Origin of the sequence: Mesorhizobium sp. WSM4976, assembly GCF_029625685.1 — a bacterium.
Classification (GTDB): domain Bacteria; phylum Pseudomonadota; class Alphaproteobacteria; order Rhizobiales; family Rhizobiaceae; genus Mesorhizobium.
On record NZ_JARTVT010000001.1, the window covers coordinates 229,232 to 285,549 of the forward strand.

The following is a 56,318-nucleotide window of genomic DNA, read 5'->3' on the forward strand; positions in this document are numbered from 1 at the left end:
TCCAGGATCGGCAGGTCGCGGTTGGTGCAGAGCGCCATCACGTCAAGACGCTTGAGCGGCCGGTTCGCAAGGCTTCCCGCCGGGCGCGAGACCGCGATAAAGACATCATCGCCGGTATAAGAGGTGCGGGTCAGGCCTTCGCGCCGCTCGTCCTCCGTCGCCCGGCGCGGGCGCCGCTCCGTCGAATAGACCCAGCCGCTGCCGCGGTTCTGACTCAGGCTGAACAATTCCGGAATGACCGCCTCGCTGCCTTCGGCGTCGGCGTCCTCCACCCGGGTGACGCGGAAGATCTCGAAGTCGCGCGCCCTGGTGCGGTCGGCATGCAGCACCTGGCGCGTCCTGCGCGGATCGATCTCGATGACGTTGCACTCGCGCTCGAAGAGATTGATGATCGGCGTTGCGAACAGCTCGAAATCGGCGGCCGTCACATCGGCGAGCTCCGGCACCGGCCGCCGGAACAGGAAGATGATCTCTATTGCCCCGTCGCATTTGCGCACCACAGGCTGCAGGCCGGCGACGCGCACATAGTGGAAGCGCTCCGGGATCATGAAATACTCGCGCAACAGCCGGTATCCCTCGAAGGTGGGGCGGGTGCGCGGCATCAGCGCTTCATCGTCGTGGATCCCGATCATTTCGGGCTCGGGCAGCGCGGTGACTGGATTGGTCTTGCCTTCGGCCCGGGCGGCGACGGCGGAGCAGGCGCCGAAGATCGCGTCGAACAATAAGGGCGCCTTGGCGCGTCCGGCGAAATAGAGGTCGAGGCGGTCGAGCGACAACTCGCTGAGCTTGCCCTTTCCGGTCCGCGCTAGCGTGATGCGAAACGCTGCTTCGCCGCGCACGCCGCCGACCGGCGCGATGCCGGCCGCCGCCAGCGCGCTGCGGTCCTGGAAATAGCTGACCGAAGTGATTGCGATCGGCCACAGCGTGACCTCTTGCGCAGTGGTGAAGGTCGAGCGCGTCGACAGCCCCGGATGCAGGCCTGAGACCAGCCTCGTGCCGCGCGCCACGGCGTGGCCGGCGATCATCGACTGCACCTGCTGTCCAGGTTTCAGCACGGCCATTGCCGTCGCTGGCGCCGGCGTCACAAGGTCCGGGTAGAGCACGTCGAGCACGGCGCGCGAGAAGCGCGAGCGCTCCGCGTCGACCTTGAGCCGCGTGCGCGCGGCAAGGAAGGCCACGCCGTCGAGCAGCCTTTCGACATAGGGGTCGGGGCAAGGGACGGTATCGAGGGAAAGATTGCGGGCGACCGCCGGATGCATGTCGGCGAATTCCGCGGCCAGCGCCCGGATATGGGTCAGTTCCTCTTCGTAATACTCCACGAAGACCCGATCCATCTCAGGTCTCCCGGAATTCGGTTCGCGCCAGACCGTTGTCGAGATTGATCGTGGTGCGCAGCCGCATGCGTTCCGGCGTCGGCGTCATGATCAACACGGCGTCGATCTCGATCTTGAGGCCGACGCTTTTGTCGCCGAGCGTGACGTTGACCGTTGTGGCGCTCTCCTTGAGACGCGGCTCGAAGGTGGCAAGCACCGCGCGGATCTCTCGCGCCAGCGCGTCTCGGTCGAAATCGCGCGACGAACGGCCGGAAAAGGACGGCACGCCGTAATTGACGACGCTGCGGCGCACTTCCGGAAAGTCGGCCAGCGGCGGAAGTTCGTCCAAGGGCTGTTCGTGCTCGAAGTCGGAGAGCATCGGCACGGACTCGAAGCGCTCGGTGTTGAACAGTGCCTCGATGTCGCGCCGCACGGCTTCGCGCAGCACGCGCGCCGACACCACCACGCCGCGGCTTTCGATTTCGGCGCGATGCTCGGTCTGGAAGACCAGCCTGTGCAGTCGCCGTTTTTGCTCGGCCGTGAGGTCGGCATCGGCATCGATAGAGCGCGCGCTGCCGGCAAGAAGAGCCTCGACGCGCTCCGCGCCGAGTTCTTCTTCCAGCAGGCGACGCAGCCCATCGATCTCCGACGTCAGCCCGGGCAAGTCGTTGACGAGGCGGTCCCAGAGGGAGGGCTGGACCGCCTCGCGCTTTGCCCGTGAACTGCCGGCAAGCTGCGCCTTGTTCCGGCCGGGCAGCCTGGCCTCACTTGCCGACATAGACGTCCATTTCGATTTCGTCGTCCTTATTGTAGACGAACTTGATCTTCTTGTAGGCGAAGCTGACTTCTTCCTCGATCAGGTCCGCCTCGTCGTCGGCCTGTGTCATGTCGTATTCCATGATCGAGGCGTCGGTTAGCGTCACCACCAGATAGTCGCTGGTCTCGCCGTCTATGGTACGCCGCGCCGAGAATTTCACCTCGTCGAGAGCCTTGTTCTCGAACAGCGCCTTCTTCAGGTAAGGCGAGGACTTGTCGTAATGCTTGGTGAACTTGATCATGCCGAGCGCGACACGACCGCGGCGCGAGAGGGAATTGGGGTCGTAGGGCGCAACCATCTTGTACTCGACGCCGTGAACTTCGATTTCGTCCTCATGGCCGTCGCGCTTGCTCGGACCCTTGATGTCCGGAACCTTCAAAAAACCATCGATCTTCGTTGTTGTAGCCATTGTCTTTCTCCACCGCTTTCAAACAAAACAATATGACGCTGCTGCAATTTCAGCCCTTCACTGACGGCAGTTCCGATACCAGCCGGAGTGAGGCGTTGATGCCTTCCAGCTGGTAGTGCGGACGCAGGTAGAAACGGGCATTGTAGTAGCCGGGCCGGCCTTCGACGCTGTCGACCTGGACCTCGGCCGCGGCAAGGGGACGCTTGGCGCGCGCCTTGTCGTCTGCAAAGGCCGGGTTGGCCAGAACGTACCGGTTGATCCATTCGGTCAACCAGATCTCCATGTCGGTGCGTTCCTTGAACGAACCGATCTTGTCGCGCGCGATCGCCTTGAGGTAATGCGCGAAGCGCGAGACCGGGAACAGATAAGGCAGGTTGGCGGAAAGTCGCTCGTTCGACTGCGCGTCCGGATCGACCAGGCGCCCGGCGCGCGTCTCGTCGTCCTGCAGCGAATGGGCACCGATGAAGGCCGCAAGGTCGGTGTTCTTGCGATGCAGGATCGGCATCAGGCCGAGCTTCGCCAGCTCCGCCTCGCGCCGGTCGTCGATGGCGACCTCGGTCGGACATTTCATCGCGATCGAGCCGTCGTCGGTCGGGAAGGCGTGCACCGGCAGGTTGAGCACCGTGCCGCCGTTCTCGACGCCGCGGATCTGCGTGCCCCAGCCATAGAGCTTGTGGCTGCGGTTGATGTTGACGCCCATCGGGAAGGCGGCGTTCATCCAGACATATTTGTTGTGGTCGCCGCCCACCTCCTCCTCGAAGGTGAAGCCCTTCACCGGGACCGTCTCCGAGCCGTAGGGCAGTCGTGCCAGCACGCGCGGCATGGTGAGGCCGATATAGCGGGCGTCCTCGCTTTCGCGCAGCGACTGCCAGGAGGAATAGGCGGGGTTGTTGACGATCATCTGCAGGTCTTGCGGGTTGGGCAGTTCCTGCCAGCTGTCCATGCGGAACAGCCGCGGCGAGGCCGCCGCGATGAACGGCGTATGCGCCGAGGCGCAGACGCCCGAAATGTTGCGCAGCAGGCCGACGTCGCGCGGGTGGTTGGAGAATTCGTAGGCGCCGATGATGCAGCCGATCGGCTCGCCGCCCAGCATTGAATACTCGTCCGTGTAGACCTTCTTGAAGATCGGGCTCTGGTCCCACATCTGGCCTTCATAGTCTTCCAGCGTGTCGGCCAGCTGCTCCTTGGAGATGTTCATCACCCGGATCTTGAGCTTGGTGTCCGTCTCGGTGTTGTTGATCAGGTACCAGAGGCCGCGCCACGTGCCTTCCATCTCGCGCACTTCCGGCGCATGCAGGATCTCGTTGACTTGCGTGGTCAGCATCTTGTCGATGCCGGCGATCAGCGACTTGATCGATTTGATCGCATTGGACGAGATCGTCGTCGTCTCGGAGCGCGATTGGGCGGCCAGCGCCAGGTTGCGCACCAACTGCTGCAGCTTTTCGCTGTCGTCCTTCTTGACCTTGAAATCCTTTTCAAGGAGTCCGCTGAATTCGCCGAGATCGATGGCTTCCGCCTCGGCGGTGGCGGCTGCGGTCTTTTGCTGTTCGGCCATGACTTACTCCTCGCCCTTGCCGTCATCCATCGCCTGGCTGGCGATCTTGCTCAGCAGCGGCTCGTTGTTCAGAAGCTGCGCGATGCGCTTTTCCGCGTCGACGCGACCGTCCATGAAGCCGAGCAGCTCCTCGAGCTGACGGCGCATCTTCAGGATCTCGGCCAGCTGCGGGACCTGCTCGGCGATCTTGTCCGGCGCAAAGTCGCCCATCTTGGAGAAGGTGAGGTCGATGGCGAGCTCTTCGTCCCGCTCCTGGCCCTCGGCCTGCGGCAGCGTGTTCTTCACCCGCGCCTTCACGCGGGGCCCCATCGCTTCCATGAATTTCGGGAAGCGGTTGGCGTCGGTTTCGACGAAGTTGCGGTCGAGGACCGATTTCGACGCTTCCTTGGTCTGTGAAGCGCCGGCAAGATCGGCCATCACGGCCATGACGAACGGCAGTTCTATCGTGGTCGGGCTGCCGTAGGTTTCGACGTCATAGGCGATTTGCACGCGCGGCGCGCGGTTTCTTTCGATGACCTTCGCTTTGCTCTCTGCTGGCATGCTTGTTACCTTTCATCCTTCTAGGCCGGCTTCTTGGGATCCGGGACACCGGCAAGCAGCCGGAATTCCTTCAGCCCCGACGGGGCGAGATCTTCCATCAGTTCTACGAAATCCATGTGCACCATCCGGCGCACCCGCCGGGCGAGATGCGGGATGGGGCTGGACGGCTCGGTGCGGTCGTAGAAGGCGACGACGAGGTCCAGGCATTTGACGACTTCGTCGCGCGAGTTGATCCGGTCCGGCAGGCCGGCGCTCGCTTCCACTGGGCTTGCCACACTTGCCATCGGCTCGGCTCCATGACCGTTTCGGGCGGGCGTTGATGCCGGCTGCGCCGGCTGTGGGGAGGTTTTCGCGGCACCATTCGCCACTTGGGTGCCGGCGCTGGAATTCCGCTCCAGCGTCGTCAGCAAACGCTGCAGGAACTTCTTCAATTCCGGGACGGTGGCGCCATTGCCTTCGATGCGGGCGTTGAGCGCGGTGTCCACCGCCTCGAGAGCGGCGATCGCCGCACGCGCGTCGGCCAGCAGGGACGTCATCGCATCCACCGCTTGATCGATCTGCGCCGCGCATCCGGTGCGCACCCGGTTCAACAACTGGTTGTGGGCGCTCGTCAGCGCCGCCTTTTCGGCGGTCCCGAGGCCGGAGGCAGCCTCCTGGAGCATGACGCGTTCGTCGAGCGCTGCCTGTTCGAGGTCCCGGCCACTGATCGGCCCGATCGCGCGCGGCGAGAAGAACACCGCCTGCCTGAGATTCGCCAGCAGGCCTTCCTGGCCATTTTGCAGGTCGAGCAGCGCATTGATGCGGCGCAGGGCGGCCTCGCGCGGCGCGCCCGTCCGCAGCGCAGGGTGCATCGTGTCCCAGTATTGTTCGAAGGTCCTGGCGATGAGTGTCAGGCCCTGGGCGAGGCCGGCCAGCCCTTCCTCGTTGGCCAAGGCCCGGGCAACGATGACCAGCAGTCGCAGATCCCGCCCGCGCGGGCGCAGTTCCTCGGCTTTTTCCAACACGGCCGTCCAGTCGACCGAACTGGATTGCGAGGTAGGCTTGCTGTTGCCGTCATGAACGACTTTGAGCTGAGGCTCGGTCAGGCGCTCCAGCTCATGAAAGGCCGGGTCGTTGCGCAAGTCCTCTCCCGACGGCTTCTCACCGTTCAGAGGATTCAGCCAGAGTGCGAGATCAATCACACCAACCCCCAGCCAGCGGCCCTGAGACCCCTATGTGACGTAACGTTATCACCGGCCTCACGCGACGACAATTGAGCACCTGCGCAAAAACTAACGGAAGCTAAACGCAGCCGCTTTCTCGGCGAAACCCATTGCGCGATTGTCGGACCCGGTATGTGAAATGGCTCGCATAGTCGGGACGGCAATCCATGTTTGTTGCCACGAGTTTGCAAGGCTTGTGTAACCGGGCGGTGCCGCCCGGATAAATTCAAGGCCTTATCCGCCACGCGGCTTTGTCAAGCAGCCGCTTATATGGCAGGGTATGGGTCGGCAGGTTGCGGGAGCAGGTTCGATGGAACAGCGCCGGTCATCGCAGAGCTTCAAGCGGAAGGAACTGGTCGCCAAGCTCAACGCCACGGGGGTGCGCGCCTTCAAGGCCGCGGCCGACACGGCCAAGCTGCGCGGCAATCCCTATGTCGAGCTCGCCCACTTCATCCAGCAGCTGGTGCTGTCCGAGCGCTCGGACGTGCAGATGATCGTCGCGGACGCCGGACTGGATGTCAGCCGGCTGACGGCCGACATGACCCGCGCCATCGACAAGCTGCCCTATGGCGCCACTTCGGTGGAGGAGTTCTCCGACCACATCTTCCACGCCATCCAGGAGGGCTGGAACCTGGCGACGCTGGAGTTCGGGGTGGAGGAGGTGCGCAGCGCCCATATCCTGCTTGCGTGTCTGAGGACGCCGGCGCTGGAAGGCCTAGTGTCGAAAATCAGCGCCGAATTCGATAAGATCGACGCCGATGGCGTCATTTCCCGCTTCGCCGACGTCACCGAAGGCTCGCTCGAAACCGGCTCACCGCCCGCCGCGGCCGCTGCGGAAACGCCGGTCAAGCGCGGCCCGGGCGGGGATTCGGCTTTGGCCAAATACGCCACCGACCTCACCCAGCGCGCCCGGGACGGCAAGATCGATCCGGTCGTCGGCCGCGATCCCGAAATAAGACAGATCGTCGATATCCTGATGCGACGCCGGCAAAACAACCCGATCCTGACCGGCGAGGCGGGCGTCGGCAAGACGGCGGTGGTCGAGGGATTTGCGTTGCGCATCGCCCAGGGCGACGTGCCGCCGACGCTTCAGAATGTCAGCGTGCGCATGCTCGACGTTGGGTTGATGCAGGCCGGCGCCAGCGTCAAGGGCGAGTTCGAAAAGCGGCTGAAAGCGGTTATCGACGAGGTCCAGGCCTCGGAGACGCCGATCATCCTGTTCATCGACGAGGCGCACACGCTGATCGGCGCCGGCGGGGCCGCCGGTACCGGCGATGCCGCCAATCTGCTGAAGCCGGCGCTGGCGCGGGGCGAGCTGCGCACCATCGCCGCTACGACCTGGGCCGAATACAAGCAGCACATCGAGAAGGATCCGGCGCTGACCCGTCGCTTCCAGGTGGTCAAGATCGACGAGCCGTCGGAAGCCGTGGCCGTGCTGATGCTGCGCGGCGTCGCTGGCGTGCTGGAGCAGCACCACAAGGTGCAGATCCTGGACGAGGCGATCGAGGCGGCTGTCTCGCTTTCGCATCGCTACATCCCGGCCAGGCAATTGCCCGACAAGGCAGTCAGCCTGCTCGATACTGCCTGCGCCCGCGTCGCGGTCTCGCAGCATGCGACGCCCGCCGAAGTTGAGGATATGCTGCGCCGTCGCCAGGCGCTGGAAGTCGAGAGCGGCATCATCGGCCGCGAGGCGGCGATCGGCATCGACGTGGCCGACCGGCAGGCCCGTGTCGATGCCGGGCTCGCGGAAACCGAGACCGCTTTAGCCGCCGCCCAGGCGCGGTGGGATCGGGAGAAGGCTTTGGTGGCCGAGATCCTCGACCTGCGCGCGAAACTGCGCGGCGAGGGGGTGCCGCTCGACGAGGAGCCGGCTGAGGAGACTGGCGGGACCGAGACTGCGGAGGGCGGGGCAAAGGCGTCCGAGCAAAAGGCTCCCGAGAGAAAGACTGGCGACGGCAGGGCTGCCGAGGCCAAGAAGGCCAAGACCTCGAAGGCCAAAGGGGCAAAGGCCGCAAAGGCCGAAACAGCTTCCGCCGAGCCAACGGATGAAGCTGCCGCCGACCTGGCGCGGTTGCGTGTACTGATGGCCGAACTTGCCGCCGCGCAGGGCGAGACACCTCTCATCCTACCGTCGGTCGACCGCAATGCGGTTGCCGCCGTGGTGCAGGATTGGACCGGTATTCCGACCGGACGCATGCTCTCCAGCCAGACCGAGAAGGCCCTCAGGCTCGCCGCTACCCTGTCCGAACGCGTAGTCGGTCAGGACCATGCCATGGAAATGATCGCCAGGCGCGTGCAGACCAGCCGCGCCGGCCTCGGCGCGCCGGAAAAACCGGTCGGCGTGTTCCTGCTCTGCGGGCCCTCCGGCGTCGGCAAGACCGAAACCGCGCTGGCGCTGGCCGAGACGCTCTATGGCGGCGAGCAGAACCTGATCTCGATCAACATGTCCGAGTTCCAGGAAGCTCACACGGTCTCGACGCTCAAGGGCGCGCCGCCCGGCTATGTCGGCTACGGCAAGGGCGGCATCCTGACCGAGGCCGTGCGCAGGAAACCTTATTCGGTGATCCTGCTCGACGAGGTCGAGAAGGCGCACCCGGACGTGCACGAGATCTTCTTCCAGGTCTTCGACAAGGGCATGATGGACGACAGCGAGGGCCGTCGCATTGATTTCAAGAACACGCTGATCCTGCTCACCTCGAATGTCGGTTCCGATGTCATCATGGACCGCACCAGGAACGGCACTGTGCGTACCGGCATCGACGATCTCGACACGGCCTTGCGCCCGCCGCTACTGAAAGTGTTCCCGGCCGCCTTCCTCGGCCGCGTCGTCACCATTCCTTATTATCCGCTGTCGGATGCGATGATCGAGGCGATCGCCCGTCACCAGTTTGGCAAGATCGCGCGCCGCCTCAAGGCAACCAACGACGCCGAGCTGGTGATCGGCGACGGCGTGATGGAGCTGGTCAAGGCGCGCTGCACCGAGATCGAATCCGGCGGGCGCATGATCGACGCCATCCTCACCAACACGCTGCTGCCGGAGCTGAGCCGCGGCGTGCTCAACCGATCGCTCGAGGGCATGAAGATGACGAAAGTCACCGTCGGCGCCTCGGCGGAAGGATTCACTTACTCTTTCGAATAGCTTCGATTTACTCCGCAGGTGGTGCTTCGACGGGTTCGACCCGCGGGGGACCGGCGGCCGGTCCGCCACGCAGCGCCACGTAGATTGCCGGGATGACCAGCACCGTCAGCAGCGTGGAGGAGGCGAGGCCGAACAGCAACGAGATAGCCAGTCCTTGGAAGATGGGGTCGGTCAGGATCACCGCCGCCCCGATCATGGCCGCGAGCGCGGTGAGCAGGATCGGCTTGAAGCGGATCGCGCCGGCCTTGAGCAGGATATCGACCAGCGGCCGCCCGGTGCCGCCGGAGTGGCGGATGAAATCGACCAGTAGGATCGAGTTGCGCACGATGATGCCGGCCAGCGCGATGAAGCCGATCATCGAAGTGGCTGTGAAGGGCGCGGCGAAGGCCCAATGGCCGAGCATGATGCCGATCAGCGTCAGCGGGATGGGGGTCAGGATCACCAGGGGCAGCCTGAAGGAACCGAACTGCGCGACGACCAGGATGTAGATGCCGAGGATCGCGACCATGAAGGCTGCTCCCATGTCGCGGAACGTCACCCAGGTCACCTCCCATTCGCCGTCCCACAGCAGCGTCGGCTTCGATTCGTCGTCCGGCTGGCCGTGCAGCGCGATCTCCGGCTTCGGCAGCGTCCCCCAATCCGCCTTGGCGATGGCGTCGTTCACGGCGAGCATGCCGTAGACTGGTGCTTCGAAGGCGCCGGCGAGTTCCGCCATCACCATTTCGGCGGGGCGGCCGTTGTGCCGGAAGATCGGGTATGAGGCTGGTTCGCTCGCCAGGCGCGCCACGTCGCCGAGCTCGACCACGTCGCGGGCGCCGGGCAAGGCGTTGGCCGGCACCGGCGTCGCCAACGCGCGCTGGTCGACGACGCCGTCACCCTTCGACAGGGCGATGCGGATCGGGATGGGGTAGCGCCCGCCGCCACGATGTGAGTAGCCGACCGTGGTGCCACCGAAGAGATAGCCCAGCGAGTCGTAAACGTCCGACTGCTCGACCTTGTAATATTCGAGATTGTCCTGATCGATCGACAGCCTTTGCCTTTGCGGCTGGTTGTGGAAACTGTCGTCGACGTCGACGATGAACGGCACGCCCGAAAAGGTCTCGCGCACCTTCGCCGCGACGGCGCGGCGGGTTTCGGCGTCCGGCCCGTAGATTTCGGCCAGCAGCGTGCCCAGCACCGGCGGGCCGGGCGGCGGCTCGACCACCTTGATGACGGTGCCCGTCGGCATGGTCATCCCCTTCAGGCGTTCGCGCAGGTCCAGCGCGATGGCGTGGCTTGCGCGGCTGCGCTCGCCCTTCGGCACAAGGTTGACGGTGACGTCGCCTTGCTCCGGGCCGGAACGCAGGTAGTAGTGGCGCACCAGCCCGTTGAAGTTGAAGGGGGCGGCGGTACCCGCATAGGTCTGGAAGGAAACGATCTCCGGCACCCCCGCCAAGCGGTCGACCGCTGCCTGCAGCAGCCGGTTCGTGTCCTCGACGGACGAGCCCTTGGGCAAATCCGCGACCACCTGCAGCTCGGTCTTGTTGTCGAAGGGAAGCAACTTCACCGTCACATGCCTGGTGTAGATCAGCGCCATCGAAGACAGTGTCGCCACGCCGACGACGAGCAGGAACATCCAGGCGCGCAGGCGCGACTTCAAGATTGGCCGGGCGACCGCGACATAGGCGCGTCCCAGCGCCCCTATATGCCCGCCGCCATGGCCACCCTGTCCCCCGGCCGCGTGGTGCTGACGGCCAAGCTTCATCATCAGCCAGGGTGTCAGCATGACGGCGACGAAGAAGGAAAACAGCATCGCCGCCGAGGCATTGGCCGGGATGGGGCTCATATACGGCCCCATCATGCCCGACACGAAAAGCATCGGCAGAAGGGCTGCGACGACCGTCAGCGTGGCGACGATCGTCGGGTTGCCGACCTCCGCGACGGCATCGACGGCGGCGGCGCTCCGTGAGCGCCCGTCATCCATGGCCCAGTGGCGGGCGATGTTCTCGATGACGACGATGGCGTCGTCGACCAGGATGCCGATCGAGAAGATGAGCGCGAACAGGCTGACGCGGTTGAGCGTATAGCCCATGATGCGGGAGGCAAAGAGCGTGAGCAGGATCGTCGTCGGGATGACGACCGCCACTACCAGCGCCTCGCGCCAGCCGATGGCGACGGCGACCAGCACGACGATGGAGATCGTCGCCAGGCCGAGGTGGAAGAGAAGTTCGTTCGCCTTTTCGTTTGCCGTCTCGCCATAGTCGCGAGTGACGGTCATCGAGACATCTTTGGGAAAGATCTGTCCGCGCGCCTGCTCGAGGCGCTTGACGATGGTATCGGCGATGACGACGGCGTTGGTCCCGGGCCGCTTGGCGACGGCGAGCGAGACGGCCGGCGCGCGCTCCAGGCCGTTGCCGGTCTTGGTGATGGTCATGACGCGGTTTTCGGCGGGCGAGGTTGCCAGCACGATGTTGGCCACGTCGCGCACATAGACCGGCCGGCCGTCGCGGGCGGTCAGCAGCAGATTGCCGATGTCGGAAAGCCCCTGCAGCGTCTGGCCGGCGACCAGCACCTGCTGCTTGCCCTGCTCGCGCACCGTGCCGAGCTGGAAGGAGCGGTTGGCGCCGGAGATCTTGGCGGTCAGCTGCTGCAGCGTGATCCCATAGAGCGAGAGCTTCTCCGGATCGGGCTCTACCTGGATTTCCTCCGGCTGCTCGCCGACGATATAGGTCAGCCCGATATCGGGCAGCTTTGCCACCTCGACCTGCAGCTCGCGCGCCAGGCGGGTCAGTTCGGCCGAGGAATACCGGCCGGCCGCCTCCGGTGTCGGCGTCATAGTCACCACCACGATGGCAACATCGTCGATGCCTCGGCCGACGATAAGCGGCTCCGGGATGCCGACAGGGATCCGGTCGAGATTGGCGCGCACCTTGTCGTGCACGCGCAGCACGGCGGCGTCCGAGCTGGTGCCCACCTTGAAGCGGGCCGTCACCAGGGCGCCGTCGTCCACGGTCTGCGAATAGACATGCTCGACGCCGTCGATGCTCTTGACGATGGTCTCGAGTGGCTCGGTGACGAGCTTGACCGCGTCCTCCGCCTTGAGCCCGTTGGCCTGGACGTGGATGTCCACCATCGGCACGGAGATCTGCGGCTCCTCCTCGCGCGGCAACGTGATCAGCGCAACCAGGCCGAGGGCAAGCGCCGCCAGGAGGAAGAGCGGCGTCAGAGGCGAACCGATGAAAGAGCGGGTGAGACCGCCGGCGATGCCGAGCTTCATGGCAGGACGACCTTGTCGCCGTCCGTGAGGCCGGTCAGCACCTCGATGCGCGCCTGACCGGCATCTTCAAACCGTTCGCCGAGAACAACGGCAACGTCGAGCTGGCCGTTTGCCGTCTCAACGGTGACATAATCTATCCCATGGATTGTGCGTACCGCTTCCGGCGGAACCCCGAGCATGGCACGCTTGCCGACCGGAATCGACACCAGCGTGCGCTCGTTGACGAAATAGGTGCCGATATCGGCCACCTCGACATCGGCGATGACCCGGCCGCTCTCGATCTCCGGGTAGACCTTCGCGATGCGCCCCTCGCGAGCCTTGACGAAGCCGGCATTCGACCCGGTCCCGCGTTCGCCGATCTCGACGGAGGCGCCTTCAGCGATCTCGGCGGCATGGCGTTCCGGCAGCGACAGGCGAAGATAGTACTGGCCGGAAGCAACGCGGGCGATTGTCTCGCCGGCCATGACAACCGAGCCGGCGGTAACCGGAACGGTAAGCACCCGCCCGGTGGCCGGCGCCAGCGTCTGTCCTTCCGTGGCGCTCTGTTCGATGACGGCCTTGTCCGCGACTGCCGCCGCGAGCTGGTTTGTCGTGACGTCGAGTTGCAGCCGCGCGGCGTCGACCCGGCTCTGCGCGGCCACACCCTTGGTCAGCAGATCCTGCGCGCGCTGCATGTCGACGCGGGCGTTGTCGAGTTGCGAGTTCAGTGCCGCAATCTTGGCATCAGCGGCGCGAAGCTGGAGCGCGAGCTTGTCGTCGACCACGGTTGCGATCAGATCACCCTGATGCACCTCTTGGCCCTCGGAGACGCGGACCTCGCTGATGGTTCCCGATATGCGGGCGCGCGCCGGCACCACGGTACGGCTTTCTACCTGTCCGTAGACGGCCTTCATTTCGGTCACGGTGGTGGCCTTCACCGTGAATTCCGCAGCCTTCGCATTCGATACCGCAAGAGATGTGGTGCCGATCAGAAAAATGGTGGCGAGGGCCGATATCTTGGTCCGCATTGCGCTGTTTCCGGTCGTTGAACTGGTCCGGGAGGCGCGTCCCGCGTCTCCCGCTGGTGATGGGGGTCCTTGAAACCCCGGCCCCTACTTGAATGCGACGCCCGCTTTGCAGCCGAGTTTCTTGAACACAATCGCCGCCGGGCAGAAGCCGGTGATCGAGGCCTGGACCATGTTCAGTCCGGCGAATGCGGTCAGCAGGAACCAGTAGGGCGAAGAATAGATGCCGAGCGTCAGCGAGATCAGCACAACGAACCCCGCAAACATCAGAACGGCCTTGTCGATGGTCATTTCACGTCTCCTGAGATGCGAGCCTTTGCTATTCCGCCGGCTCGATATGGATTGCCTTGAGCTTCTTGATGCCGAGAATGTCGAGCGCCAGCCCTTCGTAGAAGGTCTCGCTCTTTCCCTGCCGGACCTTGTGAAGGAAGTACTTTTCGAAGCCGACCTTGGCCGCATGGACCCACTTGCCCTGCGAGGACCAATTGACGTTGCGCGGCGGGATCTGCGGCTGCGCCACGAAGGCGATGCCTTCGTCACCGAAGTCGGCCAGGCACACCGCGTTCCACGTAGCCACGGCCTTGGGCTCCTTGCCGCGCAGCAATGCCGCGATGTTCTCGGCCGTGGCCGTCACCATGGATTCGATCATGAAGCCGGTCTTCGGGACGCCGACCGGCAGCGGTGTCTTGCCGACCGGCGGTATGGCGACGCAGACACCGATCGCAAAGATGTTCGGATGGGCCTGATTGCGCTGGTATTTGTCGATGGTCACGAAGCCGCGTGGATTGACAAGGCCCTCGATGCCCGTCACCGCCGGAACGCCGCGTAAGGCTGGCAGCAGCATGGAGAAGGCGAACGGCAGATCGTGCCTGGCCTTGGTCGATCCATCCTCGTTGACTTCCTCGACATGCATCGCATCGGCATCGACCGAAGTCACCTTGGCATTGGTGATCCACTTGATGTGCCGCTCGCGCATGGCGCTTTCGAGCAGGCCCTTGGTGTCGCCGACGCCGTCCAGGCCAAGATGGCCGATATAGGGCTCGGGCGTCACGAAGGTCATCGGCACCTGGTCGCGCACCCTGGCCTTGCGCAGCGCGGTGTCCAGGATGAAGGCGAATTCATAGGCCGGCCCGTAGCACGAGGCGCCTTGAACCGCGCCGACGACGATCGGCCCCGGCTTTCTGACCAACTCGTCGAATTTGCCCTTGGCCGCCAAGGCATGATCGATATGGCAGATCGACTGTGTGTGACCCGAGGGTCCGAGCCCCGGCACCTCATCGAAGGCAAGGTCGGGGCCGGTTGCGATGACCAGATAGTCGTAGTCGACGAACGAGCCGTCGTTGAGCTCGATCCGGTTTTCCTTCGGATGCACCTTCTTCGCGCCTTCAGGGCGCAGAGCGATGCCGCGACGCTTGAAGGTGTCCGCCAGATCGACGGTGACGTCGTCGCGCTCCCGCCATCCGACGGCCACCCAGGGATTGGAGGGCACAAAGGAATAGGACGTGCCCAGCGTGACGACGCTCAATCGGTCGTCGCTGCGCAGCTTGTCGCGCATTTCGTATGCCATGATGGTGCCGCCGAGACCTGCTCCAAGGACGACGATGTGTGACATGATGATCCTCCCGCTGGTTGATCTTTCGCAGTATCCTGCACTGGAGAGCCCGCGCTCTGCGTTGATCAGGCTCAATTTCCAAACGGGCCGGCGCGGTTGTAAGGTATGGCTTCGGCGGAGCCCGGATGGCGAGCTTGCATCTAACATTCAAAGATTATAAATTCAAGAGTATGAATGTACTTGATTTGATCCCGGCCTCGGACAAGGCGGCGGAATTGCTTCGGAGCCTGTCGCACCCGCAGCGATTGCTGGTGCTATGCGCGCTCGGCAATGAGGAGCGCTCCGTAGCTGAACTGAGGGAGATCCTGGACATCGATCAGGTGCCGATGTCTCAGCAGCTTATGCGGCTAAGGGCCGATGGGCTGGTCGAGGCCCGCCGCGAAGGGACGACGGTCCACTACCGGATAACCCGCCCGGAGGTGCTGACTGTGATCGAGGCGCTGCATTCCGCCTTCTGCCCGACTTAGCCCGTCACTGCATCGCCTTGGCTGGCTTTGATCAAGGTCAAAGCGATGCGAGGCGATCCGGGCTTACCTGCCCTGCAACAGCAGTGAAATGATCGGACGGCGACGGAGTTGTTCGGCTGATCCGACCTTGGAGAAACACATGATCCTGAATAACGGCACCCTCGTTGCGGTTACGGATGGCAAAAGCCTGCGGCTGTTTCACAATAAGGGGCACGAACCTCATCTCGACCTGATCGAAGTCGAGGATTCGGTGCTTGAAGTAGCCCACGCCGGATCCGGCGGCAGACATCGGAGCTCAACCGCCAATCCCGACGAGTCGCGGCTGGGTGAAGACGATTTTGCCGCATCGATCGCAAACTTTCTCAACCACAAGGCCGGCGAGAAAGCCTGCGAGCAAATACTGGTGATCGCCGATCCGCGCACTCTTGGTGAGATGCGGAGGCATTATCAGCCGTCATTGAGCGCCAAACTCGTCGGCGAGATCGCCAAGGACTTCGTCAAGCATTCGGTGATGTCGATCAAAAGCGCCATAGAAACCGCCTGACTCGATCGACCGGAGGCCGCGCACGGTGGCAATCCCCATTGCGACGATGTCTCACAGTTCGCGACCGTGCTTGGCTGGCGAGCACGCCGCGGTTTGTCGCCGGGCGTGCTCGGTGTCGTCTTACTGAACCTTGATAGTGGCCCACATGCCGTTCATGAAATGATCGGGGATGTTGCAGAAGACCGCATAGAAGCCCGGCTTGAGGTCGAGCGTCAGCGAACCCGACTTGCCCGGATCGAGTTCGGAGACCTCGCCCAGGTGGCCGGCCGCATCTTCATCGACACGGTTCTCGTTCGAAATATAGGGCAGCGTCGTCTTTTTTGGATCCGTGACGGGCACGACAATCATTTCGTGGACCGCGGCTTTGGAGGTGTTGGTCACTTCGAAGGTCACCTTGCCAGCCGGCACGACCTGCTTGTCGACCTGGATCTTCATCATTGCCATGCTCATGTTCGCCGGCATGCCCATCCCCATCTTGGCGTCGGCGTTCATGTCGCCATTCTTGTCCCACAATTAGACGTTGACCTTGGAATCCGCAAACGCCGGCGCCGCAACGGCCAGCATGGTCAACGCCAGCCCAATTCTCATAAACTGCATCAATAATGCTCCTGTCCGCCGTCCGGCGACCACAAAGGCGGACTGCTTGGAAAAAGATGATCGGTCGCGGGCGCTGACTAGCAAGCACAGCCTGTCAAGCCGCTGAACGATCTCGCCGGCGGTCTGGGCGCAGGCGGTCGGTTGGAGCAGACCCAAGGGCAATTGATCTGACGCAAAACGTCCGCCGCGACTCTGGCCTAGCATGCCACGAAATGCTTGGACGAGATCCAGATGCTGCAGACAAACACACAGTTCAACCCCGGCACCTTGGGATCCTCAAGGCGGACTTTCCTGGTATTTGTGTCCGCCAACAAATGGCCTATCGCCACGCTGTTGGTCGCCGTCGCCCTGGCGGCATGGCTGCTTGCTCGCTGGCTCGTCGGCCCCGCTGTGGTTGTTTATCCGGTGGTGCGCGGCGACCTCGTGAAAACGGTGGTCGCCAGCGGCCATGTGGAGTCCCCATACCGCGTGAACATTGCAAGTCAGATCACCGGCACTGTCCGGGATGTCCTGGTCAGCGAAGGCCAGAGCGTCAAACAGGGACAGCCGCTTGTCGTGCTCGAGCCTAGCGAACTGAATGCGGCGGTGGTTGCCGCAGAAGGCGCGGTGGCGGAAGCCGAGGCGCGAGTCCGTCAGATGCGGGAACTCACGCTTCCGGCGGCCGAGCAGGCGCAGAAACAGGCTGAAGCCAATCTTGTCGACGCTCGGGCCGCCTACCAGCGCGCCGAAGATCTGTTCAGGTCCGGTTTCGGCACCAAGCAAACCCTGGACGAAGCCACCAAGAACTTCGATGTCGCGCAATCGCAGGTCCGCACGGCCGAATTGCAGGTTTACACGTCGCGGCCCGGCGGAAGCGACTATGTCATGGCGGAGACCGCGCTCAACCAGGCCGAAGCCAACCTCGCCACCGCCAAGGCTCGTCTTGACTACGCAACGATAAGATCGCCTCGCGATGGAGTTCTCATAACGCGCAACGTCGAGCGTGGAGCCGTAGTGCAGCCGGGGACGACGCTGCTCGTTCTCGCGCCAAGCGGCGACACGGAGCTGGTGTTGCAGATCGACGAGAAGAACCTCGGCCTGCTTGAATTGGGCCAGTCCGCGCGGGCCTCCGCAGATGCCTACCCAGACAAGCTTTTCGATGCCAGGCTGACCTTTATCAATCCCTCCGTGGACATTACCCGCGCATCGGTCGAGGTGAAGCTCACGGTCTCTGACCCGCCGGCCTATCTGCGCCAGGACATGACGACCTCCGTCGACATCGCCGTCGCCCGCAGGCCGTCGACCTTGATCGTTCCTGCTCGTGTCATCCACGAATCCACTTCCGCGACGCCTTGGGTTCTGGTGTATCGGGATGGCCGTGTCCGCGAGCAGGCGGTCCAGCTGGGTCTACGTGCGGCCGATCAGGTCGAGATCCTGGGTGGCTTGGCGCAGGGTGACCTCGTCGTGCCTGTCGCGGCAGGCGTGAGGGCCGGCCAACGCGTCCGCCCGGTGAATTCGTGAGACGCTGGCTGACATTTGCCTGGATCGCCGCCCTGCGCTTCCTGAGCGAAGGGCGTATGCAGACGGGTTTCATCCTGGGTGGCATAGCCATCGGCGTTGGCGTGATCGTTTTCATGTCGGCGATGCTTACCAGTGTCCAGACGAACTTCACCAACCGGGTCCTCACCTCGCAGCCGCAAATCCAGCTCAAGCCTCCGGACGAGGTCGCGCGCCCGTTGCGGCGGGATGATGGGGTGGTCGAGGCTGCCATAGTCCAGCGCCCCACGCAGCGGATACTGTCGCTCGACCAGTGGCAGACGGTCCTTTCAAGCATGCGGGCTCGATCCGATATCGTCGTCGCAACGCCTTCCGTATCGGGTTCGGCACTCGCCGTTCGCGGCGACGCCAGCCGCAGCATCGGCATTCTGGGCATGGAGCCCGACGACTATTTCCGCATCGTCCGCTTGCCGGACTACATCATTGCGGGCGAACCCAGCCTCGGGACCGACGACATTCTCGTCGGCATCGACCTCGCCAATGATCTCGGCGCGACGGTTGGCGACAAGCTCAACATCACGACGGGGCCCGGAGGAAGCCGCATCCTCACCATCCGGGGCATTTTCGACCTCGGCAACAGGGGGGCCAACGAGCGCAATACCTATGTCCAGCTGCGGACGGCACAGAGCCTGCTGAATCTGATCGGCGGCGTCACCGAAATCGACCTCACGGTCGCCGATGTCTACGCGGCCGAGACTGTCGCCCAGGATATCGGCGCCGTCCTACCGGTAAAAGCTGAAAGTTGGATTGTGACCAATGCCCAGTTCTTTACGGCCATCTGGGCGCAGACCCTCTCCAGCCTGCTCATTCGCTCCTTCGTCGGGCTTTCGGTGGCGTTTGGCATAGCAGCGGTCCTGATCGTTTCCGTGCTTCAGCGCTCCAAGGACATCGGCATCCTGCGAGCCATGGGTAGTTCGCGCGGCAAGATCTTGCGCATCTTCCTTATCCAGGGCGGCGTCCTGGGCTTTCTTGGGTCGCTTTTCGGAAGCTTCATGGGCGGCATCGCGTTGTTCGCGTGGTATCGCCTCGCGCGTCAGGCCAACGGGGCTGAGCTCTTCCCGCTGGTAGTCGAACCCAGCCTCTTTCTGTTCTCGGCGCTGCTGGCCACGATAACCGGAGTGCTTGCGGGAATGGTCCCGGCCCTTCGGGCCGCCAGGCTTGACCCGGTGGAGGCGATCCGTGGCTGACCTTCTCGTCCTGGATGGTATCCGCAAGTCCTATAATGTCGGCACCCCGGTCGAGACCGAGGTGTTGCATGGCATCGACCTGGTAATGAAGGCGGGTGAATTTGTCGCCCTGATGGGGCCGTCGGGTTGCGGCAAGAGCACGCTTCTCAATATTGTTGGTCTGCTCGATCGCCCGACATCGGGCCATTTGTTCATCGATGGTAAGGATACGACGTCGCTGGCGGAAGCAGCGCTGACGAGGCTGCGCGGACACTCGATCGGCTTCGTGTTCCAGTATCATCACCTCATCTCGGCCTTCACGGCCCGCGAGAATGTCATCATGCCGATGCTCGTCGATCACGGCCGGCCGGACGCTCCGATGGAAAGGCGCGCCGACGAACTGCTGGATCAGGTCGGCCTCGGCAAGTGGCGCGATACCCGCGCAATGAACATGTCTGGCGGCCAGCAGCAGCGAGTGGCGATAGCGCGTGCGTTGGCCATGAATCCGCTCCTGGTTCTGGCGGACGAGCCGACCGGAAACCTGGACACGGCTTCTGCCCAGGGGGTGTTCGAGTTGATGCGCCGCTTCAACCTTCAACGGGGCACGACCTTCCTGGTCGTCACCCATAACCACGATCTCGCGGCCCAATGCGATCGCATCATCGATCTGGTCGACGGCCGGTTGACCGGCGACCGACGCATTCGGGGGATCGACCGCGTTTCGCGACCGGGTTGAATCCCTGCTTTCGGTCGCGAGACGCGGTCGTCCTCTAGTTTCGTCGGCCGTTCGGCTGTGTAGCCTGCTCGGCGAGAGACTGGCCCATGTGAATGGATTGAGGCGGCAGCGTGCCGGAAGTCGAGAAGGGTTCGGCCGGCGAAATCTCGGCGCCCTCGGGCGCCGCGCTGTCCGGGAATTGCTGCACCGCCATTTCCTGCGACCACACGGCGAGCACGCTTCGCCGGGTCGCCTCGGCGACGACGCAGTACCCTCCGGCGTCGAGGATCGAAAGCACGGCGTGATCGTCGCGGCGCGCCAAGCGGAAGGCCCGGTCGATCACGTCCAGGCAAGTGGCGAGATGCCGTGCATCGGGGAGGCGCGTGTCGCGAAGCATGTCGGCAAGCCGGAAGGCAACAAGGCCCTGGTCGCCGATCATGGTCCCCTCGCGGCCAAGCTCGAAGAAAACGTTGACGACGGGGAGCATGCTGCGGATCGAGGCATAGATCGCCACTGCTTCCTGTGGGCTGCAGGCAACCAGATGCGGTGCGTCGGGCGCAGTTGGTTCCGCTGACGGACCCAGTCTGAGCGAATGCGCGATCTCATGTTCCAGCCATTGCCGGACCGTCGACGGAGCGGTTCGGATCTGCTCGGGGCTCAAGGTAATGCCGACCATTTGGCGTCTCCCGCTGATTGCTGGCGGCATCAAGACAGGTCAGGAACGCAATGACCTTGATCCTCGTCAAGTTGTGCAGAATGCGGCCAAACCGTTCAGGCCCGCCCGGCGGCGGGGAGTTCACCAAAGAGAAAAATGCGAACCCAGGAACACGAGGGACTGGCCGGTGATCAAGGGAATCCTCAACAGGGGGCCGTCCTCCCCGCTGTCTTGCACCGGCTGTCCGAGCACGCAGGGATGCGCCTTCAGCACATCTCTCCAGATGGTTGGAAAGTCCGATCCCTTGCTTCTCTCAGCATTGCAGGTGTCGACAAGCCTCGCGACGGCATTTCTCATTGAGCGGCATTACCTTAAGTACTTATTGCGCCACGTATGAAGGATTTCGATGCGAAAAATTTGATTTCGGTCAATGCATCGAAAAAGAATCGCTTACAGCGGCACCCACGCGTCCCCTTGCTTGCGGTAGCGATGCTTCACCGCGGCCCATGCGACCCGGTGGGCGATTTCCTCACGCTTCTCGCCGCGGTCGACATATTCGTCCCAGGCGTTGTTGAATGCAGAGCGGTAGATCTCTCTTGCATGCAAGGGGAGATACTCACGGATTGGCGGAGGCAGGTCCTCGATCGACGCATATGGCACGGTTGCATTTCCTGATTCCAACCGAATGGGTTCGGCTAACTTCGTTTCAAAATAGGACTGGCGAACGGGCGCACTTTGATTTGGCTCAAGAATGCCCGGCCCCCGAGGCGTCGCCCGAGACGGATTCAGGCGACGCGCTGTGTCTTCTGTTTTGACGCATGCCATCCGGAACCGTTGCCCGCCTCCGGGCGGCTGCGTTAGCCGGGCAGGAACATCATGATCGACGCTCCGGCCATGACTGCCGTTGCTACCCAGCCGAGAATGACGATCGCCCGGCCGGATGCGAAAGGTCCCATGACGGAGCGGCTTGAAGCCAGCAATATGACCACCACCATGAGCGGTACCGCGACAACGCCGTTTATGACGGCGCTCCAGAACAGCGCCTTCATCGGGCTGATGGGAAGATACTGGATGACCAGCGCGGCCAGGATGCTGACGGTGATGACGCCGTAAAAGCCGCGGGCATCGCTGGCCTTGAGCTCGAGGCCCTCCTGCCATCCCATCGCCTCCGCCAGCGCGTATGCCGCCGAGCCCGCCAGGACGGGCACGCCGATCAGTCCGACACCGAGTATGCCGGTCGCAAAAAGCGCAAAGGCGAAATCGCCTGCCAGCGGCTGCAGGGCGCTGGCAGCCTGCGCCGCGGTCTCGATGTTCGTGACACCGGCAACATGGAGCGTCACGGCAGTCGCCAGGATGATGAAGTAGGAGGTCACATCCGAATAGAACATCCCGCTCCAGGTGTCCCAGCGCAATCGGCGCAGTTCCGTTCCCGATCTGGTGGCATCCTCGATAAGGGGAGGGTCGCCTTTCATCTCCTCGACCTCCTCGGATGCCTGCCAGAAGAACAGATACGGGCTGATCGTGGTGCCGAAGATTGCCACGGCCATGGTGGCGGTGCCGGAGTCGAGCGACAGCTTGGGCCATACGGTGCGAAGCGCCACCTCGTTCCACGGGACATGGACCGTGAAAAGCACGGCGGCGTAGGCGAGCAGCGATAGCGTCAGCCATTTGAGGAAATTCACATAGCGATGATACGGGACGACCACCTGTAGGACTAACGTGCCGGAGGTGAAGAACAGCGTGGCCAGATGCCTGTTCAGGCCAGTGGCGAGCTCTGCAACCTCGCCCATGGCCGCTATGTCGGCGGCTATGTTCAGCGTGTTCGCAATCAGGAGCAAGACCACTACGAATTTGAGCACCACCGGCGGGAAGAACGCCTTTATGTTCGCGGCGAGCCCCTTTCCGGTAACGCGCCCGATCCGTCCGCACATCGATTGGACCGCCGCCATGAGCGGAAAGCAAAGCGGCATCGTCCAAAGCATGTTGAGGCCGAATTGCGCCCCTGCCTGCGAGTAGGTCGCGATTCCGCTCGGATCGTCATCGGCCACGCCGGTGATCAGACCTGGACCGACGCGGGCGAGAGGGTGTTCCTTCAGGCGGCCGACCAGACGTCGCAATCCGGAAGAGACCGGGGCTTCGTCGATATTCTTGTCCAGGATGTTCATGGCCGCGGGCGTTTAGTCACAGCCTGGGTGCTACATTGTCAAGCGCGGATAGATACGCGCCGCGATCACGGTCATCGCCGCGGCGATGGCGGCAAGCACGATGAAGTCGACGGCGAGGCCATATCTGCTGACGCCGCCCGTGAGCATGAGCGCGCGCAGCGCGTCGACCTGGTAGGTCAAGGGGTTCGCGAGCGAAACGACCTTCAGCCAGTTCGGCATGATGTCAATGGGATATATCGCATTGCTGGCGAAGAAGATCGGCATGGTCAGGACCTGACCGATGCCCATGAAGCGTTCGCGAGTCCTGACGATACAGGCGATGATGAGCGAGAATGTCGAAAACAACCCCGAACCGAGCGCGATCATTACGATGGCCGCGAGCAGACGCAGGGGGTTGAGGTCCACCGCGATGCCCAGCAGGAGGGCAAGCAGATAGACCATTGCGGCTTGCGAAAGTCCGCGAACGGCGGACGACACCGCTTTGCCGATGACCAGAGCGCTCCGTGGCGCGGGGCTCACCATGTAGCGATGGAGCACGCCCAGATCCCGCTCCCAGATGGCAGCGATGCCGTAGAAAATCGCGGCAAAGAGAACGCTCTGCGCAAGGATGCCTGGCGCTAGGAAGTCGAGATAGGGGCCATTGCCCGAAGCGAGCCCGCGCACCTGGGCCATTACCTCGCCGAACAGCACCAGCCAGATCACCGGCTGGATGGCCCGGGTGAGGAGCTCGCTTGGATCATGACGAAGTTTCCTGATCTCGGCATCCGCGACGGCATATACTTGGGTGGCGAAGTTCGCCACGGGGGCGATCGGGCTAGCCATTGACGGCGCTCCTGCGGGCCTGGCGGATATCGCGGTAATCTCCGGAAGTTTCGGCGTCTTTGCCGGCTATGGCGGCGAAAACGTCGTCAAGCGTTGCTTCAGGTCCGATGGATGCTTTCAGCTCGGCGGGCGTACCAGTTTCAACCAGCTTTCCACGGTGGAGAATGCCGACCTTATCGCACAGCGCGTCCACTTCCTGCATGACATGCGTCGTCACCAGGATTGTCGTGCCGAAGCGGCCGCGCAGGTCGCGCACATGATCCCACACGATATCCCGCGCGACCGGGTCGAGACCAACCGTAGGTTCGTCCATCACGAGCAGGCGGGGGCGGTGCAGGGTGCTCTGTGCGATCTCCAGTCGCCGCAGCATGCCGCCTGAGTAATTCTGCGCGAGGCGATCGGCTGCTTCCGTGAGCTCCGTCATTTCGAGTGCTTCCTTGATGCGCGCCGCCCGTTCAGCGCGCGGGATCAGGTAGAGGCGAGCCGACAACAGGAGGTTTTCGTATCCCGTGAGCGCGCCGTCGGCGGACACGAGCTGAGGCACGTAACCAATGCTGGCGCGCACTTCCCTGGATTGGCGCCTCAGGTTGAGGCCCGCGATCAAGGCGTCACCGCCGGTTGGCGGCAGTAGCGTCGTCAGCATCTTGATCAGCGTTGATTTACCCGCGCCGTTCGGCCCGATCAGGCCGTAAATCTCACCGGCGCGAACCTGCATGTCGACCTGGTCCACCACCACGCGGCCAGCGAAGGATTTTGACAGCCGGTTGGTTTCAATCAGGAGATCGGATTTCGGTGGCGGAGAAGCGTCCATTGGTCACCCGGCAACAGCGCGCGTTGTGTAGGTCCTCCGGAGCGGGCAATCCTTGATCTCGCTCAAAGTCTGGGGGGCGCTACGCGGATAGGCTGCGCTGAAGTTTCGGCCATGCGAGGGTTCCATAGGCCTGTGGAGGACGCATCGGAGCAGCTTTCCGGTGCCTCGCTTTTGCCGCTCACGAGAGGCGAACCGGTCCGCCTATGTTGGCATTCCCGGTGATCGCCGCCCTAGAACAGCAAGATTTTCGCCGGAGACGTCTATGGACAAGAAGCACGGTTTCAACATCGGTTATTTCATCCTCGCTCTGGTCTTGATGGGCATGTTCCAGCTGTGGCTCGGCTGGCGTGACGTCGCGCAGCTCTCCTACAGTGACGTCATGCGGCTGGTCGGGGAGGGCAAGATCGCCTCCGTCACGCTGACTGAAACAACCATCCAGGGTCAGTTCAAGCAGCCGCAGGACGGCAAAAGTGTTTTCATCGCCGCGCGCGTCGATCCGGCCGCGGCCGAAGCCTTCGAGAAGGCCGGCGTGAAGGTGTCGGGCGGCACCGACAGCAACTGGCTTACCACCATGCTGTCGTGGATCCTGCCCGCCTTGCTTTTCTTCGGGTTCTGGATGTTTCTTTTCCGGGGCTTCGCCGAACGACAAGGAATGGGCGGTCTGATCAACATCGGCAAGTCCAAGGCCAAGGTCTATGTGGAGAGGCAGACGGGCGTGACCTTCGGCGATGTCGCCGGCGTCGACGAGGCCAAGCTTGAGCTGCAGGAGATCGTCTCCTTCCTGAAGGACAAGGACAAATATGGGCGCCTTGGCGCGCGCATCCCCAAGGGCATCCTCCTAGTCGGGCCGCCAGGGACCGGCAAGACGCTGATGGCGCGCGCGGTGGCCGGCGAGGCGGGCGTGCCTTTCTTCTCGATCTCGGGTTCCGAGTTCGTCGAGATGTTCGTCGGTGTGGGCGCCGCACGCGTCCGTGACCTCTTCGAGCAGGCAAGACAGGCCGCGCCATGCATCATCTTCATCGACGAGCTGGACGCGCTTGGCCGAGCGCGCAGTCCCTTCGCGGGCTATGGCGGCGCGGATGAGAAGGAGCAAACGCTCAACCAGCTCCTGTCGGAGCTGGACGGGTTCGATCCTCGCGTCGGCATTGTGCTTCTCGCCGCCACCAATCGGCCGGAAATCCTAGATCCGGCGCTTACCCGCGCCGGTCGCTTCGATCGCCAGGTGGTGATCGACAGGCCCGACCGGAAGGGACGCGAGGCCATTCTCAGGGTCCATGTCCGCGGCGTCGCGGTGGCGACGGGCGTGGACATTGGTGAAGTGGCGGCCATCACACCAGGGTTCACCGGGGCCGACCTTGCCAATCTCGTCAATGAAGCCGCGATCTTCGCCACCCGGCGCAATGCCGACAAGGTGACCATGGATGATTTCACCAATGCGGTGGAGCGCATCGTAGCCGGTTCCGAGCGCAAGAGCAGGCTGCTCAATCCGGGGGAGCGCGAGAGGGTCGCGTATCACGAGATGGGACATGCGCTTGCAGCGGCCGCGCTTCTCAAGACTGATCCCGTGCACAAGGTATCGATCATCCCACGCTCGATCGGCGCGCTCGGCTATACCATGCAGCGTCCGACCGACGATCGCTTCCTGATCACCGAAGGCGAACTGAGGGAGCGTATGGTCGCGCTGCTGGCCGGCAGGGCAGCGGAGGACATTGTTTATGGGGAAGTCTCGACCGGTGCCGCCGACGATCTCGCCAAGGCAACGGACGTCGCGCGCCAGAGCGTTACGCGCTTCGGCATGAGTTCCGCCGTGGGGCAGGTCGTGCTTGAGGAGCAAAAGCAGCAATGGCTGGGAGATGGGGCGCTGCGCCAGCGCGATTATTCGGAGGCCACCGCGCGTGAGGTCGATGTTGCCGTCCGCCAGATGCTGGACGAAGCCTTCGCCACGGCCCAGGAACTGCTCAGATCCCGGATGGATGAGCTCAGGGCCGGGGCCAGCCTGCTGCTCGATCGCGAAACGATCACGCCCGACGATTTCCCGCCGCTGCGTCGGGCGGCCCCGGTAGCTCCCCCAGCGAGGAAGGTCGCCTAGCTACGGGCGTGACGGGGAATGGTCGCTGCGTCGCAGCGGCCATTGCGCATCCGATCGGAATTTGACCGCAATCAACGTCACCGCGCACGCACGGGCGATACTTGCAAGACGTACCCCTGAAGGAATGAGGTGGAAAATGAGTGACAGCATCCTGAAGCAGGACATCATCGATGAGCTGGACTTCGAGCCCAGCGTCGATGCCGCCAATATCGGCGTTGCGGTGGACGATGGGGTCGTGACGCTGACCGGCCATGTCCCGACCTATGCTCAGAAGGTGAAGGTCGAAGACGTCGTGCGGAACGTCAAGGGCGTGAAAGCCATCGCCCAGGAGATGGAAGTGCGTCCCTTCGGCACCCACAAGACCGCCGATGACGAGATCGCCAAGCGCGCGGTCAACACGATCGCCTGGCACACCTCCATTCCAGGCGGCACGGTTCAGATCGGCGTGCAGGGCGGTTGGATCAAGCTCACCGGCAAGGTCGAATGGCAATATCAGAAGACGGCGGCGGAAGATGCCGTGCGTCACCTCGCGGGCGTCATTGGCGTGACCAACCAGATCGAGATCAAGCCGCGACCATCGACCCATGACATCAAGCAGCGTATCGAGAACGCGTTGAAGCGCAATGCGGAGCTCGAGGCACAGGCGATCAAGGTCAACGTTATCGGCAACGGCGCCGTCAGGCTCGAGGGCCGTGTGCATGCCTGGTCGGAACGCAGGGCGGCCGAGCGGGCGGCCTGGTCGGCCGCGGGCGTGAAGACGGTCGAAGACCGGATCACCATCGGTTGACAACCGGGCGAGGCGGATAGCGGCCTGCCGCCCGTCGACGTCAAGGTGTCAGTGCACCGGCACTGGCACCTTTTCGCGGGTGGAGAGGAGGGCTATGTGGCGGCACCGCGATTAACATGCTGCTACCCTGCGACCGTCGTCACACAGATGCGCCCTTAGGCAGCGGCGTCAATTCGACATCAGCCGATTGAGCCACACCTCGTCCAGCATGGAGCGGGTAACTCCGCCGAACACCCACTCCCTCAACCGGCTATGCCCATAGGCGCCCGACACAATCAGCTCGGCATTCACCGAGGCGAAGAAATCGACGAGACGATTGCTTTCATCATCGGCCGTCTTGATGATCTCGGTGTGCGCCTTGATACCGTGACCGGCTAGGAAGCTCGCCACGTCCTTGACGCTGTCCCTGATCCAATCGTCCGGATTGCGATCGACCGCCACTATGGTGACTTCCTCGGCCATGGCCATAAGCGGCAAAGCGTCGGCCACCGCTCGCCTGGCCTCACGCGTGTCCTTCCAGGACACCACGATCCTGCGAGCTGGCAAATCCATCGCGCCCTGCGCCGCGACCAGGACCGGACGGCCCGCGCGCAGCACCAGCGATCCCGGGTCGACCGTGCAGTAGGAGTCGCCCGTCGACGCGCCTTGGGAAGCGCTGGTGACGACGATGTCGGCCATACGGGCTCTCCGGGCCACGGCGTGATCCGGGTTTTCGATCTCGCCATGCCAGTCCGCCTTTACCGCCCCGGCCACCAGGCTGTCGAACTCGCCGCTGAGGCTGGTCAGGCGGTGTCGGATCTCATCCCGCGACTGTTCCCAGATCTCGGCGGCGATCGCCGCGCCCTCAGGCGCCATCGTCACCGGCAACGGAGCGTCCGCGGCGCAAAAACCTATCAAACGGGCGTCAAAGCGCTTGGCGAGGCTCACGCCAATCCGCGTGATCGGTTCGATCGGACCGTCGATGTTGAGGTTCAGGAGAATTGATTTGTAGCTCATCTCACGCGCTTTCGATTTGATCCTTCTCGAGAAGCCAAACCCTATGTCCGACGAGCAAGCGCGCCTTGATGTGGATCAAAGTCGCTTCTAAGCCGCCGCCGACTTTCAAGGCATGCGGGATTCGAAATGGATCACCTCGCCATCGACCACGAAGGCGCCGTTTCCTATGTGATGGATGGTTTTCGGCCTCGGCTGTTGCGGATCGATCCACGCCTTGACGACTTCCAGGACGAAGAGATTGTATCTGTTGACCAGGCGCGTATCGACCACGCGGCACTCGAGGTTGGCGAAACACTCGGCCACCAGCGGCGCCGACACCTGTTCGGCGGGAAGCGGGGTGAACCACGCGGTCGCGAATTTGTCCGTGTCCCGGCCGGAGCAATTGCCGACCTTAACGACCTTCTCCGCAAGGCCGACGGCGGGGATTGCAATCACGCATTCTCGCGTTTGACGCAACGCGAAGAATGAGAGGTCATTGCTCGATACCACGCAGGCGATCGTTGGCGGCGCGAATTCCACCATCATGTGCCAGGACATCGTCATGATATTCGATCGGCCTTGCCGGGACCGCGTCGAAAGCAGGACGACCGGACCGGGTTCAATCAGCCGGTAGACATCGGCAAGCGGCAATTCTTTCATATCCGTCTCTCGCTTCGCGTCTGCGGATGGGCTTGTTGTCCCGCACTTGTCGCGGGCATTGCCATCATTCGCCTTGATCAGGGTCAAAGCCGGCATGCCGGGCCGGATTGATCATGATCAATGCCAGCTTGCGCGGATCTGCGATCCTTGAGTAGGACGACCAAAGGGGCTCGTTGATGGCCACTGAAGATTTCCTGCTATGGGGCGCCGTGCTCTGCCTCGGCTTCATCGCCGGAGCCGCGATCTATTTCGAGCAGGCATCGTTCCGGCGGAGCAAAAGCTTGTCAGGAAGCCAAGGCTTTGGACGCCGCTCACCGCCGCGTCAGCCAAAATCAAGAAATTGAAGCGAGAAGCGAAGGGAAAGACACCATGATGTGGAATCCAGAAGAGTTTCGGGCCCCCGAACTGCTCCCTTTCGCCCAAACCGGCCAGAAATTTGTAAGAGCCGCCGCCGCGATGCAGGCGCATTCGGTCCGCGCGCTGCTGCGCTACCAGATCGAAGGCGTATCCTTCCTCAAGCGGCGGTTCGAAGATGACCTGAAGCTCGTAGAGGAACTGACCGGCGGTGACGAGTTCGTCGATGCCTTCGACGTGTTCGTGAACTTCGTCCAGAACGCCACATCCGACTATGCGAAAGAGGCCGGCAAATTCGCTTCCATCGGCGCCAAACTGGCTTCGGAGACGGCCGGTCAAGTCCGCAAGGAGGCGGAAACAACGATGAACGACATGGCTGCGGCAACGCTTCCCGCCTGAAATGTCGCCGCCGGGGAAAAGCAGGCCGAAACCAGCCGCCGATCGGTCCTTCGACTGGAGCGATCATGACATGGCGGAAGACCCGGGAACACCTCATGGTTCCAGGCGCACAGAGGTGGTGGCTGTGGCCCCGGCGCCGCTATTGCCGGACGAAGGAAGCGCAAGCGTCTATCGCGATGTCGATAGGCTCTCGCATGCCCTGTTGGCGGCCTTCACTGCGGGCATTTCGCCGATCAGCCTCCTGCAGGCCTGGCAGGACTGGCTGCTGCACCTGTCCACATCACCGGGAAAGCAGGCCGAGGTCTCCACCAAGGCGGTCGAGAAGCTTGTCAGGTTGAATGATTTTCTTTTTCGCTGCGGGCTTGGAATGGGGGCCGCCACGCCAACCATCACGCCCCTGCCACAAGACAGAAGGTTCCAGCATCAAGCGTGGCAGTCATTCCCCTTCAATGCCGCGCAGCAAGCCTTCCTGCTTTCCCAGCAATGGTGGCACAACGCGACCAGCGGACTTCCAGGCGTTACCAGAAGGCATGAACGCCTCGTCGAGTTTTACAGCCGGCAGATCCTGGATACCGTCTCTCCTTCCAATTTCCCGGCGCTCAACCCGGAGGTCATCGATAAGACTTTTCGGAAAAACGGCGCCAATCTCGTCAACGGCGCCACCAATCTAGTCGATGACCTGCTGCGTCTGGCCGACGGCAAGCCGCCGGCTGGCGTGGAAAACTTTCGGCCCGGCATCGAGGTCGCCGCCACACCGGGCGAGGTGATCTTCCGCAATGAACTGATCGAGTTGATCCGTTATGCGCCGATGACCGACACCGTGAAGGAGGAGCCAATCCTCATTGTCCCCGCCTGGATCATGAAATACTATATCCTTGATCTTTCACCGCGGAACTCGCTGGTCCGCTATCTTGTCCAGAGCGGCTATACGGTTTTCTGCATCTCCTGGCGCAATCCGGGCAGGGACCAAGCCGGAGTCTCGCTGGACGACTATCGCCGGCTCGGTGCCATGGCGGCGATGGATGCGGTCGAGGCGGCGACGGGAAGCAGCCGGATCCACGGGGTGGGCTACTGCCTTGGCGGCACGTTGCTGTCGATAGCGGCGTCGGCAATGGCCCGTGACGGCGATCACCGCCTGGCCAGCCTGTCGCTTTTCGCGGCGCAGGTCGATTTCGAAGAACCGGGCGAACTCGGCCTGTTCATCGACGAGAGCCAGATCACGCTGCTCGAGGACGTGATGTGGGTCGAAGGCACACTCGACCAGCGCCGCATGGCTGGCGCTTTCCAGATGCTTCGCTCGCAGGATCTGATCTGGTCACGCATGGTGCGCGAATATCTGCTCGGCGAGCGTGCTCCGATGAGCGACCTCATGGCCTGGAACGCCGATTCAACCCGTATGCCGTTTCGGATGCAGTCCGAATATTTGCGGCAGCTCTATCTGGACAACGATCTTGTCGAGGGACGCTTTCGCGTCGGGGGAAGGCCTGTTCATCTGGAAGACATTCGAGTCCCGGTCTTCGCGGTCGGCACCGAGACGGACCATGTCGCGCCGTGGCGTTCGGTATTCAAGCTGACCTATCTCCTGGACACCGATATCGACTTCGTCCTGACCACCGGCGGTCACAATGCGGGTATAGTGTCGGAGCCCGGACACTCGAACCGATCCTATAGAAGGCTCAGTTGTCGCCATGCCGCCATTCGTCCCGGCCCGGACGAGTGGGCAAAAGAGGCGGCCGTGACATATGGCTCCTGGTGGCCGGCCTGGGTCGAATGGCTGGCCAGTCATTCCAGCCGTGAGGTCGCGGCGGACCGGGGCGATGCGTCGGGCACCTCGAAGACGGTTTGCGCTGCGCCCGGCACGTATGTCCTTGAGCGATAGCTGCGTTCCAGCCGTTTGAGCGAGGTCAAGGCGCGGCGTCCGCCAACGGCCTACTCAGCAGCCATGAAACATCGAACAGCGCTCAAGGTTTTGCCGTTTGCCATCGCCTTCGCATCGCCGGCTTGGGCGGGCGATAATTCGCAGGTTGCTTATGGCAAAAGGCTGGTCGAAACAAACTGCGCGCGATGCCATGCAGTCGGCCGGACTGGCGAGAGCACCCATCCCGATGCCCCGCCTTTTCGCCTATTGCACCGCCGCTATCCGATCGAGGACCTGCAAGAAGCCTTGGCCGAGGGGATCTCCACCGGGCATCCGGACATGCCCGAGTTTGTGGCCTCTCCGGATCAGATCGAGGCGATCATCGCCTATATCGGGAGCCTCGGCCGATGACGTGGATCCGCGCGAGAGAGCGCTGATGACACAAGAGGAGGTATCGGATGAAACGCGGAAAAGGAAGCGAGGATACCGAGGCTCCTGAGCTGGCAATCTCCGCCGGGAAGGTCTGTTTCATAATCGCCAAGGCGCATGGATTCGACGTCAAGGTTGCCGTCACCGAGCCGGATGCGGGCTCCAATCCCACGGACGACGGCGAAATCGCGGTGCTTCAGGACCATGATGATGACCCCGTGCGTGAAGAGCTCGGGTCGCTGATCTCGGATCTCTCCGTCGACGAGCAGATCGACCTCGTAGCGTTGACATGGCTCGGCAGGGATGACGGCAAGGCGGCCGATTGGGACGAAGTTCGCCAGCAAGCCGCCTACGCTCACAACAGGCACACGGCCGACTATCTTTGCGGCAACCCGCTGTTGGGCGATCACCTTGCGGCCGGACTCGACGCTCTCGGCCTGTCTTGCCCCGACTGAACCGAAGTTGATGCATATCAAAGCGGGACGCATTCGGCCGTGCTGGTCTACCCGTCTCTGATGGAGTCCGGGCATGATCTACACGACGATATTGGTCCAGCTCGATGTCGACGCCCCGGCGACGCCGCGCCTGATTTTCGCGCACCAGGTCGCAAGGAAGTTCGAGGCGAATCTTATCGCGGTGGCGGCCGCCGAGCCCTCCACAAGAGTGTCGCCGAGCGAATCTTCTCCGGCCGTGGCCGACATGTTGCGTCAGCGGACGCTGGAGATCGAGGATCGTGTCAGCAAGCTCAAGGAGGAGTTCCTCGCCGTCGTCGGTGAAAACGAACACGCATCTTGGCGTGCGGAACTCGACGACCCTACACGCGCCGTGGCCCTACACGCGCGGGCCGCTGATCTGGTGATCACCGGAGCGCCGGCCGCGGCTGCCGCCGGCGATTTCCAGAGAACCGTGGATCCGGGAGCATTGGTGCTTTCCGCGGGCAGGCCGGTTCTGTTTGCAGCCGACGATCTCGCCACCTTCAAAGGTGAGAGGATCATGGTCGCCTGGAAGGATTGCCGCGAAGCGCGGCGGGCCGTGGTCGATGCGATGCCTTTCCTGTGCAACGCCAAGGAGGTGACCGTTTTCAATGCGGCCGAGGAAGGAACGCTCGTCGCGCGGGATGGCGCGGCCGATGTGGTTCGCTTCCTGATGAGGCATGGTGTGAAAGCCCGGTCCCAGTTGCTCGAAAGCGAGGGCAGCTCGGTGGGCGACTCGATTATCGCTGGGGCTGATCGAATCGGGGCCGATCTCATTGTAGCCGGTGGTTATGGCCATAGCCGGTTCCGCGAATGGGCGTTCGGGGGCGCGACGCGATCCCTGCTCGGATCTGGCTGGTTCCACAGGCTGCTGTCGAACTGAGTAGCCACCGCAATCCATGTCCGCCAGGCGGGCATAAGATCCAAGGAGACAAACTATGCAGCTGCTGGCATCTCTGTTCCTGCCGACTTATCCGGACCCGCCGGGCCCGAAGATTGCATCGAATGCGGTGGCCGTGGCCAAGCGGCTTGGCGCCACGTTGGATGCGGCGGTCATCAATGTCGACATTCCGGACGTTTCCAACGCGCTGTCCAGCTTCCTGCTCGACCTCCCCGCGAAGATCCGTGAGGTCGAGGCGGCCAGCAGGAATCGCGGCAAGGCCCTGTTGGAGAATGTCGCGGCCGAAGCTGCGCGATGCAAAGTCACCTTGACCAGCCAGGAGCTGAAAGCGCAGCCCGCGTTCATAGGGGAAACTGCAGCCAGGGAGGGGCGCTATTTTGACCTCTGCATGGTCGGGTGGACACGCAATATCGAGTCAATCCGCATGACCGCGGAGGAGGTCGTGTTCAGCTCCGGCCGGCCGACCTTGATTCTTCCGGGTGACGAAGATGTCGGTGCGCTCGATAACGTGGTGATCGCTTGGGACGGCAGCCGAGTGGCTGCAAGGGCTTTGGCCGACGCCAGGCCGTTCCTGGAGCGGGCATCGGCAATATCGATCGTGAGCGTGACCGATGAGAAGGTGCTGCCGGGCAAGGATATCGCTGAACGCCTGGGTGATGGACTTGTGGCGCGCGGGCTGCGTGCGAAGGCCGAGTCCATTCAAACCGGCGACAGTGAGATCGGCGTCGTCCTGCAGGACCATGCGCTTAAAATTGGCGGCAACCTGCTGGTCATGGGTGGCTGGGGCCACTCCCGCCTCAGGGACTTTGTGCTTGGCGGAGCAACGGAGGGGATTTTGTCGAATCTCCGTCTGCCGGTCTTGATGTCGCACTGATGCACGTCGCCCGGAAGCGCGGTTCCGGGGCAACAGCGACATGCATCGAAACTGCGACTTGAAGCGCGTCGCCTGGATCCAGTTTCAACGCACCGCGCTTTGGGCTCGGGCAATGTCGTGCTCATCGAAGGGGTAGAATTGGACGGCCTTCAACTTGACCGGCATGTCATAGCCCTCGATGAGCACCTTGACCCACCGGCCGACCTTTATCAGTTCTCCTTGCCATCTCGAACTCCCTTTCTCTCCGTGCGATCGTGCAATATCGCGTCCCGCTTTCACCGTCCTCCGCGCTGACTACATCGGCATTTCCGGCTCAAGCGCGCGCTCCTTTGCCGGTTCCGGGATCTCGGTCATGGTCGCTTCGGTCAGCAGAAGCACGCTGGCGACCGAAACGGCGTTTTCCAGCGCGATGCGGACCACCTTGGTCGGGTCGATGATACCGGCCTCGACCAGGTCGACATATTCCTTCCGGCCGGCGTCGAAGCCGAAATTTCCTTTGCCTTCGATCATCCTGGCGACGACCACGCCGCCGTCGACGGCCGAATTCTCGGCGATCTGGCGCACAGGCATTTCGAGCGCGCGCCTGAGGATCTGGATGCCGGTGCGTTCATCGCCTTCGCACCGTGCTTCTTCCTCGGCGACCGCGCCGATGCAGCGCAGCAGGGCCAATCCGCCGCCGGGCACGATACCCTCCGCGACAGCCGCCTTGGTGGCGCTGATGGCGTCGTCGAGCGCTTCCTTCTTGGACTTCATCTCGGCTTCCGTCGGCGCGCCTACCTTGATGACGGCCACGCCGCCGGCGAGCTTGGCGAGCCGTTCCTGAAGCTTCTCGCGGTCGTAGTCGCTGGTCGTATCGCTGATCTCTCGCCGGATCTGCTCGACGCGGCCCTTGATTGCCTTCTGGTCGCCGCTGCCGCCGATGATCGTGGTGTTGTCCTTGTCGACCACCACGCGCTTGGCACGCCCCAACTGAGCCATCGTCACATTCTCGAGCTTGAGGCCGATATCCTCGGAAATGACCTGTCCGCCCGTGAGGACGGCAATGTCCTGCAGCATGGCCTTGCGGCGATCGCCGAAGCCGGGCGCTTTCACGGCGCAGTTCTTGAACGTGCCGCGGATCTGGTTGACGATGAGCGTGGCGAGCGCCTCGCCCTCGACGTCCTCCGCGATCACCAGCAAAGGCGAACCCGATTTCGCCACCGCCTCGAGCAGCTTGATGAGGTCGTTGAGCGAGGAGATTTTCTTCTCGACGATGAGCACGAGCGAGTCCTCCAGCACCGCCTCCATCTTCTCGGTATCGGTCACGAAGTAAGGGGAGAGGAAGCCCCGATCGAATTGCATGCCTTCGACCACGTCCAGGACCGTTTCGGTGGTCTTCGATTCCTCGACCGTTATGACGCCTTCGCCGCCGACCTTCTCCATGGCCTCGCCGATAAGTTCTCCGATCAGTGGATCGTTATGGGCAGAGATCGTCGCCACCTGTTCCTTCTCGCGCCTGGTCGAGACCGGCCGCGATATCTGCTTGAGCGTTTCGATTGCCCGCTTCGTCGCGCGGTCAAGGCCGCGCTTGATGTCAATCGCGCTCGCGCCGGCGACTACGTTGCGCACACCGTCGGCGAACATCGCGTGGGCAAGTATGGTCGATGTGCTCGTTCCGTCGCCGACCATGTCGCCCGTCTTCTCGGCCGCCTGCCTCAGCATGCGGGCGCCGAGATTTTCCTCCGGGTCCTTCAGGTCGAATTCCTTGGCGATTGTCACCCCGTCGTTGCAGACGATGGGCGCGCCCCATTTTTTTTCGATCAGAACCGACTTCGAACGTGGACCGAGCGTCACCCGCACGGCGTCGGCAAGTTGGGTCGCGCCGCGCAGGATTTTTTCGCGCGCCGCCGAGCGGAACAATACCTGTTTGTGGGCCATGATGGTCTCCAAGATTATCCGACCAGTTTCCATAGCCGCGGTGGCGCCGACCAACCTTGATGCGCATCAATTGTGCATTCCTGTCGGCGTTGACCGGAATCAATGAGGACTGGTTCGCCAACTGGTCTGATGCGCACTCAGGTCAGGAGGCGACGATGCGAACGAACGAGACGCCACACTACGACACCAGCGTGAACACGACCGGCTGCTGCCCCAAGTTCAATCCCGGCGGCTGGGACGATCAGGAGTTGCATTTCCGCGACAAGCCGTTCGTGAGAGCAGTAACGCACAGCGTCATGCATGTTCCCGTGAACATGGGCAGCGTTTTCGCGCGCGTTAATCGGCACATCGACGATGCCGGCGCTTCGGCCGAGGGCCAGTCAATCGTTCTCAGCCGCGATCTCTCGCCCTGGAGCAGCGAACATCTCTTCTCGGTCTCGAAGCCGGTGCCGGAAGAGGCAATGACGACACTGAGTGGAGACTTCGTGACGAAAGTATTCGAAGGCCCCTACAGCCAGGCAAGGCAGTGGCACGAAGAGATGCAGCAGGTCGCGCGCGATCGAAAACTGGAACCGGGCGACGTCTATTTCTTCTATACCACCTGTCCGAAATGCGCCGAAACTTACGGAAAGAACTATGTCGTTGGGGTGGCGGCCGTGGGCTAGCCGCAACTCAACGCGTCATCATCCGTCTGGGCAGATGAACTTGCTTTCGAGCGAGCCAGGCCGATAGTCGCTGAACCGGCGGAGTCTTCGCATGAGTCGAATAATCGGTTTCTTGCTGGTCATGCTCATCGCCGTCGCGACCGCGAGCGGTGTGGCCTTCCTGCTCTACAGGAACGAGCTTGCGCTGCTGCGCGAAGGCGTTAGCCGAGGTAGTCGGATTGCCAGTCTCGACAGCGGCCCGGTTGAATACGCCGACAGCGGCGCGGGCATTCCGCTGCTTTCGATCCATGGCGCCGGCGGCGGTTTTGACCAAGGGCTTGCCCTTGCTTCCAGCCTTGTGGGGGAGGGCTTCCGGATCATCGCGCCGTCGCGCTACGGCTATCTGCGCACGCCTGTTCCGCAAGACCCTTCTCCAGCCGCTCAGGCCGATGCGCTCGCGGCGTTGCTCACCAAACTGGACGTTTCCAAAGCGGTGGTCGTCGGGGTTTCGGCTGGCGCTCGGTCCGCGGTCGAGCTGGGCCGGCGGCACCCGGACAAGGTTGCCGTTCTCATTCTGGTCGTCCCCGCCCTTTATTCGCCCGCCAGTCCGGTCTCGATCGACGTGGGCCGGGGTAACAGGTTTGCGTTCTGGGCCGTCAACACCGGCGGCGATTTCGCCTGGTGGGCTGCCGAGAATATCGTGCCATCAGTACTCATTCGCTTCATCGGCGTTCGGCCGGCGCTGGTAGCGGCCGCGCCCCAAGCCGAAAGGGACCGTGTCATGAGCTTCGTCAGAGGCGTTGAACCATTGTCGCTGCGCTTCTCCGGCATCAATATCGACAGCGCTCCGGAGCTGCACGAACAGTCGTTAGCTGAAATCGCTGCGCCGACATTGATCGTCTCGGCGCGCGACGACCTGTTCAACACGCTGCCGGCAGCCGAGTTCGCGGCGGCCAGGATTCCCCGCGCCAAGCTGGTGGTCTACGATACCGGCGGACACCTTCTCGTCGGGCGGACGCAGGAGGTTCGCACGGCAATCCGTACCTTTCTGGCCGGCGCGGGCCTGATCCCATCAAACCATTAGCCCGCGGAACCGGTAATTGTCGGTGTGACGACCGCCGCAGGAGCCTTTCCGTCTTGGCCAAGGGTCGGCGTTAGCCGGCGGACGAGGCCAAGCCCGAGGAGCGCCAGCGCCGTGAAGCCCGCGCCCGCCAGGAAGGTCATCCTTGGTCCGAAAAAGTCCCAGAGCGTGCCCGCCAGCAGACTGGCGGCGAGCAGCGCAAGTCCAGTCGACAGGTTGAACATCCCGAAGGCGGTGCCTCGCAGTTCCGGCGGGGCGGTGTCGGCGACGAGCGTTGCCAGGAGGCCTTGCGTAAGCCCCAGATGCAGGCCCCACAGCCCCACGCCGAGCGCTGCGCCCGCCAGATTTCCAGGGAACGCCAGCACGATGTCCGAGGCAATGAGGAAGAGGAAGCCGAGAATGAGCATCGTCAGGCGATTGATGCGATCGGAGAGCACGCCGGCCGGATAGGCCGAGAGCGAGTAGACCACGTTCATGACGACAAGCACCAGCGGGACGAGCACGATCGGCAGGCCCATGCCCTGCGCGCGCAGTATGAGAAACGCTTCGCTGAACCTGGCCAGGGTGAACACGGTGGCCACGCAAACAACCAGCCAGAAGGATGAGCCAAGGCGCTTGAGCTCTGGCAGGCTCAAGGGGGCGCGCACTTCGCGCAGGTCCGCTGGCCGGTCCGGCTCGCGGACAGCGGTAACCAGCAGGACGACCGCCAGGAGGCCTGGAACAACCGCGACCCAGAACACGGTCCGAAACTGATTGGCGGTCAGCCACATGAGGCCGATCGCGAGCAGCGGCCCGACAAACGCCCCAACCGTGTCGAGTGCCTGGCGAAGTCCGAAACTCGCGCCGCGCGCGTCGGCGGGGGCAATGTCCGCAACCAGGGCATCGCGCGGGGCGCCGCGAATGCCCTTGCCGACACGGTCGACAAAGCGAGCCGCCACAAGCCAGCCAATCGAAGAAGCCAGAGGGAATACCGGCTTGGTGAGAGCGGCGAGGCCGTAGCCGATTACCGCCAGCAGCTTGCGTTTTCCCAGCCAATCCGACAGCGCGCCGGAAAAAACCTTGGTGATGGCGGCCGTCGCTTCGGCAATGCCTTCGATGGTGCCGACGGTCACCATCGATGCGCCCATGACGGTGACGAGATAGATCGGCAGCAAGGCGTGGATCATCTCCGACGAGACGTCCATCAACAGAGACACGAAGCCCAACGCCCAAATCCCCGCGGGGATGATTCCAAGGCGGGTGCGGGTGGTCTCCATTGTCTCGAACTGCTTCATGGCTCCCCTGGGCACGCCGACATTGGGCATGTTCAACATAGCGAACTTGCGGTGCCCAGTGTACACCGCGATCAGCTGTTTTGCGGCTCCTTGGCCGGGGCTTCCAACCAGGTACCGCGCTCGCCCCTGACGATTGCCGGGGCATCTTCGAGCTTGCCGATCGCGGCAGGCTTGCCCGTTGCTTCGGCGAACTCGATCGCGGCGCCGACCTTCGGCCCCATGGATCCGGCCGGAAAACTCGGTCCGGATATCTCTGCCGTGGCAACGCGCCGGAGCGCGCGGGCCTGCGGCGTGCCGTAGCCGGCATAGACCGCATCGACATCGGTCAGCATGAGCAGCATGTCAGCCTTCAATTGACGCGCCAGAAGCGAGCTTGCCAGATCCTTGTCGATGACGGCTTCGACGCCGATCATGCTGCCATCGTCGCGGGCGATGACCGGGACACCTCCGCCACCCGTGCAGATGACGACGACGCCATGTTCGACCAGATAGGAGATTACCGACACTTCGAGGATATCGAGAGGCCGCGGCGAGGGCACGACACGGCGCCATTTTTCGCCGTCGGGCGCAACGGTCCAACCGCGCTCGCCCGCGAGCCGTCGCGCTGTCGCCTCGTCATAGACGGGGCCGATTGGTTTCGTCGGATGGGCAAAGGCGGGGTCGCGCGGGTCGACCTTCACCTGGGTCAGCAATGTCGCGAACAGCCTCTGGCTGGTGAGGTTGGCAAGTTCCTGCTCGATCATGTAGCCGATCATGCCGGCGCTTTCGGCGCCGAGCACGTCGAGCGGGAAAGCGCCGTCGGTCGAGGCCGCCGACTGCAGCGCCAGCAGGCCGACCTGCGGGCCGTTGCCATGCGTGACAACGAGCGAATGGCCTTGGTCGATAAGCGCCGCCAGGGCGGATGCCGCATGCTTGACATTGCCGCGCTGATTTTCGGCGGTCATGGGCTCGCCGCGCCGCAACAGCGCGTTCCCGCCGAGAGCCGCAACGATCAGCATCTCAATTGCCGATCGTGGCGACGAGCAGCGCCTTGATCGTGTGCATGCGGTTCTCCGCCTGGTCGAACACGATCGACGCGCCGGATTCGAACACCTGATCGGTAACCTCCATGCAGTCGATGCCGAATTCGCGCGCGACAGAAGCGCCGACCTCGGTCTCGGTGTCGTGGAATGCCGGCAGGCAATGCATGAATTTCACGTGCGGATTGCCGCTGGCCGACATCACCTCGCTCGTCACCCGATAGGGCGTCAGCAGGCGGATACGCTCGGCCCAGGCCGACTTGTCCTCACCCATGGAGAGCCAGACATCCGTGTAGATGAAGTCGGCGCCTTCGACGCAGCTCTTCACATCTTCGTCCAGCCTGAAACGGCCGCCGCTGCGCTCCGCCAGGGTTCTCACATGGGCGCAGAACTCGTCGTCCGGCCAAAGCTCCTTGGGTGAAGCGATACGCATGTCGATGCCGACCTTGGCAGCTCCCACGGCCAGGGATAGCGCGACATTGTCCCGACCCTCGCCGACGAAGGCGACCGTCATGTCGGACAAATGCTTGTGCGTGAATTCACGCATAGTCATGAAATCGGCGAGGATCTGGGTCGGGTGCGCTTCATTGGTCAGGCCGTTGTAGACGGGCACGCCGGCATGCGTGGCAAGCAGCTCGGCCTGATGTTGTGCAAAGCCGCGATATTCGATCGCATCATACATGCGGCCGAGCACGCGCGCGGTGTCCTTCATGGACTCCTTGTGCCCGATGTGGCTGCCGCTGGGGCCGAAATAGGTGACGTGGGCGCCCTGGTCGTAGGCGGCCACTTCGAATCCCGTCCGCGTGCGCGTCGAGTCTTTTTCGAAGATGAGCGCGATGTTCTTGCGAATGAGGCGCGGTGTCTCGTGACCGGCCTGCTTGGCGGCCTTCAGATCGGCGGCCAGCTTCAGCAGGAAGCGGATCTCGTCCGCCGAAAGGCCGTCCAGCGAGAGCACCGAGCGTCCATGAAGGTTGATCGACATTGGGGGTCCTTTCAGAGCGGGTCTCGGGCGACGGGGCAGGTCATGCAATGGCCGCCGCCGCGGCCGCGGCTGAGCTCGGCACCCTCGACGGTGATCACCTCGATTCCCGCGCGGCGCAGAAGAGTGTTGGTATAGACATTGCGGTCGTAGCCGATGACGACGCCCGGCTCGACGGCGACGACGTTGTTGCCATCGTCCCACTGCTCGCGTTCGGCCTCGTAGCGGTCGCCGCCGGTGGCGATGATCCGCAGCGATTTCAGTCCGAGCGCCTCCGCGACAACTGATATGAAGGGCTCCTTCTCCTCCCTGACCTCGACCGCCGCATCGCCGTCTCCGGGCCGGATCGAGAAGGTGCGCAGCCTTTCGACCACCGGCGGATACATGGTCGCGAGGTCCCGGTCGCAGAAGGTGAAGACCGTGTCGAGATGCATGAAGGAACGGTCGCGGGGCATCAGAGCCGCGATCACGCGCGTGGCCTCCCCCACGGCGAACAGGCTTCGCGCAAGATCGCCGACCGCCTGCGGCGTGGTGCGCTCGCCCATGCCGACCAGAACGACGCCTTCGCCGACAGGCATGACGTCGCCGCCCTCGAGGCTGACGCCCATCCCGGCCTGGGGCGAGACGAACGGGATGCCGCTGTCGCGGAACCTTGGATGGAAGCGGTAGACGGCTTCGACGTTGGCTGCCTCGGGACGCCTGGCGGCCCAGTACATCGGGTTGGCCGACACGGAACGGTAGATCCAGCAGGAGCTGTCACGGGTGAACAACTGGTTGGGCAGCGGCGGCAGCACGAAGTCCTGCGGCGCTAGCGTCCTTCCGGTCAGCCCCTTGGGCTCGAACGGCAGTTCGGCACGCGCAATGCCGCCGACGAGACAGGTTGCCAGCAGGCCGGCCGACATTTCGTTCAGCCAGCCCCGCATCTCGTCGACCATGTCGAGGCCGACCACGCCGGCATGCACCCGGCGGTCGAGAAGCCAGTCGCGAGCCTTGCCGATGCCCATTGTCTCGGCAAGCAGCTCGCCGAACGAATGCACCACCACACCGCGCTCGCGCAAGGCGTCAACGAAGACGTCGTGTTCCTGGCGCGCCCGCTTCACCCACAACACGTCGTCGAACAGCAGCGCCTTGCAGTTATCCGGCGTCAGCCTGCGCAGGCTGAGATCCGGTCTGTGGACCATGACCTCGCGCAGGCGGCCGACTTCCGAATGCACTCCCAGATTTGTCATCGTACGGCCTCTCAAAGCGCGCTGACAGCGCCGGTCCACATCTCGTAGACGGCAAGGATTGCGACCGCGACGAGCGCGATTGCGATGACGGCTTCCACCGGGTGGAAGACACGCTGGTTGCCCTCGCGGCGAGCCCATACGTAGAAGATGATGCCCGGGGCATAGAGGATCGCGCACATGAACAGGTACGCAGGCCCCGCCGCATAGACGAGCCACAGCCCGTAGATCGTTGCCAGCACGCCGGCGAGGAGCGGTCCGGTGCGCCCTTCGCCGCCCTGGTAGCTTTCTCCGGTCAATGCCAGTTTCGCGGCGAAGGCTCCCGAGAAGATGTAGGGCACCAGGATAGCGGTCGAAGCGATGTAGAAGAGCGCCTGGTAGGTGCTGTGGGCAAAGAGCGTGATCACCAGGAAGGCCTGGACGAGCAGATTGGTGATCAGCAGCGACGTCGCGGGAACGCCGCGTTCGCTTTCCCGGGCGAAGAATTTCGGCATGGTCCCGTCCTTTCCGGCGACATGCGGAACCTCCGCTGCAAGCAGCGTCCAGCTCAGGAAGGCACCGACGACGGAGATGACGAGCGCGAGATTGATAAGCACGGCGCCCCAGGGCCCGACAACCGCCTCAAGCACTCCCGCCATCGACGGGTTCTTCAGGGCGGCAAGTTCGGGCTGGCTCAGTATGCCGAGCGAAAGCAGCGAGACCAGCGCATAGAGCGCAAGGCAGGTGAAGAAGCCGAGCACCGTCGCGGTCGCAATGTCCTTGCGGCGCTCCGCCCGGGCGGAGAAGACACTGGCGCCTTCGATGCCGATAAACACCCACAGCGTAACCAGCATCGTGCTCTTGACCTGGGCGGCGATGGTGCCGAGGGAGCCGTTGCCGAGCCCGGCGAAGGCGAGTGTCCAGACATTGAGCTTGAACGCGACGGCGACGATCCCGACGAACAGGACGACAGGCGCGATCTTGGCTACGGTCACGATGGTGTTGACGACCGCCGCCTGACGGATGCCCGCAAGGATCAGAACGTGGATGAGCCACAGCAGGATCGATGCCCCGAGCACCGCCTGCCAGGTGTTTCCGTCGCCGAAGGCGGGGAAGAAATAAGACAGTGCGCTGAAAACGATCACCGCGTAGGAGACGTTGCCCACCCATGCGCTGATCCAATAACCCCAAGCACTGTTGAAGCCTACGAACGGACCGAAGCCGGCCTTTGCATAGGCATAGGGGCCGGCATCGAGCTCGGGACGGCGCACTGCCAGCGACTGGTAGACAAACACCAGCGCAAGCATGCCGACCGCCGTGATGGCCCAACCGATCAGGATCGCAAGCGGGCCGGCGCCGGCCGCCATGTTCTGCGGCAGGCTGAAGACGCCCGAGCCCACCATCGAGCCGATTACGAGCGCGGTCAGCGACCCCAGCCGGAGCTTCGCCGAAGCCGGGCTCGCGATTTTTTCCCGGATAGGGACGTTGATGTCTGTTGTGGCCATGAGGCCCTCCCACCTTTGGAACGATGGGGGGCAATTCAACAGGAAAGGGGGCCGGCAGCTTTGATGCGTGTCAAATCAGGAGCCCAGCGCCGGCGGCTTGCCGCGACTGCTCTACCGAAGCAGCATGGCGCAGTAGCCCGCGGCAGCGGCGCTCAAGGTCATGCCGGCCAGGGGCAGCCAGAATTTCACCGGACCCGCGAATACGGCCAGGAACAGTCGTCCGATCGCGTTGGCCATCAGCGCTGTCAGCACTGCATGTCCAACGGTTTCGATCGGCATCGACTGCTTGATCAGCCGTATGGCGCTTAGCACCGAAGCATCGACATCAAAGGCACCCGCGATCGCGGAACTCGCCAGCAGGCCTTGTTCCTTGAATTGGAAAGCCAGCGCGGCGCTCGCTGTCGAGGCGCCCGCGAACAGCAGCGCAAAGATCAGCAACGGTAGCAGTTCGAACGGATTGCGCGTCGCGCCGGCGCTCTCCGGCTTGCTGCCGCGAATTGCCAGCGCGATCGTTCCGCAGATGCCGAGTGTCAGCGCGGCAGCGAGCGCGGGTATGGCGATGAAACCGGTCACCGGCGGCGCCAGTATCAGAACCACGAGGCAGACACGCAAGATCGAGATCATAGCGGCCAGCGAAGCCGCGCCGGCGAAGGACAAGGAATTGTCCGACCGAATGGCGGTGCGGGCCAGTGACAGGGTGACGGCGGTCGATGAGACCACGGCGCCGGCGAGTGCGCTCACCATCAAACCGCGGGCATTTCCGAGGACGCGCGCCGCGACATAACCAGCGAAGGAAATCGAGGCCATCAGCACCGTCAGGAGCCAGATCTCCCGCGGGTTGAAGCCGCCCCACGGGTCGAATGGACGGTCCGGCAGCAGGGGCAGGATTATGGCGGTCATCACCGCCAGGACCAGCGCCGAGCGAAGCTCGATCCAGGTCAGACGTTTGAGAAGCCCGTGCAGGATTTCGCGGCTGGCGAGGAGCGCCGCGAGCGCTGCGCCTCCCGCAGCGGCAACGCGAAAATCGCCTGCCACGCAGAGCGCGCCAAGCGTAAAGACGGCCAGGCCCGCCATAACGGTTGTGACGCTGAAATCCTCGTCATGGGCGGCTTCGCGTGCCTTGTACCAGGCGAAAATGCCAGCGAAGGCAAGGAAGCCTGCAACCAACACCGAAATCGCGTTGAGCGCTTCGGCCAATGTCCCAACCAGGCCGCCGAGAAGCCCGGCGATGCCGAACGTGCGAATGCCGGCTGTCCGGCTGCGGTCGGGCGCATCGCGCTCTCTCCAGCCGCGTTCCAACCCGACAAGCAGGCCTATTGCCAAGGCGACCCCGAGCCGGGCAATGAGCGTGTCCATGGCGGCTACCTCAGATTGGCTGTATGCGCTCCCAGCCGCTTCGGCCAGCGGCCGGCTTGGCAGGGCTACCGCCTGGCCTCGCCATGGCAGGGCTAGCTCTCCAACGCCTCGCGGCCCGAAACTTCCGCGATGGAGACGCGGAAGAACACATGGGGCAGATGCTGCAAATCCGAGGTGGTGGCCGGCTTGAGCGCGCCTGGCTCCCACCAGTCGAAGTGCTTGCTCAGCACGAACCATGCATGGTCACGCTGCGCCTCGTGTCCGATCCGATCGGGAAGTTCCTCATAACGGCCGGTGACGATGACGCTTTTCCAGCCGTGACCCGCGCCGGGGGCGTCGACCTGCACGGACACGAGCGGATTGGCGCGCATCCAGTCGATCTTCTTGCCCGGCATCGAGAAGGCATAGAGGTGGTTGTCCGCATGGGCGTAGTGGAACGGAACCACGTAGGGTCGCCCGTCCTTCGCGCAGGCTAGGCGGCCGGCGCGATTGGCCGTCAGCAGTTTGGTGCACTCCAGAGTGGACAGCGTGCGAATCTGCATCGGCGAGACTCCTAGCTGCCGGTCTCGCGCCGCGATCTTTTCGCAGTGTGGTGGCCGGAGCGCCTTCTTTGGTCGGCATTTCCGCGGGCGAGGGCCATGATATCCAGAACCTCTTTGTCGGAGAGCTGCGGGAAGTTGCCGTAGTAATAGCTGAGCGCCCGGAAACGTGCAGGCTGATTGAGGCAGATCAAATCCGCTTCTTGCGCAAGTTCGTCCGCGGTGTCCACCGGCGCCACGGGAAGAGCGACGATGATCTTTCGCGGTGAACGTCGCTTCAACGCGCGAATGGCGACCTTCATCGTCGTTCCGGTCGCCGCCCCGTCGTCAACGACGATCACCGTTTTGCCAGCCACCGACAAGGGCAGCTCTTTCCCACGATATACCGCCCGTCGCCGTTCCAGTTCGGGGCGCTCCTGCGCGATCAGGACACGAAGCGCGCCGTCATCGAGGGCGTAAGCCTCTACGATCTCCCGGTTGAGAACGATGTCGGGAGGGTCGCCGTCCACGATGGCGGCCACGGCCAGTTCCGGATTGCCCGGCGCTCCGACCTTTCGAACGATCACCAGGTCCAGTGGCGCCTTGAGGACCTTGGCTACCTCGGCGGCCACAGGGACGCCGCCGCGTGGCAAGGCGAGCACAATCGGGTCCTTCAGCTGAAGCAAGTCCAGCGATGCTCCGAGCTTCTGCCCCGCCTCCTGGCGATCGCGAAACATCGTCATTCCTCCGGCCACAATTGGCGCAGTGACTTCTTCATCGAGTTTCGGACCTGGACTATTTCACCGTGGGAAATATGCCGGTCGAGGAGCCTGAACACCGCCCCGATCGCCTTGTCGGTGTCGATCTCCGGCTCGTAGCCAAAGCTGTTGCGGACGCAAATGACGAAGTCGCTCTTTTTGCGTTCCCATGCCGGTTCGGCCGGGTTCCACCCTTCAAAATAGATGCCTCTGATCAGCGTCGGCAACTGGGCCGACAGGTCGGCCATTTCCTCCAGCGAAAGCCAGTCGCGCAAGGTATGCAGGACCGCCTTCAGCAGGCGGAATGCGCTCTGCTCGTTCCAGTCCAGGTCTTTGGCAAGCTCGTTCACCCATTGCTGCGCCTGCTCGGCGGCATGTGTGATCGAAGTGTGTGAAACTGCGTGTGTCATCCTCGTTATCCTTCGACTGTTGCTCTCGCTGCGGGAACCGCATGCTCCGGATCAAGTTCAACGCCCTGGACTTCAGCCGCCTGACTTCGCCACGAGGAGGGGAATGATCCGATCGGTCTTGGCGACGGCGGGCTGGCCGGAGCCGGCATAGGGGATGCCCAGGGCATCCCAGGTCTCGACCAGCGCGTCCTGCAATTCGGCGATCAGCGCGTCGGAGTGGAACGGCGTCGGCGTGATGCGCAGCCGCTCGGTGCCGCGCGGCACCGTCGGATAGTTGATCGGCTGGATATAGATGCCGTGCACGCCAAGCAGCCGGTCGCTCGCCATCTTGCAAAGCTCGGGGTCGCCGACCAGCACCGGCACGATATGGGTGGCCGATTCCATCACCGGCAGGCCCGCTGCGGCAAGCACCTGCTTGGTTCTGGCCGCCTGGCGCTGCTGCGCGTCGCGCTCGGCCTGCGAGCGCTTCAGGTGACGGATCGAGGCGGTGGCGGCCGCCGCGATCGCCGGCGGCAGCGCGGTGGTGAAGATGAAGCCCGGCGCATAGGAGCGCACCGCGTCGATCACAGCGCTGGTGCCGGTGATGTAGCCGCCGAGCGTGCCGAACGCCTTGGCGAGCGTCCCCTCGATGACGTCGATGCGGTCGGCCAGGCCCTCGCGCTCGGTGATGCCGCCGCCGCGCGGTCCGTACATGCCCACCGCATGCACCTCGTCGATATAGGTCATGGCGTTGTGGCGCTCGGCCAGCTCGACGATCTGCCTGATCGGCGCGATGTCGCCGTCCATCGAATAGACGCTCTCGAACACGATCAGCTTGGCGCGCTCACGGCCGGCAGCCTGAAGCAAGCTCTCCAGATGCGCGACGTCGTTATGGCGGAAGATCTTCTTTTCCGCGCCGGACCGGCGCACGCCCTCGATCATCGAGGCATGGTTGAGCTCGTCCGAGAGCACCAGGCAGTTTGGCAGCAGCCGGGCGATGGTCGAGATCGAGGCCTCGTTGGAGACGAAGCCGGAGGTGAAGACGAGCCCTGCCTCCTTGCCATGCAGGTCGGCGAGCTCCTGCTCCAGCTCGACCAGCGGGTTGGAGGTGCCCGAGATGTTGCGGGTGCCGCCCGCGCCCGAGCCCATCTTGCCGGCCGCGCTCTGGAAGGCGGCAATCACATCCTCGTTCTGGCCCATGCCGAGATAATCGTTGGAGCACCACACGGTGATTTCCTGGGCACGGCCGTTGGAACGCCAGATGGCGCGCGGGAACTTGCCCACCATGCGCTCGAGGTCGGCGAAGACGCGGTAGCGCCGCTCCGCGTGGAGCTGGTCGATCGCATCCTCGAAGAACCGCTGGTAATTCATGTCGAGCTCCTGTGCAGCCTAAATCCGTTTTGGGTAGCGCGTTGAACTACCTGGCGGACACCATACGAGGCATGCGAGAACCTCACTTTGAGCTATGTCAATTCCGGGATGCCTCCGGCGATCGAGACAATTTGAGTGGAGGCGGCTTCACCCAGCGGACTCATGTTTCACAAAAAAAATGGATGACCGCGATATTTGGAGTAAGAATGACGAACAGCCTGCATTGAGGGTAGTCGTGGACCGGTTCATTGCACGGGCTAATATTGCCCATTTCGAAGACTTGCTTGCCACAGAGACCGACCCCCAGAAGCGGCGGGTGATCGAGAACCTGCTTGCACGCGAGAGGCAGAAGCTCGAAATTGCGGAGCATCAATCCGAGGCAGCTGGGAAACCTTCGGACCCAAAGAAATGAGGCTTCGTTGGGGGAAAAGCTCCTCAGTGCACCGGCCCGATGCACTGAGGAAATGATCAACTGTGGCTTCAGGCAGCCTTGACGGTGATCTTCTTCTCGGCCTTCTGCGCTTCAGCCGTCTTGGGCAGCTTCACAGTCAGAATGCCCTTGGTGAAGCTGGCGTCGATCTTGTCGGCATTTACACCTTCGGGCAATCGGAACGAGCGCTGGAAGGAGCCGTAGCGGCGCTCCGAGAGATAGTAGTCCTTCTCCTTTTCCTCTTTTTCTTCCTTCTTCTCGCCCTTGATCGTCAGCACGTTGTTGGCGAGCTTGATGTCGACGTTCTTTTCGTCGATGCCCGGCAGTTCGGCCGTGATCTCATACGCATCGGCCTTTTCCACCAGGTCCATCGCCGGCGCCACCGACCACTCACTGCGCAGCTTCGTGGGGAATTCCCTGCCGAAGAGCGAACGGGTCGCGGGCAGATGGAAATCAAAGGGATGAAAGTCATCGAAAAGCCGGTCGATTTCGCGTCGCAGGCTCTCGAAAGGTCCCGCCCAGTTATCCGATCGGGCGGGAGCGTTCTTCTCGGTTCTCACGGGCAGTTTGGTAGCGGCTTCGGCCATGGCTTTTCTCCTTAAAGGTGGATTGAGCAACAAGTCTCGCCGCCTCCGCTCTTTTCACCGCAGGTTTTCCGGCACGTGCCAGAGAGAGATCGGCGGACCTGCTCGACAGGCATCCTCGCTGAACTGACCCATCTGCTTCGCGACGTACGTGTTTGGCACGGACCACCGCGACCGTTCATGCGCGACCTGTCGAGGTCCGCATCAAAGCACCGGCATGAGCAGCCATCGTTGATCCGCGTCAAACAAGCGACAAGAAGGAACGATTTGGGATCAATAGCCCCAGCCACGCTCGTTCAATTGGCGCCGTGCCAAGGGACCTCCTGGCCGAAAAAAGTGACTCAAATCAAAGCGCGACGCGAATCTTCGATCACACTGGCCGAATGTGGAATCCGATCGCAAGCGCACCATCCGGTCGCAACCTCGAACTGGCCGTCATCGATGACGATGGCGTGCACGCGCTTGTATTCCCCTGCGAGAAGTCGCCGGCAGGCTGGAAGAATGTGGCAAACGGGGCGCGGGTCGACATCCGTCCGACTCACTGGCGTGTCTGGAATCCGGAGGAACGCCAGCTCGGCTTCCCGCAGAATCCGCACTGATGCGCGCCGCCCGCTGGCTTGCGGCGTTTCTGGGCGGCACGCATTTCAGCGCGACGAACTTTAGCTCTTCGGATCGGCGATCAAGGCCATGCGCACCAGGTGCGAGAGACTGCTGGCGCTCATCTTGCTCATGACATTGGCGCGATGGATTTCAACCGTCCGCGGACTGATCCCGAGATCATAGGCAATCGTCTTGTTCGGCAGTCCCGAAACAAGGCCGTCGAGCACCTGGCGCTCCCGCTCCGACAGCGTCGCAAGGTTCTTGCGAATCTCGGCCGATTGCGGGTGCGCCGCAATGGGCTGGCTGCGGTGGTCCAGGGCGGAACGAATGGCATCGATGAGCACCTGGTCGTCGAATGGCTTCTCGATGAAATCGGCAGCGCCCTCCTTCATCGCCTGCACGGCGAGCGCGACGTCGGCATGACCTGTCATCACAATCACCGGCGCATTCAGGCCGCGTGCCTTCAGCTGCCGCAGGAACTCGATGCCGTCAATGCCCGGCATACGCACATCTGTGACGATGCAGCCGTCGATCTCCTTCGGTTCCGGTGCCAGGAATGCGGTCGCCGATTCGTGCAGGCGCACGGCAAAGTCGGCTGTCGCAAGAAGGAAACCCAGCGACTTGCGGACATCGACGTCATCATCGACGACATGAACGACATCATTGGCCACGGGCAACCTCGTCCTTCTCTACGGCACGCAAGGTGAACCGGAATGCGGTTCCCCCGCCGGGCGCCGACTCGGCCCAGATATGGCCACCATGCGACTCGACGATAGTGCGACAAATGGACAGGCCCACTCCCATTCCCTGCTTCTTGGTGGTGACGAAGGGCTGGAAAAGCTGGGCAGAAACCTCGGGCGCCAACCCCGGGCCGGTGTCGATCACGCCGATCTCCACCATCGCGTCATCTCGCGCCTTGGTGACGACGCGCAGTTCGCGACGGGGCGCGCCTTGCATGGCCTCCACGGCGTTTCTCATCAGGTTCAGCAATACCTGCTCGATCTGGATCCGGTCGGTCAAGATCAGTTCGGCCGACGGATCGAGATCGTAACTGACGCGCACATCCGCTTCCCTGGCGCCGACCAGGGCCAGCGATGAAGCATCCTCGATGAGCGCCGACAGGCGCTCCACCTGACGCTCGCTTTCGCCCCTGGCGACAAAGTCCCTGAGACGGCGGATCACGTCGCCGGCTCGCAACGCCTGTTCGGCGGCCCTCTCCACAGCTTCCCGCAACATTGCGGCATTCTCGTCCTTGCTCTTCTCCAGGAGACGGCGGCTGCCCTTGAGATAGTTCGTGATCGCCGTCAGGGGCTGGTTTATCTCATGTGCCAATGTGGAGGCCATTTCGCCAAGCGCGGTGAAACGGGCCATGTGCAGGAGTTCCTGCTGCTGTTCCTGCATCCTGGCTTCCGTTATATGGCGCTCCGTAAGGTCGCGGCAGAAACCGGTGAAGAAGCGGCCCGTTCCCGGATGCATTTCGCCGACCGCTAGCTCCATCGGAAAGGTTGACCCGTCCTTGCGCATCCCGGTTACCGTTCGGCCGAGACCGATAATACGCCGTTCTCCCGTTGTCAGGTAACGCTGCATGTATGTGTCGTGCTCCTCCCGGTACGGCGAGGGCATCAGCATCTTGACGTTTCGTCCGATGACCTCGCCAGCCTGGTAGCCAAACAATATCTCGGCCGCCGCGCTGAAAGATTGGATGTTGGCGCCTTCGTCGATGACAATCATCGCATCGGGTACTGTCGCCAGGATCGAACGCAGGTGATCCTCGCGCAGCTGCAGCGCGGCGTTGGCGAATGACAGATCGCTGACGTCCGTGCCCTGAATAAAGATTGCGGTGATCCGGCCATCCCTTGCCCTGACGGGCTGGTAGACGAAATCGAGGATACGCTCTTCCGCAAGGCCGGTTTCATCGTTGCGCAGGACGATCTTGGCACTGCGGCCGACATAAGGCTCGCCGGTTTCGCAGACGCGATCGAGCAATTCGACGAATCCCTGGCCCTCGAGCTCGGGCAAGGCCTCGCGAAACGACTTGCCGATAACCTGCCGCTGGGCGATCAAGTGCTGAAACGCGGCATTGGTCAGCTGAAAGATGTGGTCCGGCTCGCTGAGCAATGTTATGAAGCCTGGAGCCCGGTCGAACATCAGGGCGAGAAGCTCGTGTTCCGGCAAGATATCGAGGGCCAGCGGCGATGGCTTGGCTGCTTCTGGCCCGCCTTGTTCCGTCTTGCTCACGAGCAGTCTCCGGATCGAGAAACAGCAGCGGCCGCCGATTTAGCACTCATCATTCCGCCCGCCAAACAGCCGCGCCGTCGCGACGATTTGATCCGTATCAAGGCATCACAGGCTCGCACAATGCAAGTGACAAGGCATTCCGCGTTCCGAGCGAGGTGCCTGCATGTCCTATAAAACGATAATCGTCAATCTGGCCGTTGATACAGACCCCGCGCCGGTCGCGAAGCTGGCGGCGGAACTTGCGCAGCGCTTCGATGCTCACCTCGTCGGCTTTGCGGCGGCGGACGTCCCGCCTTTGGTGTCCACGGGAGAGGGCCTTGTCTACGAAGGCGAGGTCATGCAGGTCCAGCGCGCCGAGATCGAGAAGCGCCTTGCCGAATTGCGCGACATCTTCGAGAAGCTCGTCCCTGGATCGGTCAGCAGCGAATGGACGCAATACATTTGCGGACCGACCCGCGCCCTCGGCCTTGCGGCCCGCTCAGCCGATCTCATCGTGACCGCCGAGGGCGGGGAGGATGTCTTCCGTGCCGTCGACGTCGGAAGCCTCGTGCTTGGCGCCGGTCGTCCCGTGCTGGTAGCGGCAGGCAATGCCGAGCATCTCTTGGGCAAGACCGTCCTTGTGGCCTGGAAGGACAGCCGGGAAGCGCGAAGGGCCTTGTCCGATTCGTTGCCGTTTCTGGCAAAGGCCAACGAGGTGGTCGTCGCCACGATGGAAACCGCGTCCGGGGAAGATGTGCGAAACAGCCTCGCCGACGTCGCGGTTTTTCTGGAACAGCATGGCGTCATGGCGCGAACCGAAGTGATCGCCGGCGACGCGGATGGCGACAGGCTGGTGGCGTTTGCGCGCTCAATCCACGCTGATCTGATCGTCTCCGGCGCCTATGGTCACAGCCGGCTGCGGGAATGGGCCTTCGGCGGGGTCACACGAACGCTCATCGGCGAGAGCAATATCAATCGCCTCTTGTCGAACTGATCGGCAGGCCATGGTGACCGGCGGAGCCGATCCGACGGAAGGAGCGGCCGGCCGGCACGCCGAACCGCAGTCGACCGGCCGCGCGCCCGACATCGCCAGGCAACCCTACTGGTCGCTTGAAGCGGTTCAGCTGGTCGGACAACTGGAGACCTCCGTTTCCGGACTGTTGAGCGCGGATGCAGCGGCCCGGCTTGCCAAATTCGGACGAAACGCTCTGGCGCCTCGGACCAACCGATCGGCATTGGCTGTATTCGTGCGCCAGTTTCGCAGCCCGCTGGTCCTGATCCTGGTCTTTGCCGCCGCCGTTTCGGTGTTCGTCGGCGAGGGTCATGAAGCAGCAATCATCGGCGCGATTGTGCTTGCCAGCTGTATCCTCAGCTTCACGCAGGAATATGGGGCCTCCCGTGCCATGGAGGCGCTGCAGCAGCGCATCTCCCGCAAGGCCACCGTGCTTCGGGACAGCTTCGAACGGACTGTCGATGTCGACACCATCGTTCCTGGCGACGTCGTCTGCTTGTCGGCGGGAAATCTCATCCCCGTCGATGGCGTCGTCCTGGAGTCGCGGGATTTCAACGTCAGCGAATCCGTTCTGACCGGTGAAACCTTCCCCGTCGTGAAATCCGCCGGCCGTTCCGCGCCCGAAGCCGGCATCGCGCAACGGACCAATGCCGTGTTCACCGGCACCTCGGTTCGCAGCGGGACGGCGAAGGTGCTCGCCGTCGCCACGGGAGCGCGGACCGAGTTCGCGTCTATCGCCGAAGCCTTGGAGCGGCGGATCCCGGAAACCGAGTTCGCCCGAGGCATCAGAATGTTCGGATATCTGATGACCGAGATCATGCTTGCGATCGTCATCATGGTGTTCTTCGCCAACGTGATGCTCAATCGGCCGCTGATCGAATCCCTCTTGTTTTCGCTCGCCCTCGCTGTCGGCCTGACGCCTGAACTACTTCCCGCGATCATCAGCGTCACCCTGGCCAAAGGCGCGCGTACGATGGCCGCCAGCGGCGTCATCGTGCGTCGGCTCGACGCGATCGAGAACCTCGGCAGCATGGACCTGCTCTGCACCGACAAGACAGGAACACTGACGGAGGGTGTCATTCACCTCGATGGATCGTTCGATGTCGAGGGCACCGCTTCGAAGGACGTCCTGCTTTGGGCGCGGCTGAACGCGACCTTGCAGACAGGGCTGAAGAATCCCCTGGACGAGGCAATTGCAGGTGCTCCGCATGGGCAGGAGGATCTGTCCGGTTTTACCAAGATCGACGAGATCCCCTACGATTTTGTCCGCAAGCGGTTGTCCGTCGCCGTGCAGGACAGTTCGCGCGAACAGAACCTCATCACCAAGGGAGCCGTCCAGAACGTCGTCGAGGCCTGTGGCTTCGTTCAAGGTCCGCACGGCTTGGCGCCCCTAGGCGCGCGGGAGCGCCAGGCAATCGACGACAAATTCAGGCGCTGGAGCGCGCAAGGGTATCGCGTTCTCGGACTGGCGATCCGCAGATTTCAGGACAAGGCGGGCTTCAGCCGTGACGACGAAACCGGAATGGCATTCGCGGGCTTCCTGCTCTTTCTCGATCCTCCCAAAGAGGGGGTGCGGAAAACACTGTCGGCGCTTACCGACCGCGGCATTGGCGTAAAGGTCATTTCTGGCGACAACCGCTATGTCGCCGCGCACCTGGCTGAGGCTGTGGGCCTCCGGTCCGACAGTATCATGACCGGCCAAGACCTGTCGAAACTGACGAAGAATGGGCTTCTCGCCGGTGTGCGCCATACCGATCTCTTCGTGGAGATCGATCCGAACCAGAAGGAGCGGATTGTCGAGGCGCTGCGCCGGAGCGGCCATGTCGTCGGTTATCTTGGCGACGGCATCAACGATGCGCCCGCGCTTCACGAAGCAGATATCGGCATCTCGGTCGATACCGCTGTGGACGTCGCTCGCGAGGCTGCGGACATAATCTTGCTGAAGCGCGACCTGGATGTGCTTGTGCGGGGCGTCGACGACGGCCGCAAGACGTTCGCCAACACGATGAAATACATCTCCATCACGACCAGCGCCAATTTCGGCAACATGATCAGCATGGCCGCCGCCTCGCTCTACCTACCGTTCCTACCGCTGCTGGCCAAGCAGATCCTGCTGAACAACTTCCTGTCCGACATTCCGTCGCTTGCGATCGCGGGTGACAGGGTTGATGCCGACCAGTTGCGCCGACCGCGCCACTGGGACATTCATTTCATAAGACGTTTCATGGTGAGTTTCGGGCTGGTTAGCTCTCTGTTCGACTTTGCGACCTTTGCTTTCCTTCTATTGGTCGCGCATGCTGCCGAGGCCATGTTTCAGACGGCCTGGTTTGTCGAGTCAGTGTTGACTCAGCTGGCCATCCTTTTCATCGTGCGTACCCAAATGAGGCCATGGAACAGCCCTCCCAGCCGCTTGCTTGCGGGGCTCGCCCTAGGCGTAAGCGTCATCGCTATCGCAATTCCTTACGCTCCGTTCGCCAACTGGTTCGGATTTGTGCCGCTGCCAGGACCGGTGCTGGCCGGGCTTCTCGCGATCACCGCGCTGTATGTGCTTGTGTCGGAGATCACCAAGAGTTGGCTCTTCGCCCACGGTAGCCGCGGCAAGCGCAGACGAAAGGCGACCGGCACACATCTGGATCGAGTTGCAACCAGAACTGGCCGTGCCGCGGGTTAGCTCGATGACTGCCGTAGCGCGCCACTCGCACCGGCCTAAAAGTGGAATGGCGCGCTTCCTGCAAGGCGGCGGATCGAGGTCGAAGATCGAAAAGTCACCCCCCAACCGCAGCCTTGGTGACGTTGACGCCAAGGTCGTAGACCAGCTGCCCGCCATAATAACCCGTTATGGTGACCAGGGCCGCGCCGGCTATTTCAATCGCGGGAATGGCCGGGGCCAGCGTGCCAAGCTCTCGATTTCGCACCCACAGGACGAGCCGGAGCAGGCCCCAGCCAAGAAAGGTCAGCGCACTGATCCCGCCCAGGCCCTCATGGATTTCCGCTATCTCGCTGCTGAAGCCGGCGGCCTCCGCGTGGTCGAGAGCCATGCCGCCGAAGTACCAGGTGCAGACGGCAAACAGCCCTGCGCCGACGGCGGCGAAGGTCGAAATCGTGCCCACGCCCGACCGCGTCGTTACTGCATTGCGATGGGCGAGCGCGGCGAGGTCGATGACAACGAGCGCGTACATGAGCACGATAGGGAAATGCACAAGGATGGGATGGATATGCTGAATTTCGGGCATCGCGGATATTCTCCAGAAAGGTCGATGGTCGCTGGACGCTTGAGCGGCAGTCAGTCGTCGCTGTCCCCGAATTCCGCGTCTCCCCGATCGCTGCGCGCGCCG

General features: G+C 63.1%; 55 protein-coding genes (2 of these 55 running past the window's edge). 20 read left to right on the forward strand and 35 right to left on the reverse strand.

Features of this window, described 5'->3' with window-relative positions; genetic code table 11:
* The 6 genes in view from tssF to tssA are tightly spaced (at most 49 nt apart) and all read right to left on the reverse strand, a layout consistent with a single transcriptional unit that may run on beyond the window.
* Positions 1-1,334, reverse strand: partial view of a type VI secretion system baseplate subunit TssF gene (gene tssF, locus P9272_RS01020; RefSeq protein WP_278158164.1) — the 5' portion only. The gene continues 541 nt to the left of window position 1, outside the view; the window shows 1,334 of its 1,875 coding nt (coding positions 1-1,334); it begins with the start codon at positions 1,332-1,334; its stop codon lies beyond the left edge, outside the window.
* Between the two features lies 1 nt (position 1,335).
* Positions 1,336-2,091, reverse strand: coding sequence for a type VI secretion system baseplate subunit TssE (gene tssE, locus P9272_RS01025; RefSeq protein WP_278158167.1), 756 nt, complete (start codon positions 2,089-2,091; stop codon positions 1,336-1,338).
* Positions 2,078-2,539 carry an Hcp family type VI secretion system effector gene (locus P9272_RS01030; protein WP_128259698.1) on the reverse strand — a complete coding sequence of 154 codons (462 nt, stop codon included), beginning with the start codon at positions 2,537-2,539 and terminating at the stop codon, positions 2,078-2,080. The genes tssE and P9272_RS01030 overlap by 14 nt, the downstream gene beginning before the upstream one ends.
* Positions 2,540-2,588: 49 nt before the next feature.
* Complete coding sequence (gene tssC / locus P9272_RS01035; RefSeq protein WP_278158172.1) at positions 2,589-4,094, reverse strand: type VI secretion system contractile sheath large subunit; 1,506 nt, start codon at positions 4,092-4,094, stop codon at positions 2,589-2,591.
* A 3-nt stretch (positions 4,095-4,097) separates the two neighbouring features.
* Entirely contained in the window at positions 4,098-4,634 is a 537-nt protein-coding gene (tssB, locus tag P9272_RS01040) for a type VI secretion system contractile sheath small subunit (protein ID WP_040985731.1), read from the reverse strand.
* A gap of 20 nt (positions 4,635-4,654) precedes the next feature.
* Positions 4,655-5,815, reverse strand: coding sequence for a type VI secretion system protein TssA (gene tssA / locus P9272_RS01045; RefSeq protein ID WP_278158176.1), 1,161 nt, complete (start codon positions 5,813-5,815; stop codon positions 4,655-4,657).
* A 331-nt stretch (positions 5,816-6,146) separates the two neighbouring features.
* Between tssA and tssH the strand changes: the two genes are divergently transcribed.
* On the forward strand, positions 6,147-8,975 hold the full coding sequence (tssH, locus tag P9272_RS01050) for a type VI secretion system ATPase TssH (RefSeq protein ID WP_278158178.1): 2,829 nt from the start codon (positions 6,147-6,149) through the stop codon (positions 8,973-8,975).
* Between the two features lie 7 nt (positions 8,976-8,982).
* Here the strand turns inward: tssH and P9272_RS01055 are convergent, their stop codons facing one another.
* The 4 genes from P9272_RS01055 to P9272_RS01070 form a co-directional block, all read right to left on the reverse strand.
* Positions 8,983-12,231 carry an efflux RND transporter permease subunit gene (locus P9272_RS01055; protein WP_278158180.1) on the reverse strand — a complete coding sequence of 1,083 codons (3,249 nt, stop codon included), beginning with the start codon at positions 12,229-12,231 and terminating at the stop codon, positions 8,983-8,985.
* Positions 12,228-13,238, reverse strand: coding sequence for an efflux RND transporter periplasmic adaptor subunit (locus P9272_RS01060; RefSeq protein ID WP_278158182.1), 1,011 nt, complete (start codon positions 13,236-13,238; stop codon positions 12,228-12,230). Before P9272_RS01060 ends, P9272_RS01055 begins: the two co-directional genes overlap by 4 nt.
* Before the next feature lie 84 nt (positions 13,239-13,322).
* A complete protein-coding gene (locus tag P9272_RS01065) occupies positions 13,323-13,526 on the reverse strand; it encodes a DUF2892 domain-containing protein (protein ID WP_128259703.1) in 204 nt (67 codons plus the stop codon).
* Between the two features lie 28 nt (positions 13,527-13,554).
* Positions 13,555-14,847, reverse strand: a complete 1,293-nt coding sequence (locus P9272_RS01070) for an FAD/NAD(P)-binding oxidoreductase (RefSeq protein ID WP_278158185.1) — start codon at positions 14,845-14,847, stop codon at positions 13,555-13,557.
* 170 nt (positions 14,848-15,017) lie between these two features.
* Here P9272_RS01070 and P9272_RS01075 point away from each other — a divergent pair, with 170 nt between their 5' ends.
* Entirely contained in the window at positions 15,018-15,314 is a 297-nt protein-coding gene (locus P9272_RS01075; RefSeq protein ID WP_278158187.1) for a metalloregulator ArsR/SmtB family transcription factor, read from the forward strand.
* 139 nt (positions 15,315-15,453) lie between these two features.
* Entirely contained in the window at positions 15,454-15,858 is a 405-nt protein-coding gene (locus P9272_RS01080) for a host attachment protein (RefSeq protein ID WP_128259706.1), read from the forward strand.
* A 120-nt stretch (positions 15,859-15,978) separates the two neighbouring features.
* Here the strand turns inward: P9272_RS01080 and P9272_RS01085 are convergent, their stop codons facing one another.
* Entirely contained in the window at positions 15,979-16,350 is a 372-nt protein-coding gene (locus P9272_RS01085; protein WP_278158190.1) for a plastocyanin/azurin family copper-binding protein, read from the reverse strand.
* A 21-nt stretch (positions 16,351-16,371) separates the two neighbouring features.
* A complete protein-coding gene (locus tag P9272_RS01090; RefSeq protein ID WP_278158192.1) occupies positions 16,372-16,659 on the reverse strand; it encodes a hypothetical protein in 288 nt (95 codons plus the stop codon).
* A gap of 27 nt (positions 16,660-16,686) precedes the next feature.
* Between P9272_RS01090 and P9272_RS01095 the strand changes: the two genes are divergently transcribed.
* From P9272_RS01095 to P9272_RS01105, 3 genes are read left to right on the forward strand one after another with little or no spacing between them, the layout of a single operon-like run.
* Positions 16,687-17,955 carry an efflux RND transporter periplasmic adaptor subunit gene (locus tag P9272_RS01095; RefSeq protein WP_278158194.1) on the forward strand — a complete coding sequence of 423 codons (1,269 nt, stop codon included), beginning with the start codon at positions 16,687-16,689 and terminating at the stop codon, positions 17,953-17,955.
* Positions 17,952-19,178: an FtsX-like permease family protein gene (locus P9272_RS01100; protein ID WP_128259708.1), complete on the forward strand. Its 1,227-nt coding sequence runs from the start codon at positions 17,952-17,954 to the stop codon at positions 19,176-19,178. The genes P9272_RS01095 and P9272_RS01100 overlap by 4 nt, the downstream gene beginning before the upstream one ends.
* Positions 19,171-19,893 (forward strand): ABC transporter ATP-binding protein, encoded by a 723-nt coding sequence (locus tag P9272_RS01105; protein ID WP_278158196.1) that lies wholly within the window; start codon positions 19,171-19,173, stop codon positions 19,891-19,893. Before P9272_RS01100 ends, P9272_RS01105 begins: the two co-directional genes overlap by 8 nt.
* Before the next feature lie 34 nt (positions 19,894-19,927).
* On the opposite strand, the gene P9272_RS01110 is transcribed toward P9272_RS01105, so the two are convergent.
* The 5 genes from P9272_RS01110 to P9272_RS01130 all read right to left on the reverse strand — a co-directional run bounded on the left by P9272_RS01110 (position 19,928) and on the right by P9272_RS01130 (position 24,325).
* Positions 19,928-20,548, reverse strand: a complete 621-nt coding sequence (locus P9272_RS01110; RefSeq protein ID WP_278158198.1) for a hypothetical protein — start codon at positions 20,546-20,548, stop codon at positions 19,928-19,930.
* A 429-nt stretch (positions 20,549-20,977) separates the two neighbouring features.
* Positions 20,978-21,187 (reverse strand): ChaB family protein, encoded by a 210-nt coding sequence (locus P9272_RS01115; RefSeq protein WP_128259711.1) that lies wholly within the window; start codon positions 21,185-21,187, stop codon positions 20,978-20,980.
* A 197-nt stretch (positions 21,188-21,384) separates the two neighbouring features.
* Positions 21,385-22,692 carry a divalent metal cation transporter gene (locus tag P9272_RS01120; RefSeq protein ID WP_278158201.1) on the reverse strand — a complete coding sequence of 436 codons (1,308 nt, stop codon included), beginning with the start codon at positions 22,690-22,692 and terminating at the stop codon, positions 21,385-21,387.
* A 30-nt stretch (positions 22,693-22,722) separates the two neighbouring features.
* Positions 22,723-23,514, reverse strand: coding sequence for an ABC transporter permease (locus tag P9272_RS01125; protein ID WP_128259713.1), 792 nt, complete (start codon positions 23,512-23,514; stop codon positions 22,723-22,725).
* The gene (locus P9272_RS01130) at positions 23,507-24,325 is read right to left on the reverse strand and encodes an ATP-binding cassette domain-containing protein (RefSeq protein WP_278158204.1); all 819 of its coding nucleotides are present in this window, start codon (positions 24,323-24,325) and stop codon (positions 23,507-23,509) included. Before P9272_RS01130 ends, P9272_RS01125 begins: the two co-directional genes overlap by 8 nt.
* 262 nt (positions 24,326-24,587) lie before the next feature.
* Here P9272_RS01130 and ftsH point away from each other — a divergent pair, with 262 nt between their 5' ends.
* On the forward strand, positions 24,588-26,414 hold the full coding sequence (gene ftsH, locus P9272_RS01135) for an ATP-dependent zinc metalloprotease FtsH (protein ID WP_278158206.1): 1,827 nt from the start codon (positions 24,588-24,590) through the stop codon (positions 26,412-26,414).
* A 136-nt stretch (positions 26,415-26,550) separates the two neighbouring features.
* Positions 26,551-27,201 carry a BON domain-containing protein gene (locus tag P9272_RS01140; RefSeq protein ID WP_128259716.1) on the forward strand — a complete coding sequence of 217 codons (651 nt, stop codon included), beginning with the start codon at positions 26,551-26,553 and terminating at the stop codon, positions 27,199-27,201.
* Between the two features lie 168 nt (positions 27,202-27,369).
* Here P9272_RS01140 and P9272_RS01145 read toward each other — a convergent pair whose 3' ends face one another.
* A complete protein-coding gene (locus tag P9272_RS01145) occupies positions 27,370-28,197 on the reverse strand; it encodes a universal stress protein (protein WP_278158210.1) in 828 nt (275 codons plus the stop codon).
* Positions 28,198-28,302: 105 nt separating this feature from the next.
* Positions 28,303-28,836: a flavin reductase family protein gene (locus P9272_RS01150; RefSeq protein WP_128259718.1), complete on the reverse strand. Its 534-nt coding sequence runs from the start codon at positions 28,834-28,836 to the stop codon at positions 28,303-28,305.
* 300 nt (positions 28,837-29,136) lie between these two features.
* Here P9272_RS01150 and P9272_RS01155 point away from each other — a divergent pair, with 300 nt between their 5' ends.
* The 6 genes from P9272_RS01155 to P9272_RS01180 all read left to right on the forward strand — a co-directional run bounded on the left by P9272_RS01155 (position 29,137) and on the right by P9272_RS01180 (position 34,124).
* On the forward strand, positions 29,137-29,589 hold the full coding sequence (locus P9272_RS01155) for a phasin family protein (RefSeq protein WP_278158213.1): 453 nt from the start codon (positions 29,137-29,139) through the stop codon (positions 29,587-29,589).
* A gap of 70 nt (positions 29,590-29,659) precedes the next feature.
* On the forward strand, positions 29,660-31,468 hold the full coding sequence (locus P9272_RS01160; RefSeq protein ID WP_278158215.1) for an alpha/beta fold hydrolase: 1,809 nt from the start codon (positions 29,660-29,662) through the stop codon (positions 31,466-31,468).
* Positions 31,469-31,531: 63 nt separating this feature from the next.
* Positions 31,532-31,858, forward strand: a complete 327-nt coding sequence (locus tag P9272_RS01165; RefSeq protein WP_278158576.1) for a cytochrome c — start codon at positions 31,532-31,534, stop codon at positions 31,856-31,858.
* A gap of 47 nt (positions 31,859-31,905) precedes the next feature.
* The gene (locus P9272_RS01170; protein ID WP_128259721.1) at positions 31,906-32,331 is read left to right on the forward strand and encodes a DUF3775 domain-containing protein; all 426 of its coding nucleotides are present in this window, start codon (positions 31,906-31,908) and stop codon (positions 32,329-32,331) included.
* A 73-nt stretch (positions 32,332-32,404) separates the two neighbouring features.
* On the forward strand, positions 32,405-33,232 hold the full coding sequence (locus tag P9272_RS01175) for a universal stress protein (protein ID WP_278158218.1): 828 nt from the start codon (positions 32,405-32,407) through the stop codon (positions 33,230-33,232).
* Between the two features lie 55 nt (positions 33,233-33,287).
* Positions 33,288-34,124, forward strand: coding sequence for a universal stress protein (locus P9272_RS01180; protein ID WP_278158219.1), 837 nt, complete (start codon positions 33,288-33,290; stop codon positions 34,122-34,124).
* A gap of 294 nt (positions 34,125-34,418) precedes the next feature.
* On the opposite strand, the gene groL is transcribed toward P9272_RS01180, so the two are convergent.
* Positions 34,419-36,041: a chaperonin GroEL gene (groL, locus tag P9272_RS01185; protein WP_128259724.1), complete on the reverse strand. Its 1,623-nt coding sequence runs from the start codon at positions 36,039-36,041 to the stop codon at positions 34,419-34,421.
* A 59-nt stretch (positions 36,042-36,100) separates the two neighbouring features.
* Here groL and P9272_RS01190 point away from each other — a divergent pair, with 59 nt between their 5' ends.
* Together P9272_RS01190 and P9272_RS01195 are read left to right on the forward strand one after the other, a co-directional pair.
* Positions 36,101-36,706: a hydrolase gene (locus tag P9272_RS01190; protein ID WP_278158578.1), complete on the forward strand. Its 606-nt coding sequence runs from the start codon at positions 36,101-36,103 to the stop codon at positions 36,704-36,706.
* A gap of 91 nt (positions 36,707-36,797) precedes the next feature.
* Positions 36,798-37,769 carry an alpha/beta hydrolase gene (locus tag P9272_RS01195; protein ID WP_278158221.1) on the forward strand — a complete coding sequence of 324 codons (972 nt, stop codon included), beginning with the start codon at positions 36,798-36,800 and terminating at the stop codon, positions 37,767-37,769.
* Here the strand turns inward: P9272_RS01195 and P9272_RS01200 are convergent.
* The 10 genes from P9272_RS01200 to hemA all read right to left on the reverse strand — a co-directional run bounded on the left by P9272_RS01200 (position 37,766) and on the right by hemA (position 48,140).
* A complete protein-coding gene (locus P9272_RS01200; protein ID WP_278158580.1) occupies positions 37,766-39,040 on the reverse strand; it encodes an MFS transporter in 1,275 nt (424 codons plus the stop codon). The genes P9272_RS01195 and P9272_RS01200 overlap by 4 nt on opposite strands.
* Before the next feature lie 71 nt (positions 39,041-39,111).
* The gene (gene arcC, locus P9272_RS01205; protein WP_278158223.1) at positions 39,112-40,038 is read right to left on the reverse strand and encodes a carbamate kinase; all 927 of its coding nucleotides are present in this window, start codon (positions 40,036-40,038) and stop codon (positions 39,112-39,114) included.
* A 1-nt stretch (position 40,039) separates the two neighbouring features.
* The gene (gene argF, locus P9272_RS01210) at positions 40,040-41,041 is read right to left on the reverse strand and encodes an ornithine carbamoyltransferase (protein WP_278158225.1); all 1,002 of its coding nucleotides are present in this window, start codon (positions 41,039-41,041) and stop codon (positions 40,040-40,042) included.
* Positions 41,042-41,052: 11 nt separating this feature from the next.
* A complete protein-coding gene (locus P9272_RS01215) occupies positions 41,053-42,267 on the reverse strand; it encodes an arginine deiminase (protein WP_278158227.1) in 1,215 nt (404 codons plus the stop codon).
* Between the two features lie 11 nt (positions 42,268-42,278).
* The gene (gene arcD, locus P9272_RS01220; RefSeq protein ID WP_278158230.1) at positions 42,279-43,748 is read right to left on the reverse strand and encodes an arginine-ornithine antiporter; all 1,470 of its coding nucleotides are present in this window, start codon (positions 43,746-43,748) and stop codon (positions 42,279-42,281) included.
* 111 nt (positions 43,749-43,859) lie between these two features.
* On the reverse strand, positions 43,860-45,104 hold the full coding sequence (locus P9272_RS01225) for an MgtC/SapB family protein (protein ID WP_278158232.1): 1,245 nt from the start codon (positions 45,102-45,104) through the stop codon (positions 43,860-43,862).
* Between the two features lie 92 nt (positions 45,105-45,196).
* Complete coding sequence (locus P9272_RS01230; protein ID WP_278158234.1) at positions 45,197-45,646, reverse strand: pyridoxamine 5'-phosphate oxidase family protein; 450 nt, start codon at positions 45,644-45,646, stop codon at positions 45,197-45,199.
* Positions 45,647-45,657: 11 nt separating this feature from the next.
* Positions 45,658-46,359: a phosphoribosyltransferase gene (locus tag P9272_RS01235; RefSeq protein ID WP_278158236.1), complete on the reverse strand. Its 702-nt coding sequence runs from the start codon at positions 46,357-46,359 to the stop codon at positions 45,658-45,660.
* Between the two features lie 2 nt (positions 46,360-46,361).
* On the reverse strand, positions 46,362-46,730 hold the full coding sequence (locus tag P9272_RS01240; protein WP_278158237.1) for a DUF2267 domain-containing protein: 369 nt from the start codon (positions 46,728-46,730) through the stop codon (positions 46,362-46,364).
* Positions 46,731-46,862: 132 nt separating this feature from the next.
* Positions 46,863-48,140 carry a 5-aminolevulinate synthase gene (gene hemA / locus P9272_RS01245; protein ID WP_278158239.1) on the reverse strand — a complete coding sequence of 426 codons (1,278 nt, stop codon included), beginning with the start codon at positions 48,138-48,140 and terminating at the stop codon, positions 46,863-46,865.
* Positions 48,141-48,318: 178 nt separating this feature from the next.
* On the opposite strand from hemA, the gene P9272_RS01250 reads away from it, so the two are divergent.
* Positions 48,319-48,552: a hypothetical protein gene (locus P9272_RS01250; protein WP_128261215.1), complete on the forward strand. Its 234-nt coding sequence runs from the start codon at positions 48,319-48,321 to the stop codon at positions 48,550-48,552.
* Between the two features lie 68 nt (positions 48,553-48,620).
* Here P9272_RS01250 and P9272_RS01255 read toward each other — a convergent pair whose 3' ends face one another.
* The gene (locus tag P9272_RS01255; RefSeq protein WP_128261216.1) at positions 48,621-49,157 is read right to left on the reverse strand and encodes an Hsp20/alpha crystallin family protein; all 537 of its coding nucleotides are present in this window, start codon (positions 49,155-49,157) and stop codon (positions 48,621-48,623) included.
* 380 nt (positions 49,158-49,537) lie between these two features.
* Between P9272_RS01255 and P9272_RS01260 the strand changes: the two genes are divergently transcribed.
* Positions 49,538-49,753, forward strand: a complete 216-nt coding sequence (locus P9272_RS01260; protein WP_278158243.1) for a hypothetical protein — start codon at positions 49,538-49,540, stop codon at positions 49,751-49,753.
* A 60-nt stretch (positions 49,754-49,813) separates the two neighbouring features.
* On the opposite strand, the gene fixJ is transcribed toward P9272_RS01260, so the two are convergent.
* Together fixJ and P9272_RS01270 are read right to left on the reverse strand one after the other, a co-directional pair.
* Complete coding sequence (gene fixJ, locus P9272_RS01265) at positions 49,814-50,425, reverse strand: response regulator FixJ (RefSeq protein ID WP_128261218.1); 612 nt, start codon at positions 50,423-50,425, stop codon at positions 49,814-49,816.
* Positions 50,415-51,902, reverse strand: coding sequence for a PAS domain-containing sensor histidine kinase (locus tag P9272_RS01270; protein WP_278158582.1), 1,488 nt, complete (start codon positions 51,900-51,902; stop codon positions 50,415-50,417). Before P9272_RS01270 ends, fixJ begins: the two co-directional genes overlap by 11 nt.
* A 253-nt stretch (positions 51,903-52,155) precedes the next feature.
* Between P9272_RS01270 and P9272_RS01275 the strand changes: the two genes are divergently transcribed.
* Both P9272_RS01275 and mgtA read left to right on the forward strand, forming a co-directional pair.
* A complete protein-coding gene (locus P9272_RS01275) occupies positions 52,156-52,965 on the forward strand; it encodes a universal stress protein (RefSeq protein WP_278158246.1) in 810 nt (269 codons plus the stop codon).
* Between the two features lie 130 nt (positions 52,966-53,095).
* On the forward strand, positions 53,096-55,654 hold the full coding sequence (gene mgtA / locus P9272_RS01280; RefSeq protein WP_278158584.1) for a magnesium-translocating P-type ATPase: 2,559 nt from the start codon (positions 53,096-53,098) through the stop codon (positions 55,652-55,654).
* Positions 55,655-55,748: 94 nt separating this feature from the next.
* Here the strand turns inward: mgtA and P9272_RS01285 are convergent, their stop codons facing one another.
* Positions 55,749-56,216: a DUF2231 domain-containing protein gene (locus tag P9272_RS01285; protein ID WP_128261221.1), complete on the reverse strand. Its 468-nt coding sequence runs from the start codon at positions 56,214-56,216 to the stop codon at positions 55,749-55,751.
* A gap of 50 nt (positions 56,217-56,266) precedes the next feature.
* Positions 56,267-56,318, reverse strand: partial view of a hypothetical protein gene (locus tag P9272_RS01290; protein ID WP_278158248.1) — the final stretch only. 215 nt of this gene lie beyond the right edge of the window; only the last 52 of its 267 coding nucleotides appear in the window; its start codon lies beyond the right edge, outside the window — the gene reads right to left on this strand; it ends in the stop codon at positions 56,267-56,269.

Excerpts from the sequence above, each read along its gene's own strand:
- P9272_RS01180 (WP_278158219.1), top strand. The coding sequence starts at position 33,288 with ATGCAGCTGCTGGCATCTCTGTTCCTGCCGACTTATCCGGACCCGCCG.
- P9272_RS01250 (WP_128261215.1), top strand. The coding sequence starts at position 48,319 with ATGGATGACCGCGATATTTGGAGTAAGAATGACGAACAGCCTGCATTG.
- argF (WP_278158225.1), bottom strand. The coding sequence starts at position 41,041 with ATGTCGATCAACCTTCATGGACGCTCGGTGCTCTCGCTGGACGGCCTT.
- P9272_RS01165 (WP_278158576.1), top strand. The coding sequence starts at position 31,532 with ATGAAACATCGAACAGCGCTCAAGGTTTTGCCGTTTGCCATCGCCTTC.
- P9272_RS01065 (WP_128259703.1), bottom strand. The coding sequence starts at position 13,526 with ATGACCATCGACAAGGCCGTTCTGATGTTTGCGGGGTTCGTTGTGCTG.
- P9272_RS01120 (WP_278158201.1), bottom strand. The coding sequence starts at position 22,692 with ATGAACATCCTGGACAAGAATATCGACGAAGCCCCGGTCTCTTCCGGA.
- P9272_RS01090 (WP_278158192.1), bottom strand. The coding sequence starts at position 16,659 with ATGCTAGGCCAGAGTCGCGGCGGACGTTTTGCGTCAGATCAATTGCCC.
- P9272_RS01200 (WP_278158580.1), bottom strand. The coding sequence starts at position 39,040 with ATGAAGCAGTTCGAGACAATGGAGACCACCCGCACCCGCCTTGGAATC.
- P9272_RS01080 (WP_128259706.1), top strand. The coding sequence starts at position 15,454 with ATGATCCTGAATAACGGCACCCTCGTTGCGGTTACGGATGGCAAAAGC.
- arcC (WP_278158223.1), bottom strand. The coding sequence starts at position 40,038 with ATGCTGATCGTTGCGGCTCTCGGCGGGAACGCGCTGTTGCGGCGCGGC.
- P9272_RS01255 (WP_128261216.1), bottom strand. The coding sequence starts at position 49,157 with ATGGCCGAAGCCGCTACCAAACTGCCCGTGAGAACCGAGAAGAACGCT.
- P9272_RS01270 (WP_278158582.1), bottom strand. The coding sequence starts at position 51,902 with ATGTTCGACCGGGCTCCAGGCTTCATAACATTGCTCAGCGAGCCGGAC.
- P9272_RS01230 (WP_278158234.1), bottom strand. The coding sequence starts at position 45,646 with ATGCAGATTCGCACGCTGTCCACTCTGGAGTGCACCAAACTGCTGACG.
- P9272_RS01140 (WP_128259716.1), top strand. The coding sequence starts at position 26,551 with ATGAGTGACAGCATCCTGAAGCAGGACATCATCGATGAGCTGGACTTC.
- P9272_RS01285 (WP_128261221.1), bottom strand. The coding sequence starts at position 56,216 with ATGCCCGAAATTCAGCATATCCATCCCATCCTTGTGCATTTCCCTATC.
- P9272_RS01235 (WP_278158236.1), bottom strand. The coding sequence starts at position 46,359 with ATGTTTCGCGATCGCCAGGAGGCGGGGCAGAAGCTCGGAGCATCGCTG.
- P9272_RS01060 (WP_278158182.1), bottom strand. The coding sequence starts at position 13,238 with ATGCGGACCAAGATATCGGCCCTCGCCACCATTTTTCTGATCGGCACC.
- P9272_RS01160 (WP_278158215.1), top strand. The coding sequence starts at position 29,660 with ATGGCGGAAGACCCGGGAACACCTCATGGTTCCAGGCGCACAGAGGTG.
- P9272_RS01225 (WP_278158232.1), bottom strand. The coding sequence starts at position 45,104 with ATGGACACGCTCATTGCCCGGCTCGGGGTCGCCTTGGCAATAGGCCTG.
- groL (WP_128259724.1), bottom strand. The coding sequence starts at position 36,041 with ATGGCCCACAAACAGGTATTGTTCCGCTCGGCGGCGCGCGAAAAAATC.
- P9272_RS01110 (WP_278158198.1), bottom strand. The coding sequence starts at position 20,548 with ATGGTCGGCATTACCTTGAGCCCCGAGCAGATCCGAACCGCTCCGTCG.
- P9272_RS01085 (WP_278158190.1), bottom strand. The coding sequence starts at position 16,350 with ATGAACGCCGACGCCAAGATGGGGATGGGCATGCCGGCGAACATGAGC.
- P9272_RS01145 (WP_278158210.1), bottom strand. The coding sequence starts at position 28,197 with ATGAGCTACAAATCAATTCTCCTGAACCTCAACATCGACGGTCCGATC.
- P9272_RS01095 (WP_278158194.1), top strand. The coding sequence starts at position 16,687 with ATGCTGCAGACAAACACACAGTTCAACCCCGGCACCTTGGGATCCTCA.
- P9272_RS01150 (WP_128259718.1), bottom strand. The coding sequence starts at position 28,836 with ATGAAAGAATTGCCGCTTGCCGATGTCTACCGGCTGATTGAACCCGGT.
- P9272_RS01130 (WP_278158204.1), bottom strand. The coding sequence starts at position 24,325 with ATGGACGCTTCTCCGCCACCGAAATCCGATCTCCTGATTGAAACCAAC.
- P9272_RS01170 (WP_128259721.1), top strand. The coding sequence starts at position 31,906 with ATGAAACGCGGAAAAGGAAGCGAGGATACCGAGGCTCCTGAGCTGGCA.
- P9272_RS01215 (WP_278158227.1), bottom strand. The coding sequence starts at position 42,267 with ATGACAAATCTGGGAGTGCATTCGGAAGTCGGCCGCCTGCGCGAGGTC.
- tssB (WP_040985731.1), bottom strand. The coding sequence starts at position 4,634 with ATGCCAGCAGAGAGCAAAGCGAAGGTCATCGAAAGAAACCGCGCGCCG.
- P9272_RS01275 (WP_278158246.1), top strand. The coding sequence starts at position 52,156 with ATGTCCTATAAAACGATAATCGTCAATCTGGCCGTTGATACAGACCCC.
- tssC (WP_278158172.1), bottom strand. The coding sequence starts at position 4,094 with ATGGCCGAACAGCAAAAGACCGCAGCCGCCACCGCCGAGGCGGAAGCC.
- arcD (WP_278158230.1), bottom strand. The coding sequence starts at position 43,748 with ATGGCCACAACAGACATCAACGTCCCTATCCGGGAAAAAATCGCGAGC.
- tssE (WP_278158167.1), bottom strand. The coding sequence starts at position 2,091 with ATGTCGGCAAGTGAGGCCAGGCTGCCCGGCCGGAACAAGGCGCAGCTT.
- P9272_RS01075 (WP_278158187.1), top strand. The coding sequence starts at position 15,018 with ATGAATGTACTTGATTTGATCCCGGCCTCGGACAAGGCGGCGGAATTG.
- tssH (WP_278158178.1), top strand. The coding sequence starts at position 6,147 with ATGGAACAGCGCCGGTCATCGCAGAGCTTCAAGCGGAAGGAACTGGTC.
- P9272_RS01070 (WP_278158185.1), bottom strand. The coding sequence starts at position 14,847 with ATGTCACACATCGTCGTCCTTGGAGCAGGTCTCGGCGGCACCATCATG.
- P9272_RS01195 (WP_278158221.1), top strand. The coding sequence starts at position 36,798 with ATGAGTCGAATAATCGGTTTCTTGCTGGTCATGCTCATCGCCGTCGCG.
- P9272_RS01260 (WP_278158243.1), top strand. The coding sequence starts at position 49,538 with ATGTGGAATCCGATCGCAAGCGCACCATCCGGTCGCAACCTCGAACTG.
- P9272_RS01030 (WP_128259698.1), bottom strand. The coding sequence starts at position 2,539 with ATGGCTACAACAACGAAGATCGATGGTTTTTTGAAGGTTCCGGACATC.
- P9272_RS01190 (WP_278158578.1), top strand. The coding sequence starts at position 36,101 with ATGCGCATCAATTGTGCATTCCTGTCGGCGTTGACCGGAATCAATGAG.
- ftsH (WP_278158206.1), top strand. The coding sequence starts at position 24,588 with ATGGACAAGAAGCACGGTTTCAACATCGGTTATTTCATCCTCGCTCTG.
- P9272_RS01125 (WP_128259713.1), bottom strand. The coding sequence starts at position 23,514 with ATGGCTAGCCCGATCGCCCCCGTGGCGAACTTCGCCACCCAAGTATAT.
- hemA (WP_278158239.1), bottom strand. The coding sequence starts at position 48,140 with ATGAATTACCAGCGGTTCTTCGAGGATGCGATCGACCAGCTCCACGCG.
- P9272_RS01055 (WP_278158180.1), bottom strand. The coding sequence starts at position 12,231 with ATGAAGCTCGGCATCGCCGGCGGTCTCACCCGCTCTTTCATCGGTTCG.
- P9272_RS01175 (WP_278158218.1), top strand. The coding sequence starts at position 32,405 with ATGATCTACACGACGATATTGGTCCAGCTCGATGTCGACGCCCCGGCG.